Source organism: Nocardioides segetis (assembly GCF_051390595.1).
Lineage (GTDB): Bacteria > Actinomycetota > Actinomycetes > Propionibacteriales > Nocardioidaceae > Nocardioides.
In genome coordinates this window covers 1-41152 of sequence record NZ_JBNINR010000024.1, presented here as the reverse complement: position 1 = coordinate 41152, position 41152 = coordinate 1, and the positions used below count along the sequence as shown (strand labels likewise).

General features: G+C 73.0%; 35 protein-coding genes. 23 read left to right on the top strand and 12 right to left on the bottom strand.

Translation table 11 applies throughout. The annotated features are described in order from the left end of the window. Positions 1 to 147: 147 nt before the first annotated feature. From ACPZVR_RS24505 to ACPZVR_RS24475, 7 genes are read left to right on the top strand one after another with little or no spacing between them, the layout of a single operon-like run. On the top strand, positions 148 to 1059 hold the full coding sequence (locus tag ACPZVR_RS24505) for a branched-chain amino acid ABC transporter permease (RefSeq protein ID WP_436702307.1): 912 nt from the start codon (positions 148 to 150) through the stop codon (positions 1057 to 1059). Beyond that, positions 1056 to 2051, top strand: a complete 996-nt coding sequence (locus ACPZVR_RS24500) for a branched-chain amino acid ABC transporter permease (RefSeq protein WP_436702306.1) — start codon at positions 1056 to 1058, stop codon at positions 2049 to 2051. The genes ACPZVR_RS24505 and ACPZVR_RS24500 overlap by 4 nt, the downstream gene beginning before the upstream one ends. After that, complete coding sequence (locus ACPZVR_RS24495) at positions 2048 to 2776, top strand: ABC transporter ATP-binding protein (protein ID WP_436702305.1); 729 nt, start codon at positions 2048 to 2050, stop codon at positions 2774 to 2776. Before ACPZVR_RS24500 ends, ACPZVR_RS24495 begins: the two co-directional genes overlap by 4 nt. Beyond that, entirely contained in the window at positions 2769 to 3476 is a 708-nt protein-coding gene (locus tag ACPZVR_RS24490) for an ABC transporter ATP-binding protein (RefSeq protein ID WP_436702304.1), read from the top strand. The genes ACPZVR_RS24495 and ACPZVR_RS24490 overlap by 8 nt, the downstream gene beginning before the upstream one ends. Continuing rightward, complete coding sequence (locus ACPZVR_RS24485) at positions 3473 to 4072, top strand: carboxymuconolactone decarboxylase family protein (protein ID WP_436702303.1); 600 nt, start codon at positions 3473 to 3475, stop codon at positions 4070 to 4072. The genes ACPZVR_RS24490 and ACPZVR_RS24485 overlap by 4 nt, the downstream gene beginning before the upstream one ends. A gap of 5 nt (positions 4073 to 4077) precedes the next feature. Continuing rightward, entirely contained in the window at positions 4078 to 5613 is a 1536-nt protein-coding gene (locus ACPZVR_RS24480) for a class I adenylate-forming enzyme family protein (protein WP_436702302.1), read from the top strand. After that, complete coding sequence (locus ACPZVR_RS24475; protein ID WP_436702301.1) at positions 5607 to 6779, top strand: thiolase domain-containing protein; 1173 nt, start codon at positions 5607 to 5609, stop codon at positions 6777 to 6779. The genes ACPZVR_RS24480 and ACPZVR_RS24475 overlap by 7 nt, the downstream gene beginning before the upstream one ends. Before the next feature lie 29 nt (positions 6780 to 6808). Here ACPZVR_RS24475 and ACPZVR_RS24470 read toward each other — a convergent pair whose 3' ends face one another. After that, positions 6809 to 8083 (bottom strand): Glu/Leu/Phe/Val dehydrogenase dimerization domain-containing protein, encoded by a 1275-nt coding sequence (locus ACPZVR_RS24470; RefSeq protein ID WP_436702300.1) that lies wholly within the window; start codon positions 8081 to 8083, stop codon positions 6809 to 6811. Next, positions 8083 to 9288, bottom strand: coding sequence for a 4-hydroxyphenylpyruvate dioxygenase (gene hppD / locus ACPZVR_RS24465; RefSeq protein ID WP_436702299.1), 1206 nt, complete (start codon positions 9286 to 9288; stop codon positions 8083 to 8085). Before hppD ends, ACPZVR_RS24470 begins: the two co-directional genes overlap by 1 nt. A gap of 118 nt (positions 9289 to 9406) precedes the next feature. On the opposite strand from hppD, the gene ACPZVR_RS24460 reads away from it, so the two are divergent. Further along, positions 9407 to 9907 (top strand): Lrp/AsnC family transcriptional regulator, encoded by a 501-nt coding sequence (locus tag ACPZVR_RS24460; RefSeq protein ID WP_436702298.1) that lies wholly within the window; start codon positions 9407 to 9409, stop codon positions 9905 to 9907. A gap of 314 nt (positions 9908 to 10221) precedes the next feature. Here ACPZVR_RS24460 and ACPZVR_RS24455 read toward each other — a convergent pair whose 3' ends face one another. The 4 genes from ACPZVR_RS24455 to ACPZVR_RS24440 all read right to left on the bottom strand — a co-directional run bounded on the left by ACPZVR_RS24455 (position 10222) and on the right by ACPZVR_RS24440 (position 15634). Continuing rightward, positions 10222 to 11112 carry a hypothetical protein gene (locus ACPZVR_RS24455; RefSeq protein ID WP_436702297.1) on the bottom strand — a complete coding sequence of 297 codons (891 nt, stop codon included), beginning with the start codon at positions 11110 to 11112 and terminating at the stop codon, positions 10222 to 10224. A gap of 28 nt (positions 11113 to 11140) precedes the next feature. Continuing rightward, on the bottom strand, positions 11141 to 13054 hold the full coding sequence (locus ACPZVR_RS24450) for a hypothetical protein (protein ID WP_436702296.1): 1914 nt from the start codon (positions 13052 to 13054) through the stop codon (positions 11141 to 11143). Next, positions 13051 to 14868 (bottom strand): TolB family protein, encoded by a 1818-nt coding sequence (locus ACPZVR_RS24445; protein ID WP_436702295.1) that lies wholly within the window; start codon positions 14866 to 14868, stop codon positions 13051 to 13053. The genes ACPZVR_RS24450 and ACPZVR_RS24445 overlap by 4 nt, the downstream gene beginning before the upstream one ends. Before the next feature lie 76 nt (positions 14869 to 14944). Continuing rightward, on the bottom strand, positions 14945 to 15634 hold the full coding sequence (locus ACPZVR_RS24440; RefSeq protein WP_436702294.1) for a helix-turn-helix domain-containing protein: 690 nt from the start codon (positions 15632 to 15634) through the stop codon (positions 14945 to 14947). 58 nt (positions 15635 to 15692) lie between these two features. Between ACPZVR_RS24440 and ACPZVR_RS24435 the strand changes: the two genes are divergently transcribed. The 4 genes from ACPZVR_RS24435 to ACPZVR_RS24420 all read left to right on the top strand — a co-directional run bounded on the left by ACPZVR_RS24435 (position 15693) and on the right by ACPZVR_RS24420 (position 21352). Beyond that, the gene (locus tag ACPZVR_RS24435; protein ID WP_436702293.1) at positions 15693 to 17546 is read left to right on the top strand and encodes an amino acid adenylation domain-containing protein; all 1854 of its coding nucleotides are present in this window, start codon (positions 15693 to 15695) and stop codon (positions 17544 to 17546) included. A gap of 210 nt (positions 17547 to 17756) precedes the next feature. Beyond that, positions 17757 to 19577: a phosphoenolpyruvate carboxykinase (GTP) gene (locus ACPZVR_RS24430; RefSeq protein ID WP_436702292.1), complete on the top strand. Its 1821-nt coding sequence runs from the start codon at positions 17757 to 17759 to the stop codon at positions 19575 to 19577. 216 nt (positions 19578 to 19793) lie between these two features. Further along, positions 19794 to 20531, top strand: a complete 738-nt coding sequence (locus tag ACPZVR_RS24425; RefSeq protein WP_436702291.1) for an SDR family NAD(P)-dependent oxidoreductase — start codon at positions 19794 to 19796, stop codon at positions 20529 to 20531. Further along, positions 20528 to 21352, top strand: a complete 825-nt coding sequence (locus ACPZVR_RS24420; protein ID WP_436702290.1) for an SDR family NAD(P)-dependent oxidoreductase — start codon at positions 20528 to 20530, stop codon at positions 21350 to 21352. The genes ACPZVR_RS24425 and ACPZVR_RS24420 overlap by 4 nt, the downstream gene beginning before the upstream one ends. Here the strand turns inward: ACPZVR_RS24420 and ACPZVR_RS24415 are convergent. Beyond that, positions 21339 to 24167, bottom strand: coding sequence for an FAD-binding and (Fe-S)-binding domain-containing protein (locus tag ACPZVR_RS24415; RefSeq protein ID WP_436702289.1), 2829 nt, complete (start codon positions 24165 to 24167; stop codon positions 21339 to 21341). The genes ACPZVR_RS24420 and ACPZVR_RS24415 overlap by 14 nt on opposite strands. Positions 24168 to 24425: 258 nt before the next feature. Here ACPZVR_RS24415 and ACPZVR_RS24410 point away from each other — a divergent pair, with 258 nt between their 5' ends. The 10 genes from ACPZVR_RS24410 (at position 24426) to ACPZVR_RS24365 (ending at position 34617) form a co-directional block, all read left to right on the top strand. Continuing rightward, positions 24426 to 25655 (top strand): PucR family transcriptional regulator, encoded by a 1230-nt coding sequence (locus ACPZVR_RS24410; protein ID WP_436702288.1) that lies wholly within the window; start codon positions 24426 to 24428, stop codon positions 25653 to 25655. A gap of 274 nt (positions 25656 to 25929) precedes the next feature. Then, positions 25930 to 26679 (top strand): amino acid ABC transporter ATP-binding protein, encoded by a 750-nt coding sequence (locus ACPZVR_RS24405; RefSeq protein ID WP_436702287.1) that lies wholly within the window; start codon positions 25930 to 25932, stop codon positions 26677 to 26679. Between the two features lie 3 nt (positions 26680 to 26682). Then, a complete protein-coding gene (locus tag ACPZVR_RS24400) occupies positions 26683 to 27330 on the top strand; it encodes an amino acid ABC transporter permease (RefSeq protein ID WP_436702286.1) in 648 nt (215 codons plus the stop codon). A gap of 2 nt (positions 27331 to 27332) precedes the next feature. Continuing rightward, the gene (locus ACPZVR_RS24395; RefSeq protein WP_436702285.1) at positions 27333 to 28064 is read left to right on the top strand and encodes an amino acid ABC transporter permease; all 732 of its coding nucleotides are present in this window, start codon (positions 27333 to 27335) and stop codon (positions 28062 to 28064) included. Continuing rightward, positions 28061 to 28912 (top strand): substrate-binding periplasmic protein, encoded by an 852-nt coding sequence (locus ACPZVR_RS24390; RefSeq protein WP_436702284.1) that lies wholly within the window; start codon positions 28061 to 28063, stop codon positions 28910 to 28912. Before ACPZVR_RS24395 ends, ACPZVR_RS24390 begins: the two co-directional genes overlap by 4 nt. Positions 28913 to 29038: 126 nt before the next feature. Further along, the gene (locus tag ACPZVR_RS24385; protein ID WP_436702283.1) at positions 29039 to 30346 is read left to right on the top strand and encodes an NAD(P)/FAD-dependent oxidoreductase; all 1308 of its coding nucleotides are present in this window, start codon (positions 29039 to 29041) and stop codon (positions 30344 to 30346) included. 46 nt (positions 30347 to 30392) lie between these two features. Continuing rightward, positions 30393 to 31526, top strand: a complete 1134-nt coding sequence (locus ACPZVR_RS24380) for an aminotransferase class I/II-fold pyridoxal phosphate-dependent enzyme (protein WP_436702282.1) — start codon at positions 30393 to 30395, stop codon at positions 31524 to 31526. 17 nt (positions 31527 to 31543) lie between these two features. Then, positions 31544 to 32569 (top strand): L-threonine 3-dehydrogenase, encoded by a 1026-nt coding sequence (gene tdh, locus ACPZVR_RS24375; protein WP_436702281.1) that lies wholly within the window; start codon positions 31544 to 31546, stop codon positions 32567 to 32569. Positions 32570 to 32734: 165 nt separating this feature from the next. After that, positions 32735 to 33790, top strand: coding sequence for an LLM class F420-dependent oxidoreductase (locus ACPZVR_RS24370; RefSeq protein ID WP_436702280.1), 1056 nt, complete (start codon positions 32735 to 32737; stop codon positions 33788 to 33790). Continuing rightward, the gene (locus ACPZVR_RS24365; protein ID WP_436702279.1) at positions 33787 to 34617 is read left to right on the top strand and encodes a crotonase/enoyl-CoA hydratase family protein; all 831 of its coding nucleotides are present in this window, start codon (positions 33787 to 33789) and stop codon (positions 34615 to 34617) included. Before ACPZVR_RS24370 ends, ACPZVR_RS24365 begins: the two co-directional genes overlap by 4 nt. 52 nt (positions 34618 to 34669) lie before the next feature. Here the strand turns inward: ACPZVR_RS24365 and ACPZVR_RS24360 are convergent, their stop codons facing one another. The 5 genes from ACPZVR_RS24360 to ACPZVR_RS24340 all read right to left on the bottom strand — a co-directional run bounded on the left by ACPZVR_RS24360 (position 34670) and on the right by ACPZVR_RS24340 (position 39540). Further along, the gene (locus ACPZVR_RS24360; protein WP_436702278.1) at positions 34670 to 35935 is read right to left on the bottom strand and encodes a calcium-binding protein; all 1266 of its coding nucleotides are present in this window, start codon (positions 35933 to 35935) and stop codon (positions 34670 to 34672) included. 82 nt (positions 35936 to 36017) lie between these two features. After that, positions 36018 to 36344 (bottom strand): DUF4031 domain-containing protein, encoded by a 327-nt coding sequence (locus tag ACPZVR_RS24355; RefSeq protein WP_436702277.1) that lies wholly within the window; start codon positions 36342 to 36344, stop codon positions 36018 to 36020. Positions 36345 to 36420: 76 nt separating this feature from the next. Continuing rightward, positions 36421 to 36975, bottom strand: coding sequence for a C40 family peptidase (locus ACPZVR_RS24350; protein WP_436702276.1), 555 nt, complete (start codon positions 36973 to 36975; stop codon positions 36421 to 36423). A gap of 332 nt (positions 36976 to 37307) precedes the next feature. Continuing rightward, entirely contained in the window at positions 37308 to 37979 is a 672-nt protein-coding gene (locus tag ACPZVR_RS24345) for a hypothetical protein (protein ID WP_436702275.1), read from the bottom strand. A gap of 121 nt (positions 37980 to 38100) precedes the next feature. Beyond that, positions 38101 to 39540: a glyceraldehyde-3-phosphate dehydrogenase gene (locus ACPZVR_RS24340; protein ID WP_436702274.1), complete on the bottom strand. Its 1440-nt coding sequence runs from the start codon at positions 39538 to 39540 to the stop codon at positions 38101 to 38103. Positions 39541 to 39875: 335 nt separating this feature from the next. Here ACPZVR_RS24340 and corA point away from each other — a divergent pair, with 335 nt between their 5' ends. Beyond that, positions 39876 to 41048 carry a magnesium/cobalt transporter CorA gene (gene corA, locus ACPZVR_RS24335; RefSeq protein WP_436702273.1) on the top strand — a complete coding sequence of 391 codons (1173 nt, stop codon included), beginning with the start codon at positions 39876 to 39878 and terminating at the stop codon, positions 41046 to 41048. The last annotated feature ends 104 nt before the right edge of the window (positions 41049 to 41152 follow it).

Sequence of the window (41152 nt, the reverse complement as noted above, 5' to 3'; positions counted from 1 at the left end):
CGTTTTTGTTTTTTGGCCCAGCTCCCCCCCCTCCCTCCTCCCCCCCCCCCCCCCCCCCCCCCCTTCTTTTTTTCTTCCCCCCCCCCCCCCCCCCCCCACCACCGGACCGACCACCGGACCGACCACCGGATCGACTGGGAGACCTCCATGTCCGTTTCCTCCCTCGCGCTCGCCCAGACGCTCCTCAACGGAGCACTGCTCGGCTGCCTGTTCGGCAGCATCGCGCTGGGCCTCAGCGTCAAGTGGGGCCACCTCGGGGTGGCCGACTTCTTCCACCTCTCGCTCACCCTGCTCGGCGCCTACCTGACCTACAGCCTGGTGACCGAGCTGCTGTGGGACCCGTTCCTCACCCTCGCGGTGACCGTGCCGGCGTTCTTCGCGGTGGGGGTGGGCGTCCAGTGGCTCTTCCACCTCATCGACGCCCAGCCGTTCACGACACTGCTCATCACCTTCGCGCTGTTCATCGTCACCGAGAGCGTCGTGTCGATGATCTGGAGCCCGGACCTGCTGAACCTCCGCCCGCTCCTCTCCGACGGCTTCACCACGAGCATCCGGCTGCCCGAGCCGCTCCCGCAGCTGGCCGTGCAGCCCATCGACCTGGTCGCGCTCGTCTGTGCGGGCCTCATGGTCGGCCTGGCGGCGTACGCCCTGCGCAGCACGCGCTCCGGGCGGGCGGTGCAGGCGATGCGCCAGGACGCCGCGATCGCCGAGACCCTGGGCGTCCGGGTGCTCCCGCTGACGCTCGCCGTCTCGGGACTGGCCGCGGCGACGGCGGCCGTCGCGGGGATGGTCGTCAGCCTGCGGATGCCGCTGACCCCGACCCTGCCGCTGCAGTGGATCGGCATCGTCGTGGTCGCCACCATGCTCGGCGGGCTCGGCCGGCCGCTCGGCGCGCTCGTCGCGGCGGTCGTGCTGATGATGATCCAGAACGCCTGGTCGCTCTGGTTCCCGCCGCAGTGGGCGCCGGCCGTCACCTTCGGCGTGCTCTTCCTCTTCCTCGCCCTCCAGCCGCTCACCCGCATCGCGCGGGAGCGCATGACCTCCGGGAGGACCGCATGAACGACCTGCGCGATCTCGCCCTCTGGCGCCAGTTCGCCGCGGTCGCCGGCTGTGCCGTCGTCGCCGCCGTCGTCGTCCCCGCCGTCGGCTCGGACTTCGTCGTCGCCTTCGGGTTCCAGTTCGTCACCTGGATCGTCCTCGCCCTCAGCTGGGGACTGTTCTCGGGCAACACCGGCTACGCCAGCTTCGGTCACGGCGTGTTCTTCGGCATCGGGACCTACGCCGCGGCGGCGGTGTTCCGGCACACCGACGCGCCCTTCGTCGTCGTGCTCCTCGTGGCCGGCCTGGCCGCCGGAGCACTGGCCCTCGTGGTCGGCCTGGCGGTGTTCGCGTCGTCCCGGTTCTCCGGCGACCTGTTCGGCCTGATCACCCTCGCCATGGCCTTCATCGTCGTCACGGTCGTGTCCAATGTCGCCTTCCTCGACGGCGGCACCGGCGTCTTCGTCCGCGAGCACGCGATCGACTCGTGGGCCGGCTCGTCGACCGGCCACCTGTTCGTGATCGCCACCGGTCTCGCCGTCCTGACGGCCGGCGTCGCCATCGCCACCTCGAGCACCCGCTGGGGCGCGGCGCTGCGGTCGATCCGGGACGACGAGCAGGTCGCCGAGTCGCTCGGCGTACCGACCTACCGCTACAAGGTGCTCACCTTCGTCGTCAGCGCGATACTCGCGGGACTGGCCGGCGCGCCGCAGGCGATCTACCTCGGGTACGTCGAGGTGGGGGCGGTGTTCAGCCTCAACATCCCGCTGCTCGTCATCATGATGACCATCCTGGGCGGCATCACCCGCTGGTGGGGACCGCTCATCGGCGCGGCCTCGGTCGTGGTCCTTCGGGAGGCGCTGCTCGACCTCGGCTCACCCGAGCTGTCGCAGATCATCCTGGGCGTCGCGCTCGTCGTAGTCATCGCCCTGCTGCCCCACGGAGTGTCCGGGGCGCTCCCTCGGCGTCGTGCCTCGCGGCGGACGTCGGCACTGGAAGGAGCTGCGCGATGAGCCTGCTGCGCTGCCACGGCATCACCAAGCGCTTCGGCGGGGTCAAGGCCCTCAGCGAGGTCGACATCGAGGTGGCCGCCGGCGAGATCGTCGGACTGGTCGGTCCGAACGGGTCCGGCAAGACCACGCTCCTGAGCACGATCGCGGGCTCGCTGCCGGTGACGGCGGGGACCATCGAGTTCGACGGGAGCGACATCACCCGGGCGAGCGCGCACCACCGCGCGCACGCCGGCATCGCGCGGACCTTCCAGGTCCCTCGCCCCCTCGGCTCGTTCACGGTCGAGGAGAACGTCGCCACCGCGTCGATGTTCGGGCGCCACGCGACCGGCCGGACCGCCGCTCTCGAGCGAGCCCGCGACGTGCTGGACGCCGTCGGCCTGGCGGCGCACGCCACGCACGCGGTCGACTCCCTCACCCTGCACGAGCGGAAGTTCCTCGAGATCGCCCGGGCCGTGGCGCTCGACCCCTCCCTCATCCTGCTCGACGAGGTGCTCGGCGGGCTCAACCCGAGTGAGGCCGCGCTGGGCATGGAGCTGATCGCGAGCCTGCGCGAGCGCGGCATGGCGGTGATCTACATCGAGCACAACGTCCGCGCCGTCTCCACCCTCGCCGACCGGATGTACGTGCTCAACCAGGGACAGAACCTGGCGGACGGCACCCCTGCGGAGGTGCTCAACGACCCTCGAGTGATCGAGGCCTACCTGGGAGGACCGGTCGATGCTTGAGGTACAGGACCTGGTCGTCAACTACGGCGAGGCGGCCGCCCTGCGGGGCGTCAGCCTGCGGGTGGCGGCGGGCACGACGGCATCCCTCATCGGCTCGAACGGTGCCGGCAAGAGCACGCTGGTCAAGGCCCTGCTGGGCATGCAGCCCGTCGCGGCCGGCCGGATCCTCCTCGACGGCGAGGACATCACCCGGCGTTCGGCGGCGGACCGCCCGGCACTGGGGATGGCGATCGTGCCGGAGGGGCGGCGGCTGTTCAAGGAGATGACCGTGCGCGACAACCTCCGGCTCGGGCTGCACCACCCGGCCGCGCGCGGGCGCTCGGACAACGGCATCGACCTCGCGCTCGACCTGTTCCCGATCCTGCGCAAGCGCTCCCGCCAGCTGTGCGGGACGATGTCGGGCGGCGAGCAGCAGATGGTCGCCCTCGGGCGGGCCCTGGTCTCGCGACCCCGGCTGCTCGTCCTCGACGAGCCGTCGCTCGGCCTGGCGCCCATCGTCGTCGCGCAGGTCTTCGACGTCATCGAGACCATCGCGGCGCAGGACGTCACCGTGCTGCTGGCCGAGCAGAACATGCACCGGGCCCTCGGACTCTCCGACCACGGCTACGTCCTCGCCGACGGGCAGATCGTGCTCGAGGGGACAGGCGAGGAGCTGCTCCGCTCCGACCGGGTGCGCTCGGCGTACCTGGGGGAGCAGTGAGCGGTACGCCGGCCGCTCCGGGCCTCCTCGGCCGCGCGCCGTGGACGACGGCCGGCCCGCTCTCCGACGACCAGCGGGCGTTCGTCGAGCTGGTCCGGGACCGCTGGGCCGGGGCCGGGCTCGGCATCGACCCGGTCGACGCCGACGGGCGGCTGAGCGGGCCCTTCGACCTGATGGCGGCGAGTCCTCGGGTCGGGGAGGCGGTCCTCGCCCTCGCCGGGCGGTTCCGGGAGGGCGAGCTCAGTGCCGTCGAGCGCGAGCTGGTCATCCTCGTCATCGCCGCCCTCGACGACTGCGCCTACATGTGGGCGGGACACGAGCCGCTCGCCCGGCGGGCCGGCGCGCCCGCGGACCTGGTCGCCGCGATCCGCGACGGGAGCCCGTGCGCGTCGGGCGCGCACCTGGTGGTGCGCACCGTCGCCCACGACCTCTGCGCGCACGGCGACCTCGCGTCGCACGCGTTCGACGACGCCCTCACGCAGCTCGGCTGGCCGCGGCTGCAGGAGGTCGTGTGGCTCGTCGGCCTCTATCGCGCCCTCGCCACCGCGATGCGGGTCGCCCAGGTCGGACCCGACCCGGCGCTCTCGGAAGGATGATGCAGATGCCCACCGATCCCGTGCTGCGGGACTACCTCGTCCCCGCACTGGCCCGGCACGGCGACCGTCCCGCGGTGGTCGCGGGCGGTCGCACCTGGACCTATCGGGAGCTCGACGATCACGCCCGCCGGCTGGCGGGACGGCTCCGGACCTGGGGCGTCGGCCCCGGCTCGCCGGTGGCGCTGGCCCTGCCCAACGGCGTGGCGTACGTCGTCGCGGACCTCGCGCTGGCGCTGCTGGGCGCCGCGAAGGTCCCCATGAACATGATGCTGTCCGACGACGAGCAGGCCTACGTGCTGGCCGACTCCGGCGCGGTGCTGTGCATCGTCGACCACGCCCGGGCCGTCGCGCTCGGTGCGAGCCTCCCCGAGGGGTCCGCGCCGCGCCTGCTGGTCGTCGGCGGCGCGACGGACGGGTGGGCCGACGCCCTCGACCATCCGCCGCTCACCGACCCGCCCGGCGTACCCGGCTCGGGGCGCGCGCTGCTCATGTACACCGGCGGCACCACCGGGCGGCCCAAGGGCGTGGTCCACACGCAGCGCGGCATCGCGATGAACCTGCTGTCGCACCTGGTCGAGATGGAGCTGGCCGCCGACGACGTGCTGATGCTGACCTCGCCGCTGCCCCACAGCGCGGGCTTCCTGCTCCAGGCCGCCCTCGCCAAGGGCGCGACGGTGCTCCTGGAGGAGGGCTTCGACGTCGGTGCGGTCGTCGACCGGATCGAGCGGGACCGGGTCACCTACCTCTTCCTGGTCCCGACGATGATCTACCGGCTGCTCGACGAGGTGGTCGAGCGCGGGGACGTCGACACGTCCTCCCTGCGCACGATCCTGTACGGCGCCGCGCCGATCACCCGCGACCGGCTGGAGCAGGGCCTGCGCCTGTTCGGGCCGGTGTTCATGCAGCTCTACGCCCAGTCCGAGGCGCCGAACTTCCTGACCCGGTTGCGGCGCGACGACCACCGGCTGGACCCGGCGGGCGCGTCGCGCCTGACCAGCTGCGGCCAGGCGGTCGTCATGGCCGACGTCCGCGTCGTGGGGGAGGACGGCACGCCGTGCCCGCCCGGCGAGGTCGGCGAGGTGACCGCCCGCTCGCCGTACACGATGGAGGGCTACCTGGCCCGTCCCGACGAGACCGCCGCGGCCCTGCGCGACGGCTGGCTGCACACGGGCGACCTGGGCTACCTGACCGAGGACGGCTACCTCCACCTCGTGGACCGCAAGAAGGACATGATCATCACCGGCGGCCTCAACGTCTACTCCAGTGAGGTCGAGCAGGTGCTGGCGCGTGTGCCGGGGGTCCGTGAGGTCGCGGTGGCCGGCGTGCCGCACCCCGACTGGGGCGAGGCGGTCGTCGCCTTCGTGGTCCCCGAGAACCCGTCGGACGCCGAGGCGACCGAGGAGGCGCTCCGGTCCGCGGCCCGGCAGGGGCTGACGACGTACAAGCGACCGAAGGCCGTCGTGCTGGTGGACGGCCTGCCGACGACCGCCGTCGGGAAGATCGACAAGAAGCAGCTGCGAGGAGGATGGCAGGGATGGTGAGCAGGGACGAGGCACTGATCCTCGGCTGGGGCCACACGGCGTTCGGCAAGCACCAGGACGCGACGCTCGAGTCGCTGGTCGTCGAGGCGGGCCGGGCGGCCCTGGACGACGCGGGGATCGAGCCGGGCCAGGTCGACCTGGTCGTGCTCGGCCAGTTCAACTCCGGAATGCAGCCGCTCGGGTTCCCGTCGTCGCTGGCGCTGCAGATCGACGACGCCCTCTTCGGAGTGCCCGCGCTGCGCGTCGAGAACGCCTGCGCGTCGGGGTCCGCCGCCGTGCACACCGGGCTCGGCCAGCTGCTGTCCGGACGGGCCGAGCACGTGCTCGTCATCGGCGCGGAGAAGATGACCGGCCTTCCCCCCGAGACGGTCGGCGCGGCGCTGCTCGGTGCCGACTACGACGCCGCCGGCACCACCTCGACGACCGGCTTCGCGGGGCTCTTCGCCGACGTGACCCGGGCCTACGAGGAGCGGCACGGCCCGGTCAGCGACACCCTCGGCGCGATCGCCGCCAAGAGCCACCGCCTGGCCGCGGCCAACCCGTTCGCGCACCTCCGCAAGGACCTGGGCGTCGAGTTCTGCTCGACCACCTCGGAGCGGAACCCGATGGTCGCCGACCCGCTGCGGCGTACCGACTGCTCACCCGTCTCGGACGGCGCGGCGGCGCTGGTGCTCGGCCGGCGACCCACCTCCCGGCACCACGGCGCGGTCCGGGTGGCCGGCTGGGCGTTCGCTAACGACCACCTGCCGGTGGCCCGCCGCGACCCGCTCGCCTTCGCGGCCACCGAGCTCGCCTGGCGGCGGGCATTGGCGGACGCCGGGATGAGCCGGTCCGACCTCGACCTGGTCGAGCTGCACGACTGCTTCACGATCGCGGAGCTCCAGCTCTACGAGGTGCTCGGCCTGGCGCCGCGCGGCGAGGGGCACCGGGTCCTCGACGACGGCACGGTGCTCCCGGGCGGCGCGCTCCCGGTGAACCCGTCCGGGGGCCTGAAGTCCAAAGGCCATCCGGTCGGCGCGACCGGGGTGTCCCAGCACGTGTCGGTCGCCATGCAGCTGACCGGCACCTTCCCGGGCGTCCAGGTCGAGGACGCCCGGGTCGGCGCGGTGCACAACATGGGCGGACTGGCGGTCGCCAACCACGTGTCGGTGCTCGCCGCGCTGTAGCGGCCCGGGCGGGGCCGGCTCAGCCAGGCTCAGACCAGCTGGTCGAGGGCGATCTCGAAGGCGGTCGCCGCCACCGAGGTCGGGTACGCCGAGCGCGCGTGGCACCGCTCGAGCGCCTCGCGGATGGTCCGGGAGACGTCGCCGAAGACGGCCTCGTCGGAGACCTCGGGGATGCCCTCCATGAGTAGGGTGAAGGTCCGGGCCATCCCGCAGTTGGCGATGAAGTCGGGGATCACGGCGACGTGCTGGTCGGCGAACTCGTAGGTCGGCCCGTAGAAGATCTCCGGGTCGGCGAAGGGCACGTTGGCGCCGGCGGAGATCAGCTCGAGGCCGCCGGAGACCAGGCGCTTGACGTGCTCGGCGGTGACCAGGCGCGAGGCGGCGCAGGGCAGGAAGATCTCCGCGCCGCTGTCCCAGACGGTCTCGTCGAGCGCCTCGAAGGGGATCAGGTCGTCGGCGCGCAGGGCGTTGCCCTCCTTGGCGAGGAAGAGCGCACGGACCTCCTCGGCGGTGTAGCCGTCGGGGTTCGCCAGGCCGCCGGCGCGGTCGACGATCCCGACGACCCGGGCGCCGGCCTGGGCGAGGTAGTACGCCGCGGCGGAGCCGACGTTGCCCCAGCCCTGGACGATCACCCGCTTGCCCGCGAGCCGCTGGCCGCGGTCGGCGCCGTAGGTCGCGTAGTAGTGGACGACCGACTCCGCGACGCCCCAGCCGGTGACAAGGTCGGCGACGGTGTACTTCCGGTCCCGGTCGGGCGTGTAGCGCGGGTCCTCGACCACCTTGGAGACGCCGAGGCGCAGCATGCCCACGCGCTGCACCAGCTCGCGCTCGTCGGCGGCGAAGTGGCCGTTGACGATCCCCTCCTGCGGGTGCCACAGGCCGTAGCGCTCGGTGAGCGGGATGACGTCGTGCAGCTCGTCGACGTTGAGGTCGCCGCCGGTGCCGTAGTAGGTCTTCAGCAGCGGGGAGACGGCCTTGAACCACCGCGCCAGGACGCCCTCGCGACGTGGGTCCGAGGGGTCGAAGTCGATGCCCGACTTCGCGCCGCCGATGGCGGGCCCGGACACGGTGAACTTGACCTCCATGGTCTTGGCGAGCGCCTCGACCTCGCTGCGGTCCAGGCCCGCGCGCATCCGGGTGCCCCCGCCGGCGGCGCCGCCGCGCAGCGAGTTGATGACCGCCCAGCCCTTCGCCTCGGTCTCGGCGTCGTGCCACTCGAAGACGATCTCGGGGGCCTTGGACTCGAAGCGGCCGAGCAGCTCCAGCATGCCGGCGCCGGTCGTCGTCCCCGCGGTCGTCGTCATCAGAAGTTCCCCCGTCGTTCCTGCTCGCGCTCGATGGCCTCGAACAGCGCCTTGAAGTTGCCCTTGCCGAAGCCCAGCGAGCCGTGCCGCTCGATGAACTCGAAGAAGACGGTCGGCCGGTCGCCGAGCGGCTTGGTGAAGATCTGCAGCAGGTAGCCGTCCTCGTCGCGGTCGACCAGGATGCCGCGCCTCTGCAGCTCCTCGACGGGCACCCGGACCTCGCCGATCCGGGCCCGCAGCTCGGGGTCCTCGTAGTAGGAGTCGGGCGTGGCCAGGAACTCGATGCCCTCGGCGCGCAGGCGGTCGACGGTGTCGAGGATGTCGTTGGTCGCCAGCGCCAGGTGCTGGGCGCCGGGGCCGTCGTAGAACTCGAGGTACTCGTCGATCTGCGACTTCTTCTTCGCCACGGCCGGCTCGTTGAGCGGGAACTTCACCCGGTGGTTGCCGTTGGCGACGACCTTGGACATGAGCGCGGAGTAGTCGGTGGCGATGTCGTCGCCGATGAACTCGGCCATGTTCGTGAAGCCCATGACCTTGCGGTAGAACTCCACCCACTCGTCCATCCGGCCGAGCTCGACGTTGCCGACGATGTGGTCGAGCGCCTGGAAGAGACGCCTCGGGGCGCCCTCGCGGCGGACGAAGGGGGAGGTCCGGGCGACATAGCCGGGCAGGTACGGCCCGTCGTACCGGCTGCGGTCGACGAGCGTGTGCCGGGTGTCGCCGTACGTCGCGATCGCGGCGATCCGGACGGTGCCGTGCTCGTCGCTGAGGTCGTGCGGCTCCTCGACGATCGTCGCACCGACCGAGCGGGCGTGCGCGATGCACTTGTCGACGTCGGGCACCTCGAGGGCGATGTCGACGATGCCGTCGCCGTGCCGGCGGTGGTGGTCGAGCAGGGTGCTGCGCGGGTCCACGCCGCCCTTGATCACGAACCGGACCGCGCCGCTCTTGAGCACGAACGCCACGTGGTCGCGGTTGCCGGTCTCCGGACCGGAGTAGGCGACCAGCTCCATGCCGAAGGCGGAGACGAAGAAGTGCGCGGACTGGGTGGCGTTGCCGACCACCCACACGGCGGCGTCCCAGCCCGTCACCGGGAAGGGGTCCTCGCGGTCGTCGTACTCGACGAGGCCGACGAGCTGCTTGAGCGTGTCGAGGTCGAGCTCGGCGAGCCGCTCCTCGCTGGTCAGGGTCTCCTGGAGGGACATGCGAGGAGCACAGCAGAGGTCGATCGACCCCACAACCTGTGTAGCAGGAGGTAGGCAGAGTGGTGCCTTCTGCTGCCGATGAGTGCGCCGAGATGTGCAGATTGTCTAGATTGGATCCATGCTCGCCCTGGACCGCATCGACATCGCGCTGCTCACCGCGCTCACCGAGCACCCCCGGGCCGGCGACCTCGAGCTGTCCCGCCGCACGCAGGTCGCCCGGGCCACGGTGCAGAGCCGGCTGCGCCGGATGACCGAGGCCGGCGTCATCGCCGACTGGGACCCCACCCTCGACGTCGCCGCCGCCGGGTTCGAGGTGCAGGCCTATGTCACCCTCGAGATCTCCCAAGGCGCCCTCGACGAGGTCTCCCGCGATCTCGAGGCGATCCCGCAGGTCCTCGAGGCCTACGTGACGACCGGCTCCTACGACGTCCTGTGCCGCGTGGCCACCCGCTCGCACCCGGAGCTGCAGGCGACGCTGGTGCGCATCGACCAGTCGTCGTCGGTCGTCCGCTCGACCAGCGTCATGGTGCTGTCGGTGCTCATCGCGCCGCGGGTGCTGCCGCTGCTGGCCAGTGCCGAGCCGTCGCCGAGTCGCCGCGCGCCGGCGTACCGGGACTGACGCCGCCGGCGCAGCACGCCCTGAGCTGTAACTACCTGTTCTTGCTGCCACCTGACCCGTAGACCGGTGAGGTAGGGGCGTGGACAGGTAGTTACAGCGCCCGGCAGCGCTCGATCTGACCCGATATCCGACACGCTCGGCCCATAAAAACTGGAAGCCGCCGCAGGCGTCTCGGGTCACCTGCGGCGGCGAGAGCAGCATGGCAGATGCCGCCGCGCTTTGTCACCAGGTTCGCGGAAAAACTTCGCGGCGAAGATCCCGGCCGGGGTGGGCACTGCCGGACGCGAGCCGCGTCCGCGACACGCTCGGCCCCATCAGGAGCCGAACAGCAGGGCGGACCGGTAGTCGCTGTTCATGGTGTTGACCAGCGAGGTCAGCCGCTTCTCGGACACGCCCGCCCGCGCGGTGCCGATGGTCACCGCGACGATGTTGCCGTAGACGCCGGAACTCCATCGGCCCTGCGCGAAGGACGGGAGGGTGCTGTCGGCCGGCAGGTCGAAGTCCTGGTCCTTCATCGCCGCCTGGGCGGCCTTGGCGTGGCGCTCGGTGTCGAACACCAAGAACAGATGGGTCAGCCGCACCTGACCGCGCACGGCCTTGAAGACCCACTGCGCGGCGTACTGGCAGCGCTGCCGGGTCAGCACGTTGCGCTCCTCGACCGGGGCACAGCTCGCGTGGTCGACCGAGCGGACCAGGGTCGCGTGGTGCTCGACGTCCCCGAGCCGGAAGTCCCAGTCGCCGGGGAAGTCGGCGGTGCGGACGTCGTTGTGGATGTCGTCGTCGGTGTCGTCCGAGGGTGTGTACGGCGTCGACGGGCCCGAGCTCGGGGCGTCGGTGGGGGTGGTCGAGCCGTCGGGGGATCCCGTGGTGGACGGCGTCCCGGTGGCGGTGGAGCCGGAGGGGGAGCCGGAGGGGGAGCCGGAGGCGGCGGTGCTCCGGTCGTCGGCCGTGCGGTCCCCGTCGTCGTCGCCCCCACCCGCGATCAGGAAGGCCCCGACGCCGATGGCGGCGAGCAGGACGACCGCCAGCAGCACCGTCCCGACCACGAGGCCGACCCGTCGCCGGCGCGGCGGCGGCCCGAACGGCGGGTACCCGGGCGGACCCCAGTCGGGCGGACCCCAGCCGGGCGGACCCCAGCCGGGCGGCGGTCCCGGCGGCGGTCCCGAGGGTGGTGGCCCCGCGGGTGGCGGGGGCGGGAGGCTCATGGCCGCCTCCTACCCGCGTGACGGCCCCTCAACCGGTGCGGATCGCGAGACCGTCGACCCGCACGGGCCGCCCGGACGAGGCGACGACGACGCGCACCTTGCCGGTCCGGACGGCGAACGCGGGGAGCAGGCGCAGCTGCTGGTGGGCCGCGGCTCCCTGGAGCGAGATCCGGCCGATCCGTGTGCGCCCGACGAACACGTCGACCTTGCCGCACCGACGACAGGCGCTGACCACGACGCCGACCTGGCTGAGCGTCGTCCGGCGCAGGGTGAGGGTCGCGCCGCGGCGCTTCGACAGCACGGCCGTGCCGCCGGCGTACGACGGCGAGCGGGTCCGCTTCCAGCCGGCCGAGCGGGTCAGCGCGCCGTCGTCGACGGTCGTGAGCGCGGCCGGACCCACCGGCGTCGTCGGCGGCGGTGTGGGCGGCTGGGGCGAGGGGGGCGAGGGGGGCGTCGGCGGCGTCACCGCCCCGGGAAGCCCGCTGCTGGCACCGGCATGCAGGCGGTCCGCGCCGCCGTCCGCGGACAGCCAGCCGGCGAGGAGCCGCCCGTCGGAGGTGAGGTGGAGCGACTGCACGACGGTCGCCGGCCCGGACAGGTCCAGCGCGCCGCTGAAGGGGATGCTCGACCAGCCGTTCCCCGCGGGAGCGAGCACCCGGCCCCGATCCGTGGTCGCGTGCGCGTAGCCGACGACCGGAACCCCCGCCGGCGTGAGGACGGCACGACCGCCGGTGCCGACGACGTCGGCGCCGTCCTCGCTCATCGCCGCGACCGGTCCCCAGGGTCCGCCGGGGGGACGCAGGGCGGTGTGGAGGTCCCGGCTGCCGTCGATCGCGGAGGGCGGGACGCCGACGACCACGACGGCCCGACCGCCGACCATGGCGATCGAGCGGACCGCGGCGTTGACGGGGGCGGGCGTGATCAGCCCGGTCGCGCCCGCGACGTCGCCGCCCGCGTGCGCCCACGTCTCGGTGCCGGTCGGGACCTGACGGTGCCAGGCGAGGGCGACGCCGCCGGCCGGGTCGGCGTCGATGGCGGCGAGGCCGAAGGAGCGCGCCTCGAGCTCGGAGCCGCTGGCCAGCTGTGTGGTGGTCGCGCCGCGCAGGAAGACGCCCGCCTCCTCCGCGGGCTCGTCGGCCGCCTCACGGTGCACCCAGGCGATCCACTCCTGCCCCGATCCGTCGAAGGCGACCGCCGGCTGGTCCGACGGCCCCTCGCGGTCGGGGCAGTCGTCGGGGTCCGGTTCGACGCAGCCGACGGGGGTCGCCGGGGTCTCCACCGAGACCTCCTCCGGCGTCGTCCAGGTGGAGCCCGACCCGTGGGTCCGGAAGACCTCCGGGTCCGCGCTGTTCTCACCGGGATCCTCCTGCGCCTCCCGGGCCTCGAAGGCGATCGTGGCGTCGCCGTCGGGGGCGACCGCGACGGCCTTGGTGCCGCTGAGGCTGATCGAGCCCACGGCACCGGTGTCCTCGACGGCGACGGTGTGCGGCACGGCCCACGCTCCGGACACCGACCGGGTGACGGCCCGGTAGGTCCACGACGACGTGCCGGGGTCGTACTGCGTCCAGGCGACGACCGCGGCGCCGGTGGCGTCGACGTCCCAGCTGAAGTTCGGGTACGTCGTGAAGTACTGCTGGTAGTCGCTCACCTGCTCCGGCGGCCCCCACAGCCCGTCGGAGGTCCTGGTGCGCGACCAGACCTGGGCCGGCCCGTCGCCGGCGGCACCGGGGTCGTCGGCAACCGACCACAGCGCCAGCAGGGACCCGTCGGCCAGCGGCCACACCCCGCCCGCCGCGAGGTCCACCCCGGCCGGGGAGACGGCGACGGGCGTGGTCCACTGGACGCCGCTCCACGGATCGGTGTCGGCGGCGCGGACCGGGGACGTCGCCACCGTCGCCGCGATGAGCGCCGGCCCCGCGGTCGCGGCGACCCAGCTCCTCACCGCAGCACCTGGACGAAGACGTCGTAGTCGCCGCTCGCGCCCGGGGTCACGGCCGCGGAGGATCCGAACACGAGCACCGAGCCGTCCGCGGAGAGCTGGTCCTCGCCGCTCGCGCCGGCCCCGGCGCGGGTGAGGAGGGTGCTGGTGCCGGTGGCCCGCTCCCAGAGCACGATGTCGGCCTGGGCGCCGTTCGTGTCGCCCGGCAGCACGTTCTTGGTGCCCATGGAGACGTAGCGGCCGTCGTCGGAGAGCGTGCCGCCCGGGTTGCCCGCCGCGCCGTACGGGCCGGTGAGGACGAAGCTCCCGGCGACCGTGCGCAGGTAGGTGTCGCGCGCGCCGTTGAGGTCGGCGGGCGACAGGGCGACGTCGGTGGTGAAGGCCAGCTCGTCGCCGGTGCCGCCCACGGAGGGGCTGTCCGCGTCGATGTCGGGCGTGAGGTTGGTGCGGCCGGAGATCGGCCCGCTCGCGGCGATGTCCCAGGCGAAGATCGCCGATCCGGTGACGTCGCCGGGATCGAGGTCGGTGTCGCTGCTCTGGAACGCGACCCGGCTGCCGTCCGCGCTGAGGTCGAGGCCGTAGATGTTGGCGTCCGACCACCCGCCGAAGGTGCGGTCGAGGGGGCGGCTGATGTCGCCGCGGGTGCGCACGTAGGCGTGCCGGACGCTGTTGTTCGGGGGCGGCGAGCTCGCGACGAGGTCCGTCGCGAGGGAGGTGAACGCGACGACCCGGCCGTCGTCGCTGAGGTCGGCGAGGTAGGAGTCGTCGTCGGCCGCCGCCGTGCCCCCGGACGTCGTCGAGATGAGCTCGATCTGGCCGCTCGCCCGGTCGAGGACGAAGACGTCGGAGTCGTAACCCGGCTCGCCGGCGAGGTTGGAGGCGATGGAGTCGAACGCCAGGTACCGCCCGTCGCCGGAGAGCACCGGCGCGTTGACGTGGTGGTTCGCCTGCGGCACGGCCAGGCTCAGGGCGCCGCTCACCCGGTCGTAGAGATAGACGTCCTGGTGGGCATCGGCGTCGGCGGGCAGCAGGGGCGAGTCGGAGGTGAAGGCGACCCACCGGCCGTCGGCCGAGACCGACGGCTCGAAGGAGCCGTCGCCGGGCGACGTGCCCGGGCTGGCAAGCTCGGGCGAGCCGGCGGTGCGCACCGACTGCGCAGCCGAGGTCACCGGAGCAGCGCCTCGATGGCCTGTCCCGACGACCCGGTACGACGTGGTGCCGGCCGGCCCGCCGGCGTACGCGATCCGCGCGGTGCCGGCGCCGTCCGCGGAGGCGGAGGCCACGGTGGCCCAGGTGGCCCCGTCGAGGCGCTGGAGGAGAACGGTCCGGCCCGCGCGCACCGGGGTCACCGTCGCGGTGACCTGGCGCGCCAGGCCGCTGACGAACGGCGGCGCCCCCACACCCATCTGCGCCGCCTGGGCCGCGAGCCGGACCTTGACCTGCCGGGAGGTGAACCCGCCGGCACGCACCCGGTAGGTGCCGGCCTTCCTCACCCGCGCGCTGACCCGGTACCTGCCCTGCTTCACCACGCCGCGCGCGACCGCGACCCAGCGCTTGCCCTTCCTCCGCTCCAGCGTCGCGCGACCGGAGACGCCCTTGGCCCGTCCGCTGAACCGGGTCCGCTCCCCGGCCATCGGCTGGGCGGGGGTGACCGTCAGCGCCTTGCCGCGGGCCGGCGCCGTGGGACCGGCCTGCGACGGGAGCGCCCCGAGCGGGGTCAGGGCCAGGGCGGGCACGACGAGCAGCCCGGAGAGCAGGCCGACGAGCAGACTGACGGGCAGGCCGAGGAGCGGGCGACGCGGGGCACGAGAGGTCACGTCGTGATGGTGGAGCCCGGCGGGGGAGGGTGCCGAGCGGTTCGCGCCGGTGTGAGACCAGGCTGAGACTGCCCGCTCAGCCCTCGACCGCGTCGCGCACGGCTCGGCGCACGGCGTCACGGTCGACGGCGCCGACCGGGCCCAGCGCGAGGACGGCGTACGGCGGCCCCGGCTCGGTCACCGGCCACGGCAGGGCGACGCAGCCGGCGCCCTCGATGGTCCAGGAGCGCTCCTCGGCCGGCGCTCCCGCCCGCACCGCCCGGACCAGCTCCCGGACGGCCGCGGCGTCGCGCGGCGCCGCGGGGGAGGAGGTCGGCCACGGTGTGACGTCGAGCCGCCGATCGAGCTCGGGGTCGGGGACCTGGGCGAGCAGGGCGATGCCGCCCGCGGTCGACCACAGGTGCTCGTAGGGCGCCTCCGGGTCGAGGAAGTCCGCCGTCCCGGCCACGGCCACCGGCCGGGCGCCGTCACCGGCGAGCCGGAGCACGACCGCGGTCAGGCCGGTGCTCTCGTGCAGTCGCTCCGCGATCCGAGTGGCCCGGCGCCGTACGGACGCGGGGTCGGTGGCGACCATGGACAGCGCGCGCTCGCCGAGCACGTAGCGCGCGCCCGTGCGCAGCACCCAGCCCTCGGCGTGCAGCTGGCCGAGCATCCGCGAGACGCCGGCCTTGTCGACGCCGAGGCGGCGGGCGATCTCGGAGACGCCGAGCGCCTCGCCGCCCAGCAGCTCGAGGGCACGCAGGCCGCGCAGGAGGCTGGTGGTCACGCCCCCACTCTAGGCGACACCGTTGACCACTCGTCAACGCTGCTCCTACCCTTCCTCCATGGGGATCGTGCAGCTGCGGCCCGGCCGGCCGGACGCGCCCACCCTGGCGGCGTACGCCGAGGGGCTGGATGCGCGCCGCTACGTCTGCCCCGCGGAGCTGGAGCGGCCGCTCGATCGCCTGCTCGACCCCGCCGGGACGCTGCGGGTGCTCGCGGTCACCGGCCGCGGCGGCGTGGGGAAGAGCGCCGTGCTGCGCGAGGTCGCCCGCCGGGCGGAGCGGTGCGGTCGGCGGGTGGTCGCGCTCGATGCGCGGGTCGACGACGTGGTGGCCGTGCTGGACGGGCTCGACGCGCGCGGCGGCCCCGCCCCGGTCCTGCTGATCGACGAGGCCGATGCCCTCGGCCCCGCGCTCGGCGCCGTCGGCCCGGCCGTCGCGCGGCTGCCGGAGGACGCCCGGCTGGTCGTCGCGGCACGCGCCCTCCCCCCGCGCTGGCTGCCCGACCCGCTCGCCGCGCTGGCCCTGCGGATCCGGATGTCCGGTCTGGGCGCGGCCGAGGCCGACGCCCTCCTGGTCAGGCACGACGTCGACGATCCGGCCGTGCGTGCCGCGCTGACCGCGCGAGCGGCCGGGCTGCCGCTGGCGCTGGTCCTCGGTGCCCGTGCCCGGGCCCTGGCGGGCGGGGGCGACGACGTGGCCCTGGCCCGGTCGTGCGGCGACGAGCTCGCCGCCCACCTCGCCGATGCGGCCCTCGACCGGCTGGACCCCGACCTGCTGGCGGTCGTCGTGCTCGCCGCCGGTGTCGACGGGCCGCTGCTCGCGGACCTGTTCCCCGGTCGTGCGGCCGAGCTGGCCGAGGCGCTGCGGGAGACCAGCGTCGTGGAGCCGGCCGGTGACCGCCTCGTGCTCCACCCGGCCCTGGCCCGGCAGCTGGCCGATCGGCTGCGGCTCGAGGAGCCTCGGCGCGCGAGCGCGGCGGTGCTGCGGGTCGCGGCCCACGAGCACGCCCGCGCGGTGGCGGGCGAGGCCGGCGCGCTGCCGCGGCTGGCGGCGCTGGTCGAGGACCCCGGGCTGCGCGCGGGGCTGGGGCCGACGACGCTCAGCCGCCACTACGCCGACCGCTGGCGGGCGAGCGACGCGCTCGCCGTACGCCCGGCGCTGCGGGCCCGGCATCCCCGGCTGTGGGACGTGGTGGCGCCGTGGCTGGGCGACCGCACCCGGGTGGTGCGGTGCGCCGACGGCCGCCCGGTCGCACTCGTGGCCGCCCTGCCGATGGACGCCGCGAGCGCGATCCGCGGCCCCGAGGCGCGGCTGGTGGCGCCGGTCGTCGAGCACGCCCGCCGCGCGGGCGCGACCGACCGGGCGGTGGTCACGGCCCTCCAGCTGACCTTCGACGACGTGGTCGAGCCCGAGGTCGCCTGGGTGCGCAACGCCGCGGGCCTGTCCCAATGCGGTGTCGGCAATCCGCGCAGCGACCACGTCAACCTGGTGGGGGACCCGCCGGGCGAGCGGGCGGTCCTCGAGACCTACGGCTACGCCGAGGTCGCGGCCCTGCGGCGCGCGGTCGACGGCGTCCCGGTCACCACCTGGGTCGCCGACGTCGGACCGGGCGGGCTCGCGGGGCTGCTGCACGCGGCGGTCGTCGCGGAGCAGGGCGGGCCCGCGGACCGCCGTACCGATCTCGTCGCGGCGGTGGAGGGCTACGGTGCCGCGAGCGAGCGGGAGCGGGCGTGGGTGCGAGCGCGGGTGGACGACGCGCTCGCGGGGGAGCCGGCCCTGCTCGACCTCGTCGTCCGCCGCTACCTCACGGCCGGGGCCACGCACGACGCGGTAATGCGGTCGAGCTTCCTCAGCCGCGCGACGTACTTCCGCCGGCTGCGCCGTGCCCGGGAGCTGCTGGCCGCGCGCCCGTGACATTCGATCGATCCAATCGCGGAGGGCGGCGTTCACCCCGCTGAGTCGAGGTACGCGCCGATGTGCGTCATCGCAAAACGGGTGTCATGGTGACTGTCACGCGGACGACGGTGTCCCCGGATCACACGATTCGAACCCCGGGAAAACCCGGGTGGGCTGTGGGGTAGCGTGCCCACACTGCTGACTTGGACCGAAAGGCTGGCGAAGCACATGGTTGATGTGGAGCGGACGCTCGACGAGGCGGGTCTCACCAACCCCCACGTTCGTGAGTACGTCGCACACTGGGCCAACATCACGGGGGCAGAGCGCATCGAGGTCGTGTCCGCGGCCGACGACGCGCGGCTGGTCCAGGAGTCCCTGGACGCCGGCGAGCTCCTCCCCGCCGGCGAGGGCCTCTACTACTCGCGCTCCTACTTCAAGGACACCGCGCGCGCCGAGGAGCGCACCATCGTCGCGACCTCCGACGAGGCCGACAAGGGCGTCTACAACAACTGGAAGCCCGCCGCCGAGATGAAGCCGAAGCTCGTCGAGCTGATGACCGGCGCCTCGGCGGGCAAGACGATGTACGTCATCCCCTACCTCATGTCGCCCAAGGGCTCGCCGGTGGAGAAGTTCGCCGCCGGTGTCGAGCTCACCGACAACCGCAACGTCGTCCTCCAGATGATCCGCATGGCGCGCGTCGGCGTCGAGTACATCAACGACCTCGGCGACTCCTTCGTCAAGGCCGTCCACGTGACCGGCGACCTGGAGAACCTCGGCCAGGGCACGCCCGACGACAAGCGCTACTTCGTGACCGTCGCCGACGAGCGCACGATCCTGCACTTCGGCTCGTCCTACGGCGGCAACGCCCTGCTCGGCAAGATCGCCCACGGCCTGCGCCAGGGCTCTTACGACGGCTGGAAGAACGGCTTCCTCGTGGAGCAGTTCATGCTGCTCGGCATCACCGACAAGCAGACCGGCAAGAAGTACAACATCTGCGGTGGCTTCCCGTCGGCCTCGGGCAAGACGAACCTCGCGATGACGCTGGCGCCCGACGCCCTCGGTGACCGCTACTACGTCGAGTTCTACGGCGACGACATCGCGTGGATCTGGGTCGGCGACGACGGCAAGCTCTACGGCATGAACCCGGAGAACGGCGTCTTCGGTGTCGCCAAGGACACCAACGAGAAGACCAACCCGACGGCGATCGACTCGATCGTGCCGGGCACCGGGGCCATCTTCACCAATGTCGCCTACAACCCGAAGACCCAGGAGGTCTGGTGGGAGGGCAAGAGCGAGAAGCCGACCGACCTCGACGGCTGGGAGGACTGGAAGGGCGAGGTCATCGCCGACCGGGCCCCCGAGCACGCCGACGACCCGTGGGCGCACCCCAACAGCCGCTTCACGACGACGCTGGCGAACGTCCCCAACGTGGCCAAGGACTTCGAGGACCCGAAGGGCGTCGAGATCCACGGCATCATCTTCGGTGGCCGCACCCGCGACCGTGAGCCGCTGATCCGCGCGATCGACGACATCGCCGAGGGCGTCTACGACGGCCTGACGCTCGGTGCCGAGGCGACCGCCGCGGCCGACGGCCTCGAGGGCGTGCTGCGCTACGACCCGATGTCCATGCGTCCGTTCATGTCCTACTCCGAGGCCGACTACGCCGCGCACTGGCTCGAGGTCATCGGCCGCGCGACCCAGAAGCCGGTCTTCGCCCACGTCAACTGGTTCCAGCGCGGCGAGGACGGCCGCTTCCTGTGGCCCGGCTACCGCGAGAACCTGCGTCCGCTCGTGTGGCTGATGCAGTACCTCAACGGTGAGGTCACCGGCGTCCGTACGCCGGTCGGCGTCATCCCGGCGCGCGAGGAGCTCAACCTCGAGGGCTGCGACGAGCAGACCCTCGCCGACCTCGACCGCGTCCTCACGATCGACGTCGAGCGCTGGCAGCAGGAGATGGGCCACCGCGAGAAGCACCTCGCGCAGTTCGACGGTCTCCCGGAGGAGATCTGGGAGGCGCACCGCCGGGTCGCCAAGGCCCTCGAGGGCTGACCCCGTCGTCATCCGCAGTGCCCCGGCTCCTCGGAGCCGGGGCACTGTGCTTTCGGGCCCCTTCCCGGCTGTTCCCGGCCCGGTGCCGTTCTCGTCCGGGCCGTCGCGCCGGGCGCCTCCGGCCATGCGCGGGCGCGACCCGTGTCGCCAGAAAATAGAACAGGTTCTATTGTTCTCGCGGAACGCCGCACCCGGCGCCACGAGCCAGGAGGAACCATGACCGAGCAGTCCGCTCCCCGCGCCCAGCGCTTCACCGGCCGCCGGGTCGTCGTCACGGGCGCCGCCGGCGGCCTCGGCCAGGTCGTCGCCGAGCTGTTCCGGGCCGAGGGTGCCACCGTGGTCGCCACCGACGTGGTCGCGGCCGACGGCGTGGTCGCCTGCGACCTGGCCGACGACGCAGCCCGCGACGCCTTCGTGGTGGGCGCGCTCGCGGAGCTGGGCGGTCTCGACGTGCTGTGCAATGTCGCCGGCATCCAGAAGTTCGCCGAGATCGGCGCCATCACCGCGGACCTGCTCCGCAAGCACTTCGACGTCAACGCCCTCGCGCCGCTGATGCTCGCCCAGGCGTTCGCCGACGCCCTCGTCGAGAGCAAGGGCAATGTCGTCTCGGTCGCCTCGATCTCTGCCGTGATGGGACAGCCCTACAACGCGCCGTACTGCTCCTCGAAGGCCGCGCTGCTCCTCGGCATGCGCGCGCTGGCCGTCGAGTTCGGCACGCGGGGCGTGCGGGTCAACTGCGTGTCGCCGGGTGGCATCGCCACCCCGATGGTCGAGGCCGCGGCCGCCGGTCTGCCCGCCGAGACCAACTGGGACCTGGTCGCCCGCAGCACCTCGGTCATCCCCGGCTTCATGCCGCCGGCCGACGTCGCCGAGGCGCTGCTCTACCTCGCCTCCGACGCCGCCGCGTCGGTCACCGGCGCCAACCTCGTGGTCGACCGGGGCGTCGTCTGGTGAGCGCCCCGCGCGCCGTCGTCACCGGTGCCGGGCGGGGCTCGATCGGCAGCGCGGTCGCCGACGCGCTCGCCGCCGCCGGCTGGGACGTGGTCGTCACGACCCGCGGCGCAGCGGTCGACGGTCATGCCTGGCACCCGCTCGACCTCGCGGACCGGACCTCGGTCGCTGCCTTCGCCGGCTGGTACGCCGACCGCGCGGACCGCCTCGACCTGCTGGTCAACAGCGCCGGGATCCACCTCGACCTCGGCTCGCGCTGGACCGCGCCCCAGCTGACCGACGGGCACGAGACCCACTGGCGGGTCAACTACCTCGGGACGGTGGACCTCACCACCGCGCTGCTCCCCGCCCTCCTGACGGCGCCGACTCCGTGCGTGCTCCACGTGGTCTCCCAGCTGCACGAGCGGGGGAGCACCGACCAGCTGCTCGGCCGGCCGGTGCCCTACGACTCCTGGGCGTCGTACGGGACCTCGAAGCTCGGGCTCGTCCACCACGCGGCCCTTCTGGCCGAGCAGTACGGCGACCGCGGCCTGCGTGCCCTGGCCGTCCACCCCGGCGCGGTGTCGACGAACATCGCCGACCGCGGCCTGGAGACCCGCCCGCTTCTGCGCCGGCTGCGCAACCTGGCCCGTCCGCTGGAGCGGCGGATGCTGATGTCGCCCGCCGAGTCGGCGGCACATCTGGTCCGCTTGGCCGCCGACCCCGCCGCCGCCTCCGGCTACTACCGCAAGGGTCGCCCCGCCGACCCGGCACCGCCGGCCCGGGACGAGGCCGCGCGCGCCCTGCTCGACGCCCGCACCCGGGAGTGGCTCAGCGCCGGTTGAGCCCGCGGGCCAGCAGCTCGGCCAGGTGCAGCGGCCGGGCGTCGGGGGCGAGCTCGTCGAGCTGGGTGCGGCACGAGAAGCCGTCGGCGAGCACGACCCGGTCGGCGTCGTCGGCGGAGGCGCGGACGGCGGGGAGCAGGTGCTGCTCCGCGACGGCGACGGACACCTCGTAGTGCCCCTGCTCGACGCCGAAGTTGCCGGCCATCCCGCAGCAGCCCGGCAGCGCCTCGACCTTCGCGCCCGCCCTCTCGAGCAGCGTGCGGTCCGTGGTCCAGCCCATCACGGCATGGTGGTGGCAGTGCGGCTGCGCGACGATCCGGGTGTCGGTCAGGTCGGGTGGCGTCCAGCCGGGCGTCCGCGACAGCAGCTCGGCCAGGGTGGTCGTCGCATCGGCGACGGCGGCGGCGTCCGCTCCGGGCACGAGCTCGCGCAGCTCGTGGCGCAGCACGGCCGTGCACGACGGCTCCAGACCCACGATCGGCGTCCCGGCGCGGGCATCGGCGGCGAGGGCGTCGACCATGCCGCGCAGTCGCCGGGCGGCGCCGTCGAGCTGACCGGTGCTGATCCAGGGCAGGCCGCAGCACTCCTGCTGCCGGGTGATCCGGGGGTCGTACCCGGCGTCGCGCAGCACCTCGACGGCCGCGTCCGCGACCTGGGGCGCGAAGTGGTTGGTGAAGGAGTCGACGAAGAGCACCACGGGCGTGCCGGTCCCGGTCGCGCCGCCGAAGGCGCGCCGGAAGGTACGCCGAGCGAACGCCGGCATCCGGCGCCGCGTGTCGACGCCGGCCGCCTTGAGCGCGACCTTGCGCAGCGGCGTCACGCCCATCGAGCTGTTGGCGAAGCGCGGCATCGCCGAGCCGAGCTTGGCCCAGCGCGGCAGCCAGCCGACCGAGTAGTGCGCGCGCGGACGGAGCCGGCGCTTGTAGGTCTGGTGCAGCACCTCGGCCTTGTACGACGCCATGTCGGTGCCGGTCGGGCAGTCCGACGCACAGCCCTTGCACGAGAGGCAGAGGTCGAGAGCCTCGTGCACCTCGGGCGAGCTCCACGTGGTCGGGCTGGACCCGTTGACGATCTCCTGCAGCAGCCGCGCCCGGCCGCGGGTGGAGTGGATCTCCTCCCGCGTGGCCTGGTACGACGGGCACATCACGCCGCCCGAGCCGCTGTTGTCGGCGCGGCACTTGCCCACGCCGGTGCAGCGGTGCACGGCCTGCCCGAAGTCGCCGCCGTCCGCGGAGTAGGCGAGCGCGAGTCCCTGGGTGAGGCGCGCGGTCGAGGTGTAGCGCAGGTCCGCCGAGCTCGAGGCGGGCTCGACCAGGATGCCCGGGTTGAGCATCCGGGTCGGGTCGAAGACGTCCTTGACCGCCGCCATCAGCCCGAGCGCGGCCGGGGAGTACATCCGCGGCAGGAGGTCGCTGCGCGCCCGCCCGTCGCCGTGCTCGCCGGACAGCGATCCGCCGAGCGAGGTCACCAGGTCGGCGGCGTCCTGGAGGAAGGCGCGGAACCGGTCCGCGCCGTCGGGGCGGTCGAAGGGGAAGTCCATCCGCACGTGCAGGCAGCCCTCGCCGAAATGGCCGAACGGCATGGCCGTCAGCTCGTGCTGGGCGAGCAGCTGCTCGAACGACGTGAGATAGGTGCCGAGCCGCTCGGGCGGGACGGCGGCGTCCTCCCAGCCGGCCCAGGCGGGCCGACCGGACGGGGCCCGGCCCGCCAGCCCGGCGCCGTCGGCCCGGATCTTCCAGAGCCGGTCGGCCGTGCGCGGATCGTCGACGACCAGCGCCGAGACACCGAGGCCGGCCGCGGCGAGCAGCTCCGCGCGGCGTCGTACGTCGTCGGGATCGTCGCCCGCGAGCTCGACGAACATCCAGGCGTCGCCCGGTGGCAGCGCGGGCACGGCGTCCGGGCCGCGGCGCTCGCGGATCACCTCGACGATGCGCCGGTCCAGGCCCTCGCAGGCGGACGGCTCGAAGGCGAGCACCTCGGGCGTCGCGAAGCCCGCGGTCGGGAAGTCGGGGAAGCCGAGCACCACCATGAGGGCGGCCCGCGGCGCGCGCACCAGCCGCACCGTCGCCTCGGTGAGCACGGCCAGCGTGCCCTCGGAGCCCACCAGCGCCCGGGTCAGGTCGAAGCCGCGCTCGGGCGCGAGGTGATCGAGCGCGAGTCCCGAGACGTGCCGGCCGAAGGTGCCGAACTCGGTGCGGACCGTGCCGAGGTCGCCCGCGACCAGCCCGCGCAGCCGGTCCAGCACGTCGGTGCCCTCCACCGTCGCGACCGGCCGCCCGTCGGCGTCGTAGCCGGTGGTGAGCGGGCTGCCGTCGGCCAGCAGTCCGCGGAACCCGCGCACGTTGTGCGATGTCCGCCCGTAGGCGAGCGAGCGCGCCCCGCACGCGTCGTTGCCGATCATCCCGCCGATGGTGCAGCGGGTGCTCGTGGAGGGGTCCGGCCCGAACCGCAGCCCGTGCGGCGCCGCCGCCTGTTGGAGCACCGCCTGCACGACGCCGGGCTGGACCACGGCGGTCCCGGCGTCCGGGTCGAGCGAGACGACGCGGTTCAGGTGCCGGCTGAAGTCCACGACGACGCCCGGGCCGATCGCGTTGCCCGCCACCGACGTGCCGGCGCCGCGGGCGGTGACGCTCAGCCCCTCGGCGCGCGCCGCGGCCAGGACCGCGGCGACCTCGTCGGTCGAGCGCGGGAACGCGACGGCCACGGGCGGGACGCGGTAGAGCGAGGCGTCGGAGGAGTAGGCGCCGAGGACCGCGGCGTCGTCGCTGACGTCGCCCGCTCCGTGGCGCTGGAGCTGCTGAGCGATGCCGGACACGGTCGAAATCTATCGGGCGCGGTGGTCGGCGCTCCGGGTGCCTCCGTCCGGCCACCGGGCGCGGACTCGGTAGATACGTCCTAGTGGTGCGTCCGGGAAGTTGTGGAACGGTTGGCGTGCTCACGGTGCGTGGATCGCAAGGCGCCGGCGCGCAGCCATACCGGGTCGTCTCGCAAGCGTCGGCAACGCCGCGAGGTGCGTGCTGTGGGTGCGCGAAGCGCATCAGAGCTTTCCGGACGTGCCACTAGGCTCTGGCGGGTGCCACCGGGTGTCGACTCGCTGCTGATGTCCGAGAGCCTGCAGGAGCTCGTCGACGCACTCGCCGAGCGCCTCCAGCGATCGGTCGCTCTCGACGACCCGGCGCTCAACCTGATCGCGGCGAGCCGGCACTTCGGCGACGAGGACGCGGTCCGCGTGCAGTCCATCCTCGGGCGCGGGGTCGACCCGGACCTCCAGGAGTGGGTGCTGTCCCTGGGCATCGCGGAGCTCGACGGCCCGCACCGCATCGACGTCCCCGAGAGCATCGGCGCGAAGGATCGGATCTGCGCGCCCGTGCGCTGCGCCGGTCTGCTGTTGGGCTACCTGTGGCTCATCGACGACGGCCGCGTGTCGGGCGACGACCTGACGGATGCCGCGCTCGTCGCCGACAAGGCCGGCGTGATCCTGTATCGGCGGGAGCTGTTCATGCAGCGGCGCCAGGCGCGCTGCAGTGCGCTGGTGCGCGACCTGATCTCCGCGGACGAGCCGACCCGGGTCGCCGCCGAGATCGAGGCGATCGACGAGGAGCTGCTGGTGCCGGCCGCGGCGGTGAGCGTGAGCGTCGTACGGCCCGCGGACGCGTCGGGGGAGCGCGGCGCCTCCGCCCCTGATCTCGGGCAGGTGGCGCAGCACGTGACGAGCATGGGAGTGGATCCCGCGATCCTGTGCCTGCCGCGACCGCGCGATCTCGTCGTGCTCGTCGCGCACGCACGCGACGGTACTCCGTCCGCCTCGGCGGTGCGCCCGCTGATCGACAGCATCATCGAGCGGCTGGGGGTCCGCGCGATCGCGGGCGTCGGTGCCTGGCAGCCCAGCCTGGTGAGCGCCCACGACTCCTACCAGCAGGCCCTGATCGCGGTTCGCGCCGCACGGTTCCTGCCCGGCGTGGACGACGTGGTGCCCTGGGACTCGCTGGGTGTGTACGGGCTCCTGGCGAAGCTCGATCCGCACGACCTCGCTCTCGCGGCGCATCTCGCGCCGCTCGCCGGGCTGGCCTCGAGCAGGAACGGCGAGGTGCTGCTGGCCACCGCGGAGACCTTCCTCGACCTCGCCGGCAGCGTCCAGCGCTCGTCCGAGGCGCTGCACATCCATCGCGCCACGCTCTACCAGCGGCTCGCCCGGATCGAGGAGGTGACCGGGCTCGACCTCGATGACGGCGGGGACCGGCTCACCCTCCACCTGGGCCTGAAGCTCGCGCGGCTCGCGGGCGGCGTCCCCCGCGCGGAGTAGGGACGACGGACCGGCGACGGGGAGTCGGTTCCGCTCCGGCGGCTCGCCGGGTCTCCGGCGCGCCGACGACGATGAACATTCGTCGATAGGAATGCTCGAATCAGTTGGCGTTCGCCCGTAGTTCTGCACCGGCGCCCTCTCCATACTTGGTGACCGATCAGGCCGTGGAGGTAGGGCACATGAAGCACTGGTACGACGACCACATCGCAGGCGGTGGGTGCTGGCGAGGCACTGCCGTCCAGGTTCCGGCCTCGGCCGGGTTGAGCGGTCGAGGATGAGCCCGGAGCCCCGGCCTCTGCTCGCTCTCGACGGGGTCTGTGTCGCCTACCGGAACCACGAGGTCGTCCACGACGTCTCGTTGGAGGTGGCGGCCGGCGAGGTCGTCGCGCTGATCGGGCCGAGCGGCGCCGGCAAGAGCAGCCTGCTGCGCTCGATCAACTTCCTGGAGCCGCCCAGCAAGGGCCGGATCCTCCTCGAGGGGGTCGAGGTCGGCGGTTCGCGGCGGACCTTGGACGCACTGCGGCGCGATGTGGGCATGGTCTTCCAGTCCTTCAACCTGTTCCCGCACCTGACCGCGCTGCAGAACGTCATGCTCGCGCCGGTCCACACCCTCGGACTGTCCCGGGAGCAGGCCCGGGAGCGGGCGCTGCGGCAGCTGACGCATGTCGGTCTCGCGGGCCATGCCGACGTCAAGCCCGGCAAGTGCTCCGGTGGGCAGCAGCAGCGCATCGCCATCGCCCGCGCGCTGGCGATGGAGCCCAAGGTGATGCTCTTCGACGAGCCCACGTCGGCCCTCGATCCGGAGCTCGGGGCCGAGGTCCTGACCACCATGCGCGCTCTCGCCGCGGAGGGGATGACCATGGTCATCGTCACCCACGAGATGCACTTCGCCGAGGACGTCGCCGATCGCGTGGTGTTCATGGCCGACGGTCGCGTCGTCGAGCAGAACGCCGCCGGCAAGCTGATGCGCGATCCCCAGCATCCGCGCACCCAGCGCTTCCTCAACGCGGTCAGGAACCGCTGAGTCGTGGGCACCGTCCTCAGCGAGCTCGCCGCGGGCATCTCCCAGACGGTCGAGATCACGCTCGCATCCTTCGTCCTGGCTGCCCTGCTCGGGCTGCCCCTCGCCGTCCTGCGTCGATCCGGGTCGTGGTGGCTGCGCCTGCCCGCGGTGGTCGTCGTCGAGATCCTGCGCGCCGTACCGCCGATCGTGTGGCTGTTCCTCATCTACTACTCGCTGGGCAGCGGCGACTCGGTGCGTCTGACGACCTTCCAGGCAGCGGTCATCGGCCTGGGGCTGATCTATGCCGCGCACCTGTCCGAGGCCTATCGAGCCGGGTTGAACGCGATCCCCGCCGGGCAGTGGGAGGCGACCCGCGCGCTGGCCCTCCCGCGCGGCCAGGCGTACGCCCGGGTGATCCTGCCGCAGGCCCTCGTCGTGGTCGTGCCGCCGATGGCGACCTTCGCGATCGCGTTGCTCAAGGACAGCGCCATCGCGTCGGTGATCGGCGCGACCGACATCACCTTCCACGCCGTTCAGCTCACGCAGCAGGACCTGAACGGGCTGGGCAACTTCACGCTCGCGGGCCTGCTGTACATCGCGCTCGGAGTGCCCTTCGCCGTCGTGGCCCGGGGCGCCGATCGGGCGCTGTCGCGGCGGCTGGTGGGGAGCTGACCATGTCGATGCTGAGCGAGTGGCAGGACTACCTGCCGGACTTCCTCGACGGGCTCAGGGTCACCCTGGAGCTGACCGGCGTCAGCCTGCTCATCGGACTGCCCCTGGGTCTGTGCCTGGCGTTGGCGATGACGGCGCCACGGCGCGCGGTCCGTTGGCCCGCGACCCTGGTCGTGGAGATCGGGCGCGGCGCGCCGGCGCTCGTCGTCTTGTACTTCGTCTACTACGGACTGCCGCAGCTGAGCCTGACCTGGAGCAGCTTCGTGTCCGCCGCGATCGCCCTCGCGTTCACGACGGCCGCCTACACGGCGGACATCTTCCGCGCCGGGATCAACTCGGTCCCCGCCGGTCACCGTGAGGCGTGTCAGGCGCTCGGGCTCAGCCACGGCAAGGAGCTGCGGCTGGTGGTGCTGCCCCAGGCGATCCGGGCCGTGATCCCGCCGCTGGTCGGCTTCTGCATCCTGCTCTACCAGGGCACCTCCCTCGCGTTCGCGGTCTCCGTGCCCGAGCTGCTCAGTCGCGCCTACAGCGCGGCGTCGATCACCTACCGGTTCACGGCCGCGCTGACGCTGGCCGGACTGGTCTATGCCGCCATTTCGCTCGCCGCCGTCGCGCTGATGCGGGCGCGGTGGCCACGACGGGCTCCGTCCATCGCCTCGGGTGCGTTGTCGGCGGGACGGCCGGCCACGGCTGGCACCTCGAAGGACACCCCCTCAGATTGGAGAGAGCAATGAAGGTTCGTTCCCCCCTCGTCGCCGCCCTGCTCGGCGTACTGACGACGGCAGCTGTGACTGGCTGCGGCACGTCCGACGAGCCCGGAGCATCGGCGCCGCCGGCGGACTGCACGCCGGCCCATCCGGGCGTGGAGACGCTGTCGGAGGGCGAGCTGAACGTCCTCGTCTACGTCACGCCGCCCTACACGGTCAAGGACGGCGACGGGTACGGCGGTGTGGAGGGCTCGATCGTGGCGAAGATCGCCGAGCTCGAGTGTCTCGAGCTCAAGGCCGAGGCGGTCTCGGCCGCGGCCGGCCTGGCCAGCATCGAGGCCGGCCGGGCCGACATCGTCATCGGTGGCATCTACTACACCGAGGAGCGGGCGCAGACCCTGGGCCTGAGCGCGCCGATGTACCGCGACGGGATGGCGCTGCTGTCGAAGGACGACCTCGACGGCACGCTGGACGGACTGCGGGGCAAGACCGTGGGCGTGATCCAGGGCTACCTCTGGAACGAGGACCTCCAGCAGGCGCTCGGAGACGACAACGTCAAGCTCTACCAGGACTCCGCGAGCCTGCTGACCGACGTGAAGAACGGCCGCGTCGACGCCGCCGTGCTCACGAGCGCCGAGGCCGGCTTCCGGGCGGAGCAGGACTCCGGTCTCACGGTGACGAGCTTCCAGGCGACACCGGACATCCCCGCCTCGATGAGCCAGAACGAGGTGGTGATGGCGCTGCCGAAGGACAAGACCGACCTGATCGGCGTCGTCGACGACGACATCGAGACGCTCATCGGCGACGGCAGCGTCGCGACCGCGCTGAAGGACAACGGGATGGATCCGGGCCTGGCGGGTCCCGCGGGCTCCTAGTGACGCGGCACTAGGCCGTCCCTCCTCCATTCTCGCCGACGCCGGTCGCCTCAGGCCCCGGCGTCCGGCTCGCACCATCGTTCGGCGGCTCCGGCCGACCCCACTCCCACCATCGGAGGCTCTCCCATGGAACAACCCTCGTACGACGCCGCCATCATCGGCGCCGGCGTCGTCGGCTGCTCGATCGCCCACGCGCTGGCTCGCGACGGCTACCGCGTCTGCGTCCTCGACCGTGCCGGCGCCGTGGGCAGCGGATCCACCAGTGCGTCCTCGGCCAACATCCGGTTCAACTACTCCACCTGGGAAGGTGTCGCGATCGCGTGGGAGTCCCATGCGATGTGGGAGGACTGGGACCGTCATCTCGGTGTGGCCGACGAGGCGGGCATGGCCCGCTTCATCAGGACCGGCGGCGTCGTGCTGGACTCACCCGACCAGGACACGCGCCAGGTCCTCGACCTGTTCGACCGCGTCGGGGTGCCCTACGAGCGGTGGGACGCCGCCACGCTCCGCTCGCGGCTGCCGGTGCTCGATCCCGGCCGCCACTACCCGCCCAAGCAGGTGGGCGATCCGGCCTTCTGGGAGGACTCCGCGGACGAGCTCGGAGGCTACTGGGTCCCCGACAGCGGGTTCGTCGACGACCCGGCCCTGGCGGCCCACAACCTCATGGCCGCCGCGCGCAGCCACGGAGCCGAGTTCCGTCTCAACACACCCGTCACCGCCATCCGGCGCGCGGACGGAGCCGTCACGGGGGTGGAGGTCAAGGACGGGGTGACCGTGCCGGTCCGCATGGTCGTCAACGCTGCCGGCCCCCACTCCGCCGTGATCAACGCTCTCGCCGGGGCGGCCGACGACTTCAACGTGGGCACCCGGCCGATGCGGCAGGAGGTGCACCAGGTGGCCGCTCCGGCGGGATTCGGGGGCGACCGGCTGGTTCCGCTCGTCGGCGACCTCGACCTCGGCACGTACTTCCGGGGAACCCCGAACGGCGACCTGCTCATCGGCGGTACCGAGCCCGCATGCGACCCGATGCAGTGGCTCGACGATCCGGACGACTACGGTCCCGGCCCGACCAAGAGCGTGTTCGACGCCCAGGTGATCCGAACCGCCCGACGGGTCCCCACGCTGGCGGTGCCGAACGTCCCCCGGGGCATCGCCGGGGTCTACGACGTCGCCGACGACTGGACCCCGATCTACGACAAGACCTCGCTCCGCGGCTACTACGTCGCGATCGGCACCAGTGGCAACCAGTTCAAGAACGCTCCGATCGTGGGCGACGTGCTCGCCGCGATCATCGGCGCGTCCGAGAGCGGTCGCGACCATGACACCCACCCGGTCCAGCTGAGCCTCCCGCGCACCGGCCACACGGTCGACCTGGCGCACTACAGCAGGAGGCGCCCGGTCGACCGGGACGGCAGCCGCGGGGTCATGGGATGACCCGCCCGTGCGGAGCGGCGTTCTGGACCCGAGCTGAGGAGTACGCGTGAGTGACGAGGTCCCCTGGCCGACCGCCGACGGGCGCCTGTCGGGCCGCATCGAGCTGGACGGTCGCGAGCTGATCATGCTCTCGTCCAACGACTATCTCGGGCTGGCGGCCGACGTGCGCGTGCTCGCCGGTGCCCGTCGAGCACTGGACACCCACGGCACCGGCATCGGCCTGAACCCGAGCATCGCGCTCACCCGGGTCCACCGGGAGCTGGCCGACGAGCTGGCCGACTACCTGGGCTCCGCGTCGGTGCTGCTGTTCAACTCGTGCACGGCCGCGAACTGCGCGACGGTGCAGACCCTCGCGGACACGCCCGCGGCGACGATCCTCAGCGACGAGTACAACCACGCGAGCATCGTCGACGGCTGTCGGCTGGCGCGCGGCCGGACGCGGGTGTATCGGCACGACGACCTGGAGTCCCTGGCGAGCCTCGGCACGGAGCTGGAGCGTGGCGCCCGGAACCTGGTCGTCACCGACGGCGTGTTCAGCATGGAGGGGTCGGTGGCCCGGCTCGACGAGCTCGAGCCCCTTGTCGCGGACCTCGGCGCCGAGCTCGTCGTCGACGAGTCCCACGCCGTCGGCGTCGTCGGCCGTACCGGACGCGGGTCGGTCGAGCACCACGGGAGCGCCGCGTCGACCATCCGCACCGGGACCTTCTCCAAGGCCCTCGGCGCGGGGCTCGGTGGCTTCCTCGCGGGACCGAGCGAGATCGTGGACGAGGTGCGCGGTCGCGGCCGCTTCTTCATCTTCACCAGTCCGATGCCGCCCGCGGCCGCCGGAGCGGCGCTCGCCGCGATCCGGGTCCTCCGCGACGACCCGAGCCGTCTGGAGCTGCTGCGCGGCAACGTCGCCCGCTTCCGTCGCGGCATGGAGGAGACGGGGTGGGAGCTGCTCGACAGCCCCGGTCCGATCGTCCCGGTCATGCTCGGCGGCGACGAGCGCGCCACGCGGGTCGCCCGGATCATCCGGGATCTCGGGGCCTTCGTCGCCCCGTTCAGCTATCCGGTCGTCCCGCGTGGGACGGCCCGGATCCGCGTCCAGATCTCGGCGGCGCACACCGCCGACGACATCGACGCGGCGATCGACATCTTCGCCGAGGCCGCTCGGCTCGAACCCACCGACAGGAGTTGACGCGAGCGATGTTCGCCTTGAGGAAGACCACCCCGACGCACGGGTTCACCGTGGCGCACGACGTCCCCGTCCCGGAGCCCGGCGCCGGCGAGGTGCTCGTCGCGGTGACCCGCGCGGGGGTCTGTGGCACCGACAAGGGCATCTACGAGTGGGCGCCCTGGACCGCCGACCACGTCACCCTGGGGACGACGGTCGGGCACGAGTTCGTCGGGCGCGTCGCCGCGGTGGGGGAGGCCGTGACCCGGGTGCGCGAGGGGCAGCGGGTCAGCGGAGAGGGCCACCTCGCCTGTGGCGCCTGCCAGCCCTGTCGCACCGGTCGGGGACACGTCTGCAGCCGCGTGCGGGTGCTCGGGGCCGGCGTCGACGGCTGCTTCGCCGAGTACGTCCTGCTCCCCGAGGCGAACGTGTGGCCGGTGCACGACGCCGTGTCGGACGACATCGCCGCCATCCTCGACCCGATCGGGAACGCGATGCACACGGTGATGACCGCGGACGTCGCCGGTCGCACTGTCCTGGTCACCGGGGCCGGGGTGATCGGCGCGATCGCGATCGCCATCGCCCGCGCCGCGGGCGCGGGGACGATCATCGCGACGGACCTCAGCGCCCGACGCCTCGATCTCGCGCTCGAGATGGGGGCCGACCACGCGCTGCAGGGCGAGGACCCGGAGTGGCCCGAGCAGGCGCGTCGCCTGACCGGCGGAGCGGGCCCCGACGTGCTGCTGGAGATGAGCGGCAGTCCGACGGCGATCCGACAGGGCTTGCGGTCCCTGGGCAGCGGAGGGACCGCGGCGCTCCTCGGCGTGCCCACGCAGCCCGTCGAGCTCGACCTGCTCAATGACGTCGTCTTCAAGGGCGCGACCGTGCATGGCGTGTTCGGCCGCCGCATGTTCGAGACCTGGTACCAGGTCGAGAACATGCTGGTCGGCGGCCGGCTGCGCCTCGACCCGGTCATCAGCCATCGGATCGCCATCCAGGACTACGACCGCGCGTTCGGGCTCATGTCGTCCGACGAGGCGATGAAGATCGTGCTCGTGGTCGACTGATCGCTGGTGCGCGCGGTCTCGCGCGGCTGCGGACGCCCGCGCGTGAGAGGGTGGCGCAGATGCTGTCGTCGGCGGGGACGGCTCCTGTGTCGGCCGGCCGGACGATGACCGGCCCCGGCCGCCGTCGCAGCCCGTTCCAGAAGAAGACGTAGTGAGGAGACTCCCATGCGACTCGGCATGATCATCGACTACTCGGGCGGCTTCGCCGAGACCGTGGAACTGCTCCAGGAGTACGAGCGCAACGGCCTCGACCTGGTCGCGATGCCGGAGGCGTACTCCTTCGACGCGGTCAGCCAGCTCGGCTACATCGCCGCCAAGACCGAGCGGCTCGAGCTGATGTCGGCCATCTTCCAGATCTACACCCGCACGCCGTCGCTCACCGCGATGACCGCCGCGGGCCTCGACTTCGTCTCCGACGGCCGCTTCACGCTCGGCCTCGGCGCCAGCGGCCCGCAGGTCATCGAGGGCTTCCACGGCGTGAAGTACGACGCTCCGCTCGGCCGCACCCGCGAGGTGATCGAGATCTGCCGCCAGGTGTGGAAGCGCCAGCCGGTCGAGTTCGAGGGCACGCACTACGACGTCCCGCTCACGAAGGAGAAGGGCGGCTCGGGCCTCGGCAAGCCGCTCAAGATCATCAATCACCCGGTCCGCAGCGAGATCCCGATCTCGGTCGCCGCCCTCGGCCCGAAGAACGTCGCGCTCGTCGCCGAGCTCGCCGACGGCTGGCAGCCGCTCTTCTTCCACCCCGGCAAGGTCGACCTCGCGTGGGGCGAGCCGCTCGCGGAGGGATTCGCCAAGCGCGACGCCGCTCTCGGTGAGCTCGACATCCAGCTGCAGATCGCCTTCCACCTCGGCGATCCCTCGCCCGAGGCGCTGCAGGCGATCCGCAACCAGCTGGCCCTGTACGTCGGCGGGATGGGGGCGCGCGACAAGAACTTCTACAACCAGCTGGCCCGCCGCTACGGCTACGACGCCGAGGCCAAGGAGATCCAGGACCTCTACCTGTCGGGGCGCAAGGCGGAGGCCGCGGCCGCCGTACCGCAGGAGCTCGTGGACGCGGTCACCCTCCTCGGTGACGAGGACGCGATCCGGCGGCAGGTGGCCGAGTTCCACGCCGCCGGCGTGCGCACGTTCCTGCTCAACCCCCTCGCCGCGATGGACGAGGAGAAGGTGAGCCAGGTGCGTCGGCTCGCCGAGATCGTGCGGGAGGTCGCTCCGTGAGCGCCCCCGCGGACCGGGAGCGCCGGTTCACCATCACCCGCGACGGCGCCGTCGCCACCGTCGCGCTGGCCGGCCCCGGCGGCAAGGCGGTCATGGACGACGCGTTCTTCGCCGAGCTGGACGCGACGTTCACCGAGCTCGACGCCGACGACGCGGTCCGGGCGGTGGTGCTGACCGGCGCCGGCCGGCACTTCTCCTACGGGCTCGACCTCGCGGCGGCGGCCCAGACCTTCGCGCCGTTGCGCGCCGCGACCCACGCCGGCGCCCGTCAGGAGCTGATGGCCCTGATCCGCCGCTGGCAGGCGGCGCTCGACGTCGTCGCGAGCCTCCGCAAGCCCACGATCGCCGCCGTCACCGGCTGGTGCATCGGCGGCGGCGTCGACCTCGCGGTCGCCTGCGACGTCCGGGTCGCCTCGGCCGACGCGGTCTTCAGCGTGCGCGAGGCCAAGGTCGGGATCGTCGCGGACCTCGGCAGCCTGCAGCGCCTCGTCGGCGTGATCGGCGACGGCCACCTGCGCGAGCTCGCCCTCACCGGCGACGACGTCGACGCGACCCGGGCCGAGCGGATCGGGCTGGTCAACCAGGTCCATCCCACCGCCGAGGACGCCCGTACGGCGGCCGCCGGCCTCGCCGCCCGGATGGCCGCGAACTCGCCCCTCGTGCTGCGCGGCGTCAAGGACGTCCTCGACGCCGAGCGGGGCCCGCGCGTGGAGGCCGGCCTGCGCTACACGGCCGTGTGGAACTCGGCGTTCCTCCTCAGCGACGACCTCGACGAGGCGATGCTGGCGTTCCTCGAGCGGCGGCCGCCGGAGTTCACCGGCCGCTGAGGGAGCCCGGGCCCGGGCGGTCCGGCGGGCGGCTGGTCAGCCGGTCGCCTGGTCAGCCGGTGACCCGGTCGCGACCGCCGCCACCGACGAGTCGGTCGCGGCCGGGACCACCGTCGAGCCGGTCGCGACCGCCGTCGCCGTACAGCCGGTCCTTGCCGGGACCGCCACGGAGCACGTCGTTGCCCGGGCCGCCGCAGAGCAGGTCGCGTCCACCGAGACCGCGGATCCGGTCGCGGCCGCCGAGGCCCGCGATGACGTCGCGGCCGGGGGTGCCGACCAGGACGTCGTCGCCGGTCGTCCCGACGAGGGTGGCCGAACGTCCGCGGCAGGTCGCCGGGACGGGCTGTCCGCAGCCGCCCTCCGGCGTGATCACGACCTGACCGCTCGTCGCGGTCGGGGCGATGCCGGCCTCCGCGGGCGGCACGGTGCTGTAGCTGCCGCCCCCGCCGCCCCCGCCCGACACGCCGTCGAGGAGCCCGCCGCCGCCCCCGCCGCCGTACCCGCCGCCACCTCCGCCGGCGGTGCCACCGCCTCCGCCGCCGCCGAAGCCGCCCGAGCCGCCGGTGCCTCCGGCACCGCCGTCGAGCACGACACCGGCGCCGCCGGCGCCGCCGCTGCCCATCGCCCAGCCGCCCTCGCCACCGGCACCGCCGCCGGCGTCGGTGCCGTCGAGGATGACGCCGCCCCCGCCCCCGCCACCGTCGTCCCCGTCTTCCGCCGCGGCCCCGATGCGTGCGCCGTGCGCGAGCGCCGCCAGGCTGCTGCCGGTCGTACCGCCGCCGGCGGCGGTGTCGATGCCGGCGCCGGAACCGCCGGCCCCGGCGGGTGCGCCGTTCGCGCCCGTCGGCGTCAGGCTCGCGTCGAGGCCGGCGCCGCCGACGCCCGCGCCACCGCCTCCGCCGGCGACCGCGAGGACGCCGCCGGCCGTCGGGCTGGTGACCACGAACGATCCTCCGCCCCCGCCGCCGCCGGTCTGGCCCGGCTGCCCGTTGCCGCCCGCGGCGCCGACGAGGACCTGGAGGGTCCCGCCCGGGGAGACCGGCACACCCGGGACCATCAGGAACCCGCCGCGGCCGCCCGCCCCGATCGAGCTGCCGCCGGGCGCGCCGACGAGGTAGAGACGCACCCGCTGGACGTCCGGCGGCACCACCCAGGTCTGCACGCCGCCCGTCGCGGTGAACGTGGTGGCCGGCCGGGCCGGCGCGCAGGCGGGCGCGGCCTTCGCCGTCGGTGCTGCCGCGGGGAGCGCGAGTGCGCCGGCGGCCAGCAGGCCGGCCGCCAGCATCCGGGTGGACCGAGGAGTGAGAGCAGGAGTCACGAGGAAGCCTTCCGAGCGCAGCCTGGGACGAGTGGTCCCGAGACGGCCGTCCGACTCCCCATGCCGACGGCGCTCTCGCACGCTACTCCCGGGCTTCGTCCGGAGTAAAGGGCCGCAGGTCCTCCGCGTCCCGCTTCGCGCGGGTGATCGCGGCGACCGCGCGGCCGTACGCGATCGGCACCGCGCCCAGGGCCAGCGCCCGCTGCCGGGTGGGCTCGGTGACGTCGAAGTGCTCGGTCGCCGTGCCCGGGTTCTGGATCCAGCGGGCCTCGATGCCGAGCCGCTCGGCGAACGCCAGCAGCTCGCGGCGGCCGGCCTCGCCGGGGAGGTCGGACAGCAGGTGCGACCAGATCCCGTCGACCGGACCCACGATCGCGGGTCGCTGCATGTCGTCGACGTAGACGGTCATGAGGAGAACCTAGTGCCGCGTCACTCGGCCGCCGGCACTGCCTCATACGCAGTGCCGGCGCCCGACGTCGCCGGGGTCAGCGGACCCGGCCGTAGAAGACCGAGCCGGTCCAGATCCGGTCCTTGCGGACCGGCACGCCGGGACGGGAGGCGTGCCACAGCATGCGGTCGCCGGCGTAGATGCCGACGTGGTAGACCCGGCCGCCGCTGGTGAAGAACACCAGATCGCCGACCCGCGGGCTGCGCACCCGCTGGGTGGCGCCGGCCTGGGCGGACGAGGTACGGGGCAGGTGCTCCCCGACGTGGCGGTAGACCCACTGCACGAGGCCCGAGCAGTCGAAGGCGTTCGGGCCGGCGGCGCCGTACGCGTAGGGCTTGCCCGCCCGCGAGCGGACCGTGGCCATGACCTTGTCGATGCGCTTCTGCGCGCGCTCCTCGGCCTTCTCCTTCTTGGACTTCTCGCCGTCGGCCGAGCCGTCGGCGGTGTGCTCCTTGTTCTGCTCGGCCGGGGTCAGGGTGGAGACGATGTCGTCGTCCGCGTGGGCCTGGGGCGCCGGCGAGAACAGGCACGCGGCGGCGAGGGCGGGAACGACGAGCAGGCGCGCGGCAGCGCGCGAGGCGATGGTGGACATCAGATGGGGAACTCCGTCAGCGGCGCCTGCGAGGGATGACCTGTCGGGCTTGGGCTGCTGGTGCCCAGGGACGTGTCATCCCTTCGCCCCGAGCCGGATCTCTCCGGCGTGCTGCTCGGGTCCCCCGTGCCCGCGCTTACTTCATCGTGGTCGATGTCTCCCCACCGTCGAGCGCGGGCCTCGGCGCGACGTGGGCGGCCTCCCCGGTCGGGGAGGTCTCGACCGACCATTCGACCCGCGCGCCCGCGCGGGCGCAGTGGCCGACGTCACGTTCACGGGGTGGCGATCCTCACCCGATCCGATGTAACGGCCGCCGTGATCGGCGGCTCCGGTCACCCCGGGAGGTGCGGATCGGCCAGGAGGTACTGCGCGAGGCGACCGTCGCGGGCCCGGCGCGGACGCACCGGCTCCGGGACCATGCGTCCCTCGGCGGTGTCCCAGAACCGGTCGACGCGCAGCGCGACCCGCCGGGCCACCCGCCCGGTCACGCCGTGGTGGGGGAGGTAGGGGTGCGGGCGGGTCGGGACCCGTCGCTCGCAGCGGTACAGGCGCTCGGCCAGTTCCTCGCGCTCGTGGGCCGAGGTCGTCGCGGCCAGGTCGTCGACCAGCTGCAGCTCGAGGGTGCGCATCCGGGCGAGCTCGTCCTCGACCCGGCCCCAGATCGAGGTCCAGGTGCGGCGTACGGCGTAGGTCGAGCCGTAGAGCTTCGCCTTGAGGTCGACCAGGGCCACCTCGAGCCGCCGGCTCTGCCGGGCGAACTCGTGGGCGCGCCGGTGTCCCTCGCCGAGCCTGCGCCGCGCGGCCGGCACGAGGATCGCGTTGGCGGCCGCGACATGGCGACTGGTGCTCGCCAGGAACGGGTCCGTGGCGCCGTACGCCGCGCGGGGCGCATCGGGCGTCGGGCGGCAGGCCTCGGCGCTGCGCATCCGGGCGTGCAGCACGGCATGGGTCTGGACGATGGTGTCGGCGAGGACGTCGACGCCGGTTTCCGGGCTGTCGTTCATGGCTCCACCTTCCGTGTGTGAAACCCCCCTCAAATGCAGTGTGCGCCGGCCCCGAGCCCCTCGCAAGGGGCCGGGACCGGCGCACCCGGCGCCCGGGCGCCGCGGTGGTTCGGAGTCCGGGTCAGACGCGCGGGAGGGTCGTGTACTCCACGCCGCAGATGTACTGCACGGTGCGCAGCACTTGGCAGGAGTAGCCGAACTCGTTGTCGTACCAGACGTAGAGGATGGCCGAGTCGCCGTCGACGATGGAGGCGCCGCCGTCGACGATCGAGGCCGCGCGGGCGCCGATGAAGTCGGTGGACACGGCGTCGGAGGCGGTCGTGTAGTCGAGGTTGCGGGCCAGCGGGCCGACCAGCGAGGACTTGCGCAGGTGGTCGTTGACCTCGTCGCGGGTGGTCTCGCGCTTGAGCTGCAGGCTCAGGATCGCGATCGAGACGTCGGGCGTGGGGACGCGGATCGAGTTGCCGGTGATCCGGGCCTGCAGGTCGGGGAGGACCTTCGCCACGGCCGAGGCGGCGCCGGTCTCGGTGATCACCAGGTTGAGCGGCGCGGAGCGGCCGCGGCGGTCGGCCTTGTGGTAGTTGTCGAGCAGGTTCTGGTCGTTGGTGAACGAGTGCACCGTCTCGACGTGGCCGCGGACGATGCCGAACTCGTCCTCCATCGCCTTGAGCGGCGGCACGATCGCGTTGGTCGTGCAGGACGCGCACGACAGGACCTTCTCGTCGAGGTCGACGTCGAGATGGTTGACGCCGTGCACGATGTTCGGGACGTCGCCCTTGCCCGGCGCGGTCAGCAGCACCTTGGCGATGCCGGGACGCAGGTGGGTCGACAGGCCCTCGCGGTCGCGCCAGATGCCGGTGTTGTCGATGAGGATCGCGTCGTCGATGCCGTACTCGGTGTAGTCGACCTCCTCGGGGGAGTTCGAGTAGATCACCTGGATCACGTTGCCGTTGGCGATGATCTGGTTCTTCTCCTCGTCGACCGTGATCGACCCGTTGAAGGCACCGTGGATCGAGTCGCGACGCAGCAGGGACGCGCGCTTCTTCAGGTCGTCGCCCTTGCCCTTGCGCACGACGACGGCGCGCAGGCGCAGGCCGTTGCCGGAGCCGGACTTCTCGACGAGCAGGCGCGCGACGAGACGACCGATCCGGCCGAAGCCGTAGAGGACGACGTCCTTCGGGCAGGGCGCCGGGCTCTTGTTCTCCCCGGTGGCCTCGGCGAGGGCCTCCGCGGTGAAGTCGGGGATCGACGGGGAGCCCTCGGCGGCGCGGTAGGCGCGGATCAGCAGCGCGAGGTCGACCTTGGCGGCGCCGAGGTCGAGAGCGGCGATCGCCTCGAGGAAGGGGAAGGTGTCGCGGACGGACAGCTCGACACCGTCGATCTGGCGCGCGTAGCGGTGGGTCTTGAGGATGTCGATGACCGACTTGTTCACCAGCGAGCGGCTGTGCAGAAGGATCGTCACGTCCTTCTCGCGGTGGAGCTTGCCGACGATGGGGATCATCGCCTCGGCCAGCTCTTCGTGGTGCTTCCAGCGAGTGAACTTGTCTTCGGTGGTGCTCAACGCTTCCCCTTGTCACGGTCGACCAAAGCGGCTCGATCGTAGGCCCCGGGTGCGGTGGCCCCCTCATCGGGCCGTCGGGTGGGCGCGTGCGATCAGTCACATGCCGGCGCTCCGGTCGCGGTCGGCGAGGTGTCTCCCCGGTGCCCGTGCGCCTATTATGGTGTCGACCTCAGGAGTCCGGAGCGAGGAGGTGGTCGGCGATGGAAGGCCAACCTCCCAGTCGTATCCCCGCTCCGCTCGACCGTCCCTGAGGGTCCCGCTCGGTTCCGCGCCACGCACGTGACGACCGGTCACGCCGGCGCCCGGGTGCGCCCTCCGCACCCTGAGGATGCCGCATGTCCGAGAACCGATCCTTCAAGCCGATCCGCTCCCTCACGGGCCGGGTACGCCGACCGCAGCAGGCGCTGACGACCGGCGCCGGCGTCGTACCTGACGACGGGGCCGGGCCCATCCGTTTGGCCGACTCCTTCGCCGCCCGGCCGGCCGGGACCAGCCTGGTCGACAGTGCGGTGTACGTCGACGGTGACCGGGTCGCGTCGCCGACCACGCTCGCCGAGAGCTACCGCGCGCTCAACGACAACGAGCAGGCCATCGCCTGGATCGGGCTCTACCGACCCGAGCAGCACGAGCTCGCCTCCCTGGCCGAGGAGTTCGGGCTGCACGAGCTCGCGGTCGAGGACGCGATCGTCGCCCACCAGCGGCCCAAGCTGGAGCGGTACGACGACACGCTCTTCGTCGTCCTGCGGGCGGCGCGCTATCTCGATGACGTCGAGGAGGTCGAGTTCGGCGAGGTGCATGTCTTCGTCGGCCGCGACTTCGTGGTCACGCTGCGGCATGCCGAGGCGCCCGACATCGCCGCCGTGCGCCGCCGTCTCGAGAGCAACCCGGACCTGCTGCGCCTGGGGCCCGAGGCGATCCTCTACGCGATCCTCGACCGCGTCGTCGACGGCTACCTCCCGGTCGTGGCGGGTCTGGAGAACGACATCGACGAGATCGAGACCGAGGTGTTCGGCGGCGACCCGGCGGTGTCGCGACGCATCTACGAGCTGACCCGCGAGGTCATCGAGTTCCAGCGCGCCACCCGGCCGCTCGCCACGGTGCTGCGCCAGCTCACGCTGGGCTTCTCGAAGTACGGCACCGACGACGAGCTGCAGCGCTACCTGCGCGACGTCGACGACCACCTCACCCAGGTCATCGAGCAGGTCGACGGCTTCCGGCAGCTGCTGCGCGACATCCTCACCGTCAACGCCACCCTGGTCGCGCAGAAGCAGAACGAGGAGATGACGGCGCTGACCGAGGCGAGCCTCGACCAGAACGAGGAGGTCAAGCGGATCTCCGCCTGGGCGGCCATCCTGTTCGCCCCCACCCTGATCGGCACCGTCTACGGCATGAACTTCGACCACATGCCCGAGCTGCACTGGCGCCTCGGCTACCCGTTCGCGGTGGTGCTGATGGCGATGGTCAGCGTCGGCCTGTACGCCGTCTTCCGTCGCCGCGGCTGGATCTAGGGAGAGCCGCCGCGCCGCTTGTAACTAAGAGGTTCCGCCAATAGGTCGTTGCGTGTCGGTCCACGAGGACAGGCACGAGCCCCGGTAGACGAAGTGGTATCTGA

Coding starts and splice junctions, on each gene's coding strand:
- ACPZVR_RS24505 (WP_436702307.1), top strand. CDS start 148: ATGTCCGTTTCCTCCCTCGCGCTCGCCCAGACGCTCCTCAACGGAGCA.
- ACPZVR_RS24500 (WP_436702306.1), top strand. CDS start 1,056: ATGAACGACCTGCGCGATCTCGCCCTCTGGCGCCAGTTCGCCGCGGTC.
- ACPZVR_RS24495 (WP_436702305.1), top strand. CDS start 2,048: ATGAGCCTGCTGCGCTGCCACGGCATCACCAAGCGCTTCGGCGGGGTC.
- ACPZVR_RS24490 (WP_436702304.1), top strand. CDS start 2,769: ATGCTTGAGGTACAGGACCTGGTCGTCAACTACGGCGAGGCGGCCGCC.
- ACPZVR_RS24480 (WP_436702302.1), top strand. CDS start 4,078: ATGCCCACCGATCCCGTGCTGCGGGACTACCTCGTCCCCGCACTGGCC.
- ACPZVR_RS24475 (WP_436702301.1), top strand. CDS start 5,607: ATGGTGAGCAGGGACGAGGCACTGATCCTCGGCTGGGGCCACACGGCG.
- ACPZVR_RS24470 (WP_436702300.1), bottom strand. CDS start 8,083: ATGACGACGACCGCGGGGACGACGACCGGCGCCGGCATGCTGGAGCTG.
- hppD (WP_436702299.1), bottom strand. CDS start 9,288: ATGTCCCTCCAGGAGACCCTGACCAGCGAGGAGCGGCTCGCCGAGCTC.
- ACPZVR_RS24460 (WP_436702298.1), top strand. CDS start 9,407: ATGCTCGCCCTGGACCGCATCGACATCGCGCTGCTCACCGCGCTCACC.
- ACPZVR_RS24455 (WP_436702297.1), bottom strand. CDS start 11,112: ATGAGCCTCCCGCCCCCGCCACCCGCGGGGCCACCACCCTCGGGACCG.
- ACPZVR_RS24435 (WP_436702293.1), top strand. CDS start 15,693: ATGGGGATCGTGCAGCTGCGGCCCGGCCGGCCGGACGCGCCCACCCTG.
- ACPZVR_RS24430 (WP_436702292.1), top strand. CDS start 17,757: ATGGTTGATGTGGAGCGGACGCTCGACGAGGCGGGTCTCACCAACCCC.
- ACPZVR_RS24425 (WP_436702291.1), top strand. CDS start 19,794: ATGACCGAGCAGTCCGCTCCCCGCGCCCAGCGCTTCACCGGCCGCCGG.
- ACPZVR_RS24405 (WP_436702287.1), top strand. CDS start 25,930: ATGAGCCCGGAGCCCCGGCCTCTGCTCGCTCTCGACGGGGTCTGTGTC.
- ACPZVR_RS24395 (WP_436702285.1), top strand. CDS start 27,333: ATGTCGATGCTGAGCGAGTGGCAGGACTACCTGCCGGACTTCCTCGAC.
- ACPZVR_RS24390 (WP_436702284.1), top strand. CDS start 28,061: ATGAAGGTTCGTTCCCCCCTCGTCGCCGCCCTGCTCGGCGTACTGACG.
- ACPZVR_RS24385 (WP_436702283.1), top strand. CDS start 29,039: ATGGAACAACCCTCGTACGACGCCGCCATCATCGGCGCCGGCGTCGTC.
- ACPZVR_RS24370 (WP_436702280.1), top strand. CDS start 32,735: ATGCGACTCGGCATGATCATCGACTACTCGGGCGGCTTCGCCGAGACC.
- ACPZVR_RS24355 (WP_436702277.1), bottom strand. CDS start 36,344: ATGACCGTCTACGTCGACGACATGCAGCGACCCGCGATCGTGGGTCCG.
- ACPZVR_RS24350 (WP_436702276.1), bottom strand. CDS start 36,975: ATGTCCACCATCGCCTCGCGCGCTGCCGCGCGCCTGCTCGTCGTTCCC.
- ACPZVR_RS24345 (WP_436702275.1), bottom strand. CDS start 37,979: ATGAACGACAGCCCGGAAACCGGCGTCGACGTCCTCGCCGACACCATC.
- corA (WP_436702273.1), top strand. CDS start 39,876: ATGTCCGAGAACCGATCCTTCAAGCCGATCCGCTCCCTCACGGGCCGG.